This is a genomic window from uncultured Dokdonia sp. (assembly GCF_937910895.1).
In the GTDB taxonomy this organism is placed as follows: domain Bacteria; phylum Bacteroidota; class Bacteroidia; order Flavobacteriales; family Flavobacteriaceae; genus Dokdonia.
On record NZ_CALEMI010000044.1, the window covers coordinates 1 to 57,488 of the forward strand.

Annotated in this window: 63 protein-coding genes (1 of these 63 running past the window's edge); 26 read left to right on the forward strand and 37 right to left on the reverse strand. The window is 36.0% G+C overall.

Translation table 11 applies throughout. The features are described from left to right. The 9 genes from Q0505_RS05075 to Q0505_RS05115 all read right to left on the reverse strand — a co-directional run. Nucleotides 1-620, reverse strand: a 620-nt coding sequence (locus Q0505_RS05075; RefSeq protein ID WP_299209764.1) for an amidohydrolase family protein, incomplete at its 3' end; no start/stop codon positions are given. 197 nt (nt 621-817) lie between these two features. Continuing rightward, nucleotides 818-1,123, reverse strand: a complete 306-nt coding sequence (locus Q0505_RS05080) for a type II toxin-antitoxin system RelE/ParE family toxin (RefSeq protein WP_299209767.1) — start codon at nt 1,121-1,123, stop codon at nt 818-820. 2 nt (nt 1,124-1,125) lie between these two features. Then, complete coding sequence (locus Q0505_RS05085) at nt 1,126-1,347, reverse strand: hypothetical protein (RefSeq protein WP_299209770.1); 222 nt, start codon at nt 1,345-1,347, stop codon at nt 1,126-1,128. Nucleotides 1,348-1,557: 210 nt separating this feature from the next. Continuing rightward, complete coding sequence (locus Q0505_RS05090) at nt 1,558-3,792, reverse strand: SulP family inorganic anion transporter (protein ID WP_299209773.1); 2,235 nt, start codon at nt 3,790-3,792, stop codon at nt 1,558-1,560. A 308-nt stretch (nt 3,793-4,100) separates the two neighbouring features. Continuing rightward, nucleotides 4,101-4,805, reverse strand: a complete 705-nt coding sequence (locus tag Q0505_RS05095) for a hypothetical protein (protein WP_299209776.1) — start codon at nt 4,803-4,805, stop codon at nt 4,101-4,103. A gap of 201 nt (nt 4,806-5,006) precedes the next feature. Continuing rightward, the gene (locus tag Q0505_RS05100) at nt 5,007-6,398 is read right to left on the reverse strand and encodes a hypothetical protein (RefSeq protein ID WP_299209779.1); all 1,392 of its coding nucleotides are present in this window, start codon (nt 6,396-6,398) and stop codon (nt 5,007-5,009) included. A gap of 154 nt (nt 6,399-6,552) precedes the next feature. Next, nucleotides 6,553-7,164, reverse strand: a complete 612-nt coding sequence (locus Q0505_RS05105) for a HEPN domain-containing protein (protein ID WP_299209782.1) — start codon at nt 7,162-7,164, stop codon at nt 6,553-6,555. Beyond that, a complete protein-coding gene (locus Q0505_RS05110; protein WP_299209786.1) occupies nt 7,151-8,185 on the reverse strand; it encodes a ParA family protein in 1,035 nt (344 codons plus the stop codon). The genes Q0505_RS05105 and Q0505_RS05110 overlap by 14 nt, the downstream gene beginning before the upstream one ends. A 152-nt stretch (nt 8,186-8,337) precedes the next feature. Beyond that, a complete protein-coding gene (locus tag Q0505_RS05115) occupies nt 8,338-8,472 on the reverse strand; it encodes a hypothetical protein (protein ID WP_299209789.1) in 135 nt (44 codons plus the stop codon). A gap of 78 nt (nt 8,473-8,550) precedes the next feature. On the opposite strand from Q0505_RS05115, the gene recN reads away from it, so the two are divergent. The 7 genes from recN (at nt 8,551) to Q0505_RS05150 (ending at nt 17,365) form a co-directional block, all read left to right on the forward strand. Continuing rightward, complete coding sequence (recN, locus tag Q0505_RS05120) at nt 8,551-10,203, forward strand: DNA repair protein RecN (protein WP_299209792.1); 1,653 nt, start codon at nt 8,551-8,553, stop codon at nt 10,201-10,203. Nucleotides 10,204-10,994: 791 nt separating this feature from the next. Continuing rightward, on the forward strand, nt 10,995-11,822 hold the full coding sequence (locus tag Q0505_RS05125; RefSeq protein WP_299209795.1) for an SDR family oxidoreductase: 828 nt from the start codon (nt 10,995-10,997) through the stop codon (nt 11,820-11,822). A 491-nt stretch (nt 11,823-12,313) separates the two neighbouring features. After that, nucleotides 12,314-13,315: a glycosyltransferase gene (locus Q0505_RS05130; RefSeq protein WP_299209798.1), complete on the forward strand. Its 1,002-nt coding sequence runs from the start codon at nt 12,314-12,316 to the stop codon at nt 13,313-13,315. Nucleotides 13,316-13,324: 9 nt separating this feature from the next. After that, on the forward strand, nt 13,325-14,275 hold the full coding sequence (locus tag Q0505_RS05135; RefSeq protein WP_299209801.1) for a CdaR family protein: 951 nt from the start codon (nt 13,325-13,327) through the stop codon (nt 14,273-14,275). Between the two features lie 153 nt (nt 14,276-14,428). Then, complete coding sequence (gene coaE, locus Q0505_RS05140) at nt 14,429-15,022, forward strand: dephospho-CoA kinase (RefSeq protein WP_299209804.1); 594 nt, start codon at nt 14,429-14,431, stop codon at nt 15,020-15,022. Nucleotides 15,023-15,083: 61 nt separating this feature from the next. Beyond that, nucleotides 15,084-16,655: a HAMP domain-containing sensor histidine kinase gene (locus Q0505_RS05145; protein WP_299209807.1), complete on the forward strand. Its 1,572-nt coding sequence runs from the start codon at nt 15,084-15,086 to the stop codon at nt 16,653-16,655. 2 nt (nt 16,656-16,657) lie between these two features. Further along, entirely contained in the window at nt 16,658-17,365 is a 708-nt protein-coding gene (locus Q0505_RS05150; protein WP_299209810.1) for a response regulator transcription factor, read from the forward strand. 42 nt (nt 17,366-17,407) lie between these two features. Here Q0505_RS05150 and miaA read toward each other — a convergent pair whose 3' ends face one another. The 9 genes from miaA to Q0505_RS05195 form a co-directional block, all read right to left on the reverse strand. Next, complete coding sequence (miaA, locus tag Q0505_RS05155; protein WP_299209951.1) at nt 17,408-18,355, reverse strand: tRNA (adenosine(37)-N6)-dimethylallyltransferase MiaA; 948 nt, start codon at nt 18,353-18,355, stop codon at nt 17,408-17,410. After that, complete coding sequence (locus Q0505_RS05160; RefSeq protein ID WP_299209817.1) at nt 18,309-19,115, reverse strand: ion transporter; 807 nt, start codon at nt 19,113-19,115, stop codon at nt 18,309-18,311. Before Q0505_RS05160 ends, miaA begins: the two co-directional genes overlap by 47 nt. 70 nt (nt 19,116-19,185) lie before the next feature. Further along, a complete protein-coding gene (locus Q0505_RS05165; RefSeq protein WP_299209820.1) occupies nt 19,186-20,565 on the reverse strand; it encodes an exonuclease domain-containing protein in 1,380 nt (459 codons plus the stop codon). 308 nt (nt 20,566-20,873) lie between these two features. Beyond that, the gene (locus tag Q0505_RS05170) at nt 20,874-21,524 is read right to left on the reverse strand and encodes a YggS family pyridoxal phosphate-dependent enzyme (RefSeq protein ID WP_299209823.1); all 651 of its coding nucleotides are present in this window, start codon (nt 21,522-21,524) and stop codon (nt 20,874-20,876) included. A gap of 27 nt (nt 21,525-21,551) precedes the next feature. After that, nucleotides 21,552-22,790 carry a DUF1015 domain-containing protein gene (locus tag Q0505_RS05175; protein ID WP_299209826.1) on the reverse strand — a complete coding sequence of 413 codons (1,239 nt, stop codon included), beginning with the start codon at nt 22,788-22,790 and terminating at the stop codon, nt 21,552-21,554. A gap of 13 nt (nt 22,791-22,803) precedes the next feature. Next, nucleotides 22,804-23,280, reverse strand: a complete 477-nt coding sequence (locus Q0505_RS05180) for a YcxB family protein (protein ID WP_299209829.1) — start codon at nt 23,278-23,280, stop codon at nt 22,804-22,806. Between the two features lie 139 nt (nt 23,281-23,419). After that, nucleotides 23,420-24,307 (reverse strand): 3-hydroxybutyryl-CoA dehydrogenase, encoded by an 888-nt coding sequence (locus Q0505_RS05185; protein WP_299209832.1) that lies wholly within the window; start codon nt 24,305-24,307, stop codon nt 23,420-23,422. 139 nt (nt 24,308-24,446) lie between these two features. Then, nucleotides 24,447-25,112: a hypothetical protein gene (locus Q0505_RS05190; RefSeq protein WP_299209835.1), complete on the reverse strand. Its 666-nt coding sequence runs from the start codon at nt 25,110-25,112 to the stop codon at nt 24,447-24,449. Nucleotides 25,113-25,121: 9 nt separating this feature from the next. Beyond that, complete coding sequence (locus Q0505_RS05195; protein WP_299209838.1) at nt 25,122-26,081, reverse strand: Gfo/Idh/MocA family oxidoreductase; 960 nt, start codon at nt 26,079-26,081, stop codon at nt 25,122-25,124. 118 nt (nt 26,082-26,199) lie between these two features. Here Q0505_RS05195 and Q0505_RS05200 point away from each other — a divergent pair, with 118 nt between their 5' ends. The 5 genes from Q0505_RS05200 to Q0505_RS05220 all read left to right on the forward strand — a co-directional run bounded on the left by Q0505_RS05200 (nt 26,200) and on the right by Q0505_RS05220 (nt 31,299). Further along, nucleotides 26,200-26,841: a protein-L-isoaspartate(D-aspartate) O-methyltransferase gene (locus Q0505_RS05200; RefSeq protein WP_299209952.1), complete on the forward strand. Its 642-nt coding sequence runs from the start codon at nt 26,200-26,202 to the stop codon at nt 26,839-26,841. Between the two features lie 3 nt (nt 26,842-26,844). Then, nucleotides 26,845-28,134, forward strand: a complete 1,290-nt coding sequence (locus tag Q0505_RS05205) for a T9SS type A sorting domain-containing protein (protein WP_299209841.1) — start codon at nt 26,845-26,847, stop codon at nt 28,132-28,134. 24 nt (nt 28,135-28,158) lie between these two features. After that, on the forward strand, nt 28,159-28,776 hold the full coding sequence (gene recR, locus Q0505_RS05210) for a recombination mediator RecR (RefSeq protein WP_299209844.1): 618 nt from the start codon (nt 28,159-28,161) through the stop codon (nt 28,774-28,776). Nucleotides 28,777-28,792: 16 nt separating this feature from the next. Next, a complete protein-coding gene (locus Q0505_RS05215) occupies nt 28,793-29,899 on the forward strand; it encodes a glycosyltransferase family 2 protein (RefSeq protein WP_299209847.1) in 1,107 nt (368 codons plus the stop codon). Between the two features lie 89 nt (nt 29,900-29,988). After that, on the forward strand, nt 29,989-31,299 hold the full coding sequence (locus Q0505_RS05220) for a dihydrolipoamide acetyltransferase family protein (RefSeq protein WP_299209850.1): 1,311 nt from the start codon (nt 29,989-29,991) through the stop codon (nt 31,297-31,299). A gap of 76 nt (nt 31,300-31,375) precedes the next feature. Here Q0505_RS05220 and Q0505_RS05225 read toward each other — a convergent pair whose 3' ends face one another. The 3 genes from Q0505_RS05225 to Q0505_RS05235 all read right to left on the reverse strand — a co-directional run bounded on the left by Q0505_RS05225 (nt 31,376) and on the right by Q0505_RS05235 (nt 33,323). Beyond that, complete coding sequence (locus Q0505_RS05225) at nt 31,376-31,990, reverse strand: hypothetical protein (protein WP_299209852.1); 615 nt, start codon at nt 31,988-31,990, stop codon at nt 31,376-31,378. Between the two features lie 129 nt (nt 31,991-32,119). Next, on the reverse strand, nt 32,120-32,635 hold the full coding sequence (locus Q0505_RS05230; protein ID WP_299209855.1) for a hypothetical protein: 516 nt from the start codon (nt 32,633-32,635) through the stop codon (nt 32,120-32,122). A 55-nt stretch (nt 32,636-32,690) separates the two neighbouring features. Then, a complete protein-coding gene (locus Q0505_RS05235; protein WP_299209858.1) occupies nt 32,691-33,323 on the reverse strand; it encodes a hypothetical protein in 633 nt (210 codons plus the stop codon). 112 nt (nt 33,324-33,435) lie between these two features. On the opposite strand from Q0505_RS05235, the gene Q0505_RS05240 reads away from it, so the two are divergent. The 8 genes from Q0505_RS05240 (at nt 33,436) to Q0505_RS05275 (ending at nt 37,982) form a co-directional block, all read left to right on the forward strand. Continuing rightward, nucleotides 33,436-34,209: a 3'-5' exonuclease gene (locus tag Q0505_RS05240; RefSeq protein ID WP_299209861.1), complete on the forward strand. Its 774-nt coding sequence runs from the start codon at nt 33,436-33,438 to the stop codon at nt 34,207-34,209. A gap of 5 nt (nt 34,210-34,214) precedes the next feature. Beyond that, entirely contained in the window at nt 34,215-34,826 is a 612-nt protein-coding gene (locus tag Q0505_RS05245) for a fumarylacetoacetate hydrolase family protein (protein WP_299209864.1), read from the forward strand. Nucleotides 34,827-34,828: 2 nt separating this feature from the next. Beyond that, on the forward strand, nt 34,829-35,170 hold the full coding sequence (locus Q0505_RS05250; RefSeq protein ID WP_299209867.1) for an Hpt domain-containing protein: 342 nt from the start codon (nt 34,829-34,831) through the stop codon (nt 35,168-35,170). A 5-nt stretch (nt 35,171-35,175) separates the two neighbouring features. After that, entirely contained in the window at nt 35,176-36,423 is a 1,248-nt protein-coding gene (locus Q0505_RS05255; protein WP_299209872.1) for a competence/damage-inducible protein A, read from the forward strand. 76 nt (nt 36,424-36,499) lie between these two features. Beyond that, nucleotides 36,500-36,739: a 50S ribosomal protein L28 gene (rpmB, locus tag Q0505_RS05260; RefSeq protein WP_299209875.1), complete on the forward strand. Its 240-nt coding sequence runs from the start codon at nt 36,500-36,502 to the stop codon at nt 36,737-36,739. Between the two features lie 20 nt (nt 36,740-36,759). After that, nucleotides 36,760-36,942 (forward strand): 50S ribosomal protein L33, encoded by a 183-nt coding sequence (gene rpmG, locus Q0505_RS05265; RefSeq protein WP_299209878.1) that lies wholly within the window; start codon nt 36,760-36,762, stop codon nt 36,940-36,942. Nucleotides 36,943-36,951: 9 nt separating this feature from the next. Continuing rightward, entirely contained in the window at nt 36,952-37,104 is a 153-nt protein-coding gene (locus Q0505_RS05270; RefSeq protein WP_299209881.1) for a DUF4295 domain-containing protein, read from the forward strand. Between the two features lie 164 nt (nt 37,105-37,268). Then, nucleotides 37,269-37,982: a hypothetical protein gene (locus tag Q0505_RS05275; protein ID WP_299209884.1), complete on the forward strand. Its 714-nt coding sequence runs from the start codon at nt 37,269-37,271 to the stop codon at nt 37,980-37,982. A 41-nt stretch (nt 37,983-38,023) separates the two neighbouring features. Here Q0505_RS05275 and Q0505_RS05280 read toward each other — a convergent pair whose 3' ends face one another. The 5 genes from Q0505_RS05280 to cysS all read right to left on the reverse strand — a co-directional run bounded on the left by Q0505_RS05280 (nt 38,024) and on the right by cysS (nt 42,363). Next, nucleotides 38,024-38,512, reverse strand: coding sequence for a DUF192 domain-containing protein (locus tag Q0505_RS05280; RefSeq protein WP_299209887.1), 489 nt, complete (start codon nt 38,510-38,512; stop codon nt 38,024-38,026). A 3-nt stretch (nt 38,513-38,515) separates the two neighbouring features. Then, nucleotides 38,516-39,442 carry a prolipoprotein diacylglyceryl transferase gene (lgt, locus tag Q0505_RS05285; RefSeq protein WP_299209890.1) on the reverse strand — a complete coding sequence of 309 codons (927 nt, stop codon included), beginning with the start codon at nt 39,440-39,442 and terminating at the stop codon, nt 38,516-38,518. A gap of 203 nt (nt 39,443-39,645) precedes the next feature. Beyond that, a complete protein-coding gene (locus tag Q0505_RS05290) occupies nt 39,646-40,377 on the reverse strand; it encodes an abortive infection system antitoxin AbiGi family protein (RefSeq protein WP_299209893.1) in 732 nt (243 codons plus the stop codon). Between the two features lie 250 nt (nt 40,378-40,627). Further along, nucleotides 40,628-40,879 carry a membrane protein insertion efficiency factor YidD gene (gene yidD, locus Q0505_RS05295; protein WP_299209896.1) on the reverse strand — a complete coding sequence of 84 codons (252 nt, stop codon included), beginning with the start codon at nt 40,877-40,879 and terminating at the stop codon, nt 40,628-40,630. Continuing rightward, nucleotides 40,879-42,363 carry a cysteine--tRNA ligase gene (gene cysS / locus Q0505_RS05300; RefSeq protein ID WP_299209899.1) on the reverse strand — a complete coding sequence of 495 codons (1,485 nt, stop codon included), beginning with the start codon at nt 42,361-42,363 and terminating at the stop codon, nt 40,879-40,881. The genes yidD and cysS overlap by 1 nt, the downstream gene beginning before the upstream one ends. A 432-nt stretch (nt 42,364-42,795) precedes the next feature. Here cysS and Q0505_RS05305 point away from each other — a divergent pair, with 432 nt between their 5' ends. After that, nucleotides 42,796-43,815, forward strand: coding sequence for a hypothetical protein (locus Q0505_RS05305; RefSeq protein ID WP_299209902.1), 1,020 nt, complete (start codon nt 42,796-42,798; stop codon nt 43,813-43,815). Nucleotides 43,816-44,064: 249 nt separating this feature from the next. On the opposite strand, the gene folE is transcribed toward Q0505_RS05305, so the two are convergent. The 3 genes from folE to Q0505_RS05320 all read right to left on the reverse strand — a co-directional run bounded on the left by folE (nt 44,065) and on the right by Q0505_RS05320 (nt 46,635). Continuing rightward, nucleotides 44,065-44,760, reverse strand: a complete 696-nt coding sequence (gene folE, locus Q0505_RS05310) for a GTP cyclohydrolase I FolE (RefSeq protein ID WP_299209905.1) — start codon at nt 44,758-44,760, stop codon at nt 44,065-44,067. A 130-nt stretch (nt 44,761-44,890) separates the two neighbouring features. Beyond that, a complete protein-coding gene (locus tag Q0505_RS05315) occupies nt 44,891-45,592 on the reverse strand; it encodes a LytTR family DNA-binding domain-containing protein (protein WP_299209909.1) in 702 nt (233 codons plus the stop codon). Next, nucleotides 45,589-46,635 carry a histidine kinase gene (locus Q0505_RS05320; protein WP_299209912.1) on the reverse strand — a complete coding sequence of 349 codons (1,047 nt, stop codon included), beginning with the start codon at nt 46,633-46,635 and terminating at the stop codon, nt 45,589-45,591. The genes Q0505_RS05315 and Q0505_RS05320 overlap by 4 nt, the downstream gene beginning before the upstream one ends. 65 nt (nt 46,636-46,700) lie before the next feature. Between Q0505_RS05320 and Q0505_RS05325 the strand changes: the two genes are divergently transcribed. Both Q0505_RS05325 and Q0505_RS05330 read left to right on the forward strand, forming a co-directional pair. Continuing rightward, nucleotides 46,701-46,826 (forward strand): hypothetical protein, encoded by a 126-nt coding sequence (locus tag Q0505_RS05325; protein WP_299209915.1) that lies wholly within the window; start codon nt 46,701-46,703, stop codon nt 46,824-46,826. 21 nt (nt 46,827-46,847) lie between these two features. Next, entirely contained in the window at nt 46,848-47,225 is a 378-nt protein-coding gene (locus Q0505_RS05330) for a MotA/TolQ/ExbB proton channel family protein (RefSeq protein ID WP_299209918.1), read from the forward strand. Between the two features lie 66 nt (nt 47,226-47,291). Here Q0505_RS05330 and lptB read toward each other — a convergent pair whose 3' ends face one another. The 4 genes from lptB to Q0505_RS05350 all read right to left on the reverse strand — a co-directional run bounded on the left by lptB (nt 47,292) and on the right by Q0505_RS05350 (nt 50,611). Further along, entirely contained in the window at nt 47,292-48,035 is a 744-nt protein-coding gene (gene lptB / locus Q0505_RS05335) for an LPS export ABC transporter ATP-binding protein (RefSeq protein ID WP_299209921.1), read from the reverse strand. 212 nt (nt 48,036-48,247) lie between these two features. Then, a complete protein-coding gene (locus Q0505_RS05340; protein ID WP_299209924.1) occupies nt 48,248-48,598 on the reverse strand; it encodes a carboxymuconolactone decarboxylase family protein in 351 nt (116 codons plus the stop codon). A 205-nt stretch (nt 48,599-48,803) separates the two neighbouring features. Then, nucleotides 48,804-49,646, reverse strand: a complete 843-nt coding sequence (gene tatC, locus Q0505_RS05345; protein WP_299209927.1) for a twin-arginine translocase subunit TatC — start codon at nt 49,644-49,646, stop codon at nt 48,804-48,806. Further along, a complete protein-coding gene (locus Q0505_RS05350; protein WP_299209930.1) occupies nt 49,646-50,611 on the reverse strand; it encodes a KpsF/GutQ family sugar-phosphate isomerase in 966 nt (321 codons plus the stop codon). Before Q0505_RS05350 ends, tatC begins: the two co-directional genes overlap by 1 nt. An 85-nt stretch (nt 50,612-50,696) precedes the next feature. On the opposite strand from Q0505_RS05350, the gene Q0505_RS05355 reads away from it, so the two are divergent. After that, on the forward strand, nt 50,697-52,892 hold the full coding sequence (locus Q0505_RS05355; RefSeq protein ID WP_299209933.1) for an ATP-dependent DNA helicase RecQ: 2,196 nt from the start codon (nt 50,697-50,699) through the stop codon (nt 52,890-52,892). 106 nt (nt 52,893-52,998) lie between these two features. Here Q0505_RS05355 and Q0505_RS05360 read toward each other — a convergent pair whose 3' ends face one another. Both Q0505_RS05360 and Q0505_RS05365 read right to left on the reverse strand, forming a co-directional pair. After that, nucleotides 52,999-53,337, reverse strand: coding sequence for a DUF6249 domain-containing protein (locus Q0505_RS05360; protein WP_299209935.1), 339 nt, complete (start codon nt 53,335-53,337; stop codon nt 52,999-53,001). Nucleotides 53,338-53,510: 173 nt separating this feature from the next. After that, nucleotides 53,511-54,335: an FRG domain-containing protein gene (locus Q0505_RS05365; protein WP_299209937.1), complete on the reverse strand. Its 825-nt coding sequence runs from the start codon at nt 54,333-54,335 to the stop codon at nt 53,511-53,513. Between the two features lie 391 nt (nt 54,336-54,726). On the opposite strand from Q0505_RS05365, the gene Q0505_RS05370 reads away from it, so the two are divergent. After that, a complete protein-coding gene (locus Q0505_RS05370; RefSeq protein ID WP_299209939.1) occupies nt 54,727-55,311 on the forward strand; it encodes a sigma-70 family RNA polymerase sigma factor in 585 nt (194 codons plus the stop codon). Next, on the forward strand, nt 55,298-55,717 hold the full coding sequence (locus Q0505_RS05375; protein ID WP_299209941.1) for a hypothetical protein: 420 nt from the start codon (nt 55,298-55,300) through the stop codon (nt 55,715-55,717). The genes Q0505_RS05370 and Q0505_RS05375 overlap by 14 nt, the downstream gene beginning before the upstream one ends. A 13-nt stretch (nt 55,718-55,730) precedes the next feature. Here Q0505_RS05375 and Q0505_RS05380 read toward each other — a convergent pair whose 3' ends face one another. Continuing rightward, a complete protein-coding gene (locus tag Q0505_RS05380; protein WP_299209943.1) occupies nt 55,731-56,843 on the reverse strand; it encodes a hypothetical protein in 1,113 nt (370 codons plus the stop codon). A 290-nt stretch (nt 56,844-57,133) separates the two neighbouring features. Then, nucleotides 57,134-57,488, reverse strand: partial view of a bifunctional alpha/beta hydrolase/OsmC family protein gene (locus Q0505_RS05385; RefSeq protein ID WP_299209945.1) — the 3' portion only. 860 nt of this gene lie beyond the right edge of the window; 355 of the gene's 1,215 nt are visible here — the last part of the coding sequence; the start codon falls outside the window, past its right edge; the stop codon is at nt 57,134-57,136.

Here is a 57,488-nt window from a genome sequence, read left to right on the forward strand (position 1 = left end):
CTCATGTGCTGAGAAACCCGCTTGGCTCTTTGCGCCTTCTGTCCGGCGGGGTCGTCTCCGATAGTTCGGACCTTGACCACTTCAGTACCGGATATGAGGCTCGGATATGCGCGGGCAGAGAACTGCAACGCGGCGATGGTCAGGAGAGGGAACTTGACGTTAGAGGCTCCGGGCCAAGGGAAGGTCTTGTCTTCCCATGTATTATGATCCCATCGCCCCCCTATGATCCATTCGCCAGCTGGCGTATTTTGAGCCGCTACACGAACTTTCTCTACGATGTCTTCGTAGCTTTTACTGTCACTGGTGTACAGTTGTGATAATTGATTGCCTAAACTCACCAGATGGGCATGGGCATCAATCAACCCAGGAAGCACTAGCATATCACTAGCGTCAATAAGCTGTGTACTTTCTCCTCTATATGCTTGGACTTCTTCTTGCGAGCCTACAAACACTATTTTTTTGTCTTTCACCGCTACGGCTTCTTGGATAGAAAACGTACTATCAACGGTAACTACTTTTCCGTTCAAAATAATCAAGTCAGCGGTGGTATGTGGTGGACTACAGGAGTGGAGTAGTAGCAATCCAAATCCTAGGAAACTATAGAAAAAGACTTTTATCATGGAGAAGTGGTTTTTTCAAAGATAGTGGCATCTAGTAAATAATACGAGTTCGATATAAATTTTCATTCTTTTTCTCTGGTATACGACAGAATGTAAGTTCTGGGCGAGACGAAGCGATGGAGAAGCTTCTTTGTGGTTTTTCGCTTTAAGCGAAAAAATACCTAAGAAATCAACTAATTATTTACGTCGAACTCACGTTATTTTAGGTCTCTCCTTAATTTTTTAGGATGCTGTCTTGTATCGAAAATTGTAATTAAGTAAACTGCTTCAGCATCGAATCTATAATATAATGTGATTTGTTTAGTAATGACACATTTATGTAATCCGACTTGTTTATCAGATTCAGGAAAAATCTCGGGAGTTACTTTAATCAGATCAACGGATCTGTCTAATTTTTCTATAAAATCAGTTTTTACTTTTTGCGACCAATTTTGGAGAAGGTAATCAAACAACTTTTCAAGTTTTTTTTCGGTTGTTTTAGAAATTTTAACCTTTCTGTTCATTTCTATCTATGGTTAACCATAAATGAATTGTAGTCCGTTACTTTTCCTTCTTGGATTTCTGTTATTCCTTGAATGATCTCAGCTTGTTGCTCTGAAGACAAATCATCCCAAAAATCAGTTGATTTTTCTTTTTTAAAAATTTGCTTAATTGATTGAATAATTTTAGGGTTGTTAGTGCTTAACAACAGTTTTGCCAATTCTATTTTTTCTGCTTGAATATCCATTACATATCTGGTTACTTACAAAAATAGCGAATCTTTTCCATTAGTGAAACGCTGTTTTGAAAAGGTAGGGGTATCTGTTAAATAAACTTGTGTCTCATTGTCAATGAATAGCAAATGCGTACGTTCAAGAGATACTAGGTATGACTTTACTGTTGAAAAGATGTCGGTTTTTCTTATATACGTTTCATAGTTGCTCCTCTAAAATCCAAACTAGGTTACTTTTGTATCTAAGAGCGTAGCCAATTCTTTGCCATAGTCTATAAATGCAATGGTTTCATCGGTACGTGCCAATTTAATTTTATCGAAAATAATGAGTGCTTCCCCATTACTTTCTATATGATAAATCTGATGATTTTCGAAAAAACGAATGATTTCATCTGTGAAAAATGATCGAATCTCAGATTCATTATTCCCCATAAGTAAGAATTTTTTAGAAAAATCGGGATACATCTCAAAATCAATGTCTTTATAGCCTGTAAATGCCATCACTCGATCAAATATTTTTTCTAATACAGCCTCTTTTTCCATGGTAAAAACAGGTATTTTTTTATTCAATGTTAAGACCATGAGTGTGGTGTTAAACGTTTCAGCTGTAAAAGCCTGGCCTTCATTGAATGTGATATCTGCAATTTCCCAAGACACATCCAAATCTTTAAATGTTCCTTTTAGACAATTGTATTTGCGCTCTATAGGTCTAATTTCAAAAAAGTGAAACTTCTTTAGATACGTCGTATCCCAATCTACTTGACTTGTGTATTGATAGTTTTTCTCGGTGGCTAAATTTCGCAATCGTTTCTGCCTTTGCGATAGTTTAGCACCAGCAGATCCAGTGAGGCTAATTTTTAAAGCCTTATTATAGGTAGATGATGAAACATGCGAATCTAATCCTGTGATAAAGACCTTACCACCTGTAGCCCTTTGTATTTTTAAGTATTCCACCAGGTAGTCCATATAGGTAATGCCGACCAATCGTGTTTCTGATAAATCAATATTGACATTCGCTCCAGAAGGAATTTGAGCCACTAATTTATCGATTTTTATAATGCCTAAAAAATTCGCAATCCCTCTAATCTTTAAATCAAAACTGTCATCTGATCGCTGTATCAATTTTGTCCGCGACCTATAAATCATTTTAAAAAATTCAGGGATGGACACCTTCGCTAATAGCATGTGTACGACCAGTGCCAATAATAACCCACCAAGTAAGCCAATTAATAGATTGGTGTAGAGGGTTAAAATCATGGTACCAATAAAGAACACTAACTGTTCCGTTCCTTGATTATACATTTGTTTAAAGACCGCTGGCGATGCTAATTTAAATCCAGTGTACACCAGTAATATAGCAAAAGCACATAGCGGTACTTGTCTCATTACTGGACTCAATACCACGATAAAAAGTAACAACAAAAGTCCTTGATACATATTAGACCACTTAGTCTTCGCACCATTATGGATATTGACTGTACTTCGAATAATCACCGCAATGATGGGCAAACCTCCTATGAAACCAGCAACCATGGTACTAAATCCAATCCCTGTCAAATCTTTATTCAAATCTGTCTTTCGTTTATAAGGGTCAATTTTGTCCACGGCTTTAGCAATGGCTAAGGATTCAATACTTGTGATAATCAACATGGAAAATACGGTCGTCCAGAATTCAATGGTATTGATTTTACCAAAGTTGGGGTGCATGATGGAATCCGCAATCGAATCGGGAATATCCAACAATAAATCAGGCCCTACTTCATAGGCTTTTCCAAAAACTGAAAGCGTATGCGGATCAAAGAAATTGAACCCATAGACAAATGGAATAGAAAGCGCGATGACCCACATAGGGGCCGGTAACCAATGGAAAAACCGATTACTAATTTTGGATTGAAACAGTAATAAAAGCAATCCTGTTAACGCAATAATCACCACAAAAGGATTGGCTTGTGGTAGGTATAGAACGGCATCAATAAGATTTTGTACGATGTTTGGACTATCAGAATGCGTGCCCATAGCAACATGGATCTGTTTGGCGAAGATGATAATGCCGATGGCAGCCAAAATACCATGTATCACTGAGCTATGGAAAATATCTGCTAACCGACCCAATTTTAAGATCCCTAATAGCATTTGAAGTGCCCCCGAAACCACCACAGCCGCCAATACATAATTAAACGCTTGGCCTGTACCATCATCCATTAATACAATCCCCAAAAGGATCACCCCAATAACTCCCTTTGCAGGCCCGTTGACAGATATATGTCCCCCTCGATAAAAGGTGGTCACCACCCCGCCAATAATGGCAGAAAAGATCCCAGCCATGGCAGGTGCTCCCGCAGCTAGCGCAATCCCTAAGGAAAGCGGTAACGCAATAAGTGCCACACTCACCGCTGCTATGACATCACTTTGCCAATTTTCAATTAATCCCTGAAACCCTTTTTTTGGTGTACTTTCCATTCACGTAACGATCCAATAATTTATAAATAGGAGCCTAATTGACTAAAATAGTAAATATTTGGAAGTATTCAGGGTGTCGCGGGATGGTTGTTTGGTAGATTGAAAATAAAACTGTTTTTTTTTGTAAATGAAGGATGGTTTTTTTGAGTGGTTTATAGTGTTTTTTTGTTTTGCTTTCGCGAAAGCTTGTAAAGGAGGAGTTCTGGATGTGGGAGGTGTCTATTGGGAATGGTGCTAGTTGGAAAGTGGTGGGAGAAGGAATTTCTTTTATTTTGGAACGCGATGCAATCGCGCACGAGCGGTTTTTTTTAATTTTGGTATGAAGTCAATTTACCATTTTCAAAATAAAGATAAATGTCATCATAAACCCATTGCTCATGAACTCCCCAAGAGCCAACAGTTCTGTTAATATCATTTGGACTACCTAAAGAAATAGTCGCCATTTCTCTACTCATTCCAGTCCAGTAGTATCCTTCTTTTAATTTTTCATAAGTCTTTTGTCCATACTTTTTAATGTAATCTTTTTCCAATTTTACAAACTCTGCTTTTTTGAGTTTAAGCTTGTTTTCGTTTTCTAACCTTTTTAATTCTTTTTGCTCTTGCTTTTTGACTTTAATAAATTCATAAATTTTTTCGTTTTTTTCAATCCATAATTCGCTCATATACCCACAAATCGAATCAGTACAAATGCCAAAATATCCATCAAAGTAATCTAATAGCAGTACTTGTTTTTTTTCTGTCAACATTGTGATTACTTCGCCCAATACGTTTGATGAATTTAATATATATGCTCCTTTTCTTGCAGTAGAAACTAAAGTTGAGTCTGAAACCATTTTTTTGATTTCTTTTGATTTTAAAACTGCTATTTGGATGTCAATTTTTTTTACAGAATCATTTAAAATATTTATTTCTGTAACTAATACCTGTTTTATCTTCTCCAAATCTGAAATTTCCTTTTTTTGAGAAAAGACATTTAAGGAAACTAGAAGTATAATTAGTATAAAGAATTTCATTAAAGCTCGATTTTTTTGATGTTTGCCAAGGTCTTGTGTATGAAACCTCGGCTACCGCACGATGTTATCGTGTGGTTTTTTAAAATTAGGTTTTATTTTCTATTAGTGTTTATGGTAAATGACTTAATGATTTCTCTTTTTTTGGAACGCGATACAATCGCGTACCAGCGTGGGTTGTAATTAGTAGTTTTAGCTTCCAAATCATTTTTTTTCAACAATTTCAAAGCTATTTACTTTAGTGTTCAGAATTTTTCTTACTTTTTTTACTGCTTTTTTGAAGTTTGGAAAAACATCAGGATATTTATCTAATAACTCTTCCTGATATTGAAACATTTCGACTGTGTTAATTTCAGCTATATTTTTATTGAGATTTTTTTGACTTAATCGAATTAATTTAGCTAATTCATCTCTTCTCTTTTTTATTTCGTATCTATTTCTAATTCTATTTTTTTTAGAAATATCTGATGTGCCACTAACATTATTCCATTTAAGATAATAATCTATAAATTCTGAAAAAATTCTATTTAGTTCAACACCTCCGTGATATGATTTTGGAAGTTTTGAAATCTCATTTTGTAAAGAATTTAAATCCTTTCGTACTGCATTGCATATATCATCGCCATACCCCATTTCTTTATAAGATTTTAAATCTTTAACAAGCATTGGTATGAGACTTGATCTTAGTCTGTTTAGGGTCCATAAAGGAGAGCCTTTTTTTGCATTTAGGATATATTTGTTATTTTCTGATTCTATGATTTCTTTACTGTAAGTGAAAATTTTTTGCTCACTAAATACATAGCGCTCGCTCAAAACATGAAAAACGAGTGACATAGCAGAGTTTGCTGCTCTTGGTTGTGCTTTTTTGTTTTTTCCCCCATCTGCCCAATCACAAATCCCCTTTATTATTATCCATTCGTGAACATCTTTGTTGATGCAAGCAGACGAGAGCCCAGTGCCTTCCATTTCCCCACCTATTGCTTTTGGAAACATTTTCTTGAGTTTTTCACAAAACTCATAGTTGTCAATTAACTTTTCGCCGGATAGTAGATCCCCAAAGATGATTTTTACCTTTTGTCTTTTACTTATAAAATGATTCCAATCAATAACAGAAGAAAAAACATTATACAAAAGCTTTCCACTGTATGGTTTTGAGTCTCTTGGCGTATCTGAATTTTCTCCTGAATTCACTCTAGATATTTCATAATTTATTATTCTTTTAGCTACTAATACATCACCTATTCTTTGCTTCTTTTTGTCAATGCCGAATGCAACACCTACCATAATCACAAGTTTTGGTTTTATAGTTTGAATGGCATCTGACACTGTTGTCAAGGACCCTCTTTGGTTTGCAGAACCCATACCAGATTCAACGTGTGCAATAAGATGATAACCTAGACGACCAATTCTGTAATTTATTTTTTCGTGAACAAAATTTATTATAGCACCTTTAGATGGAATAGGAAGTAAGTATTTTAGAACGCCCTCTCTTTCGGCTTCATTTACTGAAACTAGTAAAATATCTGTTTTATTAATTAAGTCAGACTCATTTGCATAAGTACTAGTTTCTATCTTCAGATTAAATTCGTATTTCATAAATTTTAAGCGGTTAATTAATTTGGTTAGTCAATTCAAAGAATAAGTCTAAAAAAAAATAACTTATAAGTTTTTTACTCTATTGATTCTAACGTTTGGCTATGCAAAGTATACCGAAAGGCGTTTCGTACAGGTTGTTGTTGAGTACTATTATTTATTTAACCAAATTATAAATTGTGTTTGCAAGGTTGTTAATAAAATCTACTGATTGTTGTGTGTCGGAATGAATAATAAGTTGAATATCTCCTGTAAATAATTCAAAATCAGATTCATGAACTATTTGATTTCTGCGAATAACTATATTTTTAAGTTCTGTTTTTAAGTCATTTTGATTCATTCCCATTTTTGTTGCTATTTTCTGCCACTTATGATTTTCATGCCATATTAAACTCAGTGCTTCAACTACTTTATCTGGGTCCTGAAACGATAAATGTTTATGACTTGAAGTTATTGTTTGTTCGAACACAAATTCTGCAGGAGGCACTGATGCGCTATTAATTGCATCAAATTGATTTAAAGAAATACTAAAATTTTTATACGCATTTGTTGGTGTTCGGTGACCTTTAAACGAATCAACCATGCCTGTCTTTACCAAATCGTGTATTAATCTATCAAAACTGGAAAGCGAGTATACTATTTCACTTCTTAGTAAATCCGAAACTTCTGAAGGATTGAAACCAAGTTGAGTTGTTAAATGAACAAATAAACTATCAATATTGCGAACTCTATTTATTCCGATATCAAATATTTGCTTAGCTCTCAGCATTTTCTTTTATTTCTTCAATCTTTAAGGCAAACTCAACAAACATTTGGTTGAACTCATCTCTTTTATTAATCATCTGTTCTAAAACAGTTCCAGCACGTTCAATTTGAACATCCGAAAGAGCATATACTGGTACACCAAATTTATGCGATTGAGGTAGAAGGCTTTGAAAGTCTGGGATTTCTGCTAAACAATAATTTGCAGGTATTCCTGTGTGAGTGTACAAGTCTGCCTGAAAAAGCATTGAATGTTGACCTAATTTAGGAACCAAATCAGTAGTGACAGAAGCTAATATTTCATCCATATTATTTCTGTACGGAGTTGAGGGTCTTCCACTTCTTATGTTAAATCTTTGGATTACAACACCTGCAAATTTTGGGTTATGATTTGGAAACGGGTATGATGAATTGACAAACGTAGTACGCATTTGTTGAGCAGCACTATACCATCGTGGCAAAACATCAGCTAAAGTTCGAACAGCCATTAAAGAGAAAGGATCTGGGTTTGTGGGTACTATAAATATATCAGAGATTGAAAAGAAATTTTGGTTGATCGCACTTAATCCTGGATTCAAATCAATTAGGACATATTCAATATCATGATGATCAAAACATTTATCAATCAGCGCGTTAAATGACCCTGGTAAGTTTTGCATAGTAGCAAATGCATTATTTGAGGTTTGTGCAAAACTTAATGCAGGCTCAAGTTCAGTTAAATTTGGATGCCCCGGTAAAAGGAATAAGTTTTCGTTATTTGGAACATTATAACAATCAAATGCACTGATTGGTTCAGGTCTTCCTTGAAAAGCTGAATTTACGCCATCCATTAAATTCTTTTTCCTAGTATTTTCTTCAGTATAATATTGTTCAAAGTTATCCTGCATAATTATTCCAGATAGATTACACTGTGGGTCGGCATCAACTAATAGAACTCTATGACCTCTTTGTGAAAGTTTCCATCCTAAATGAAATGTTGTTGTGGTTTTACTTACCCCTCCTTTATGATTGAAGAAAACTATTCTCATTTTATTTTAATTTTAGTTTCTAATCGTTTTGCAAATTGCATATAATTCATTCAAAACACAACCCCTAAAATAGTGTAATAATTCATAAACCATACATTCATAGGTGTTTAAATAGATAAAACCCCCTTTATACTCGTTAAACTACTCAAATACTAGTTTAAAATAATCCCCCAATCTCCAACATCCCCTCCAATAATCGTTACGGTTTCCCGTAATCCTCCAAAATAAATTTTGAAGAACAACCCACACAAAACCAATCCAACTCCATAAATTTGGAATATTTCCAAATAATATCAAAATTTCCATTTGAAATCTAAAAAAACTCTCCTATCTTTACGCAGTTCATTTAAAACGTACCAAAGACAGTGCTTACATCCTTATCCATAAAAAATTATGCCCTCATCGAAGAAGCCCAGCTTCATCTCAATGAAGGTTTTACCGTGATTACAGGAGAAACCGGGGCAGGAAAATCCATTCTTCTCGGTGCGCTCGGACTCATTACGGGCAAGCGAGCGGATAGCTCGAGTGCGGGGGATATGACGGCCAAATGTATCATAGAAGGCATTTTTGAAGTGTCGGGCTATCAGTTGCAATCGTTTTTTAAGAAGCAAGACCTAGATTATGAAGATGCGACGATCATTCGTCGGGAGATTTTACCGTCGGGGAAAAGTCGGGCGTTTATCAATGATACACCCGTTACCTTGGCACAACTCGCTGCGCTCGGAGAGCGATTGGTCGATATTCATAGTCAGCATAAAACATTGGATGTGTTAGAAAATGAGTATCAGTTTGAAGTCCTTGATACCTTTGCCAATGCGTTGCCACTGAAACAAAAATACAGCGAACAATACACGCTTTGGAAAGACAAATTAGTGCAATTGCAGCAGATTCAAGAGAAGAAGCAACGCGCCCAATTAGAATTTGACTACCAATCCTTTTTATTTACAGAACTCGACGAAGCTAAACTGATAGAAGGCGAATTTGAGCAACTCGAAACACAACTCAAAACCCTAAGTCACGCTGAGGAAATTCAGGAGAACCTCACGATTGCACAACAAAAGTTAGCACAAGACGAATTGGGAATCATGGATCAGTTGTCAGAAGCACGATCCGCTTTGTCTCGAATTAGTGGGTTTGGAGCTGAGTATGAGGGATTATATAACAGAGTTCACAGCGTATTTATTGAGGTGGATGATTTGACAGAGGAACTTTCTGACCTAGCGAGTAACGTAGACGTAGACCCATTAGCCCTAGAAAAAACCAATACGAGAATTCAGTTACTATACAACCTGATGAAAAAACATCAAGTGGATTCGGTAACAGAACTCATTGCCATCCGAGAACGCCTAGATGCCGAGTTATACGAAGTACAAAACGTCGATGAACAGATTGCTAGGATGGAGAAAGAGATTGCTTTCGCGAAAGCGGAATCCCAAAAAATCGCTGTCCAATTACACGAAAAACGTGCTAAAGCTCTTCCTAAATTGAAAGCGTCTATCGAGAAAATATTGGTGGAATTGGGAATGCCAAACGCACAACTACCAATTACTTTAACGAGTTTAAAAGAATTGGTGGTCAACGGACAAGACGGATTGGAGTTTTTGTTTTCCGCCAATAAAGGAATGGACGCAAAACCGCTCGGTAAAGGCGCTTCTGGAGGAGAACTCTCCAGAGTCATGTTGGCCATCAAAGCCGTTTTGAGCCGTCATAAAAAACTACCCACGCTTATTTTTGATGAAATTGATACCGGAGTGAGCGGGGAAGTGGCTGTGAAGATGGGCGCGATTTTGAAAGATATGGGGAATACCATGCAACTGATCAGCATTACGCACTTACTACAAATCGCAGGACAAGGCGCTTCGCATTTTAAAGTCTTCAAAACCGATGAAGCCGAAAAAACCAAAACCAAGATTGTGAGCCTTTCTCACGATGATCGTATTGTAGAAATTGCTGCTATGTTAGGGGGTAATAATCAGACGACTGCGGCATTGGAACACGCACGAAATTTGTTGAATTAAAAATAGTTCTATTATTGCTATTTGAATAGTATCGATGAATAACTCAAAAACCCCGTAAAACTACCTGTTTTTTTGGCTACGTATATGTCTGGGGTTGCTTATAGATAATCTCATGTATTTTTACACTATAATTATGGTTTGAGGTTGGTTGCTTGCTAATTTAGTTAGAATGGGGATTTTAATAAAATATATAGCTTGTGCTATCCTGATATAACAGACAGTGGGTGTTTTGAAGTATCAAAAAAATAGATAATATATTCAAGTTGGGAAACCTATAGCTCGTAAGAACTATAGGTTTTTTTAGTGAAACTCAATCTTGAGAAGTCTGCAAGACGCACTCAAGATTGTAAGTTGAACTAATCCCGCTTTTTCAGCGGGATCTTTACACTATGAACGTAAACTCAATCTTGCGAAGTCTGCAAGACGCACTCAAGATTGTAAGTTGAACTAATCCCGCTTTTTCAGCGGGATCTTTACATTATGAGCATAAGCGCTGTTTTAAAAAGTTGCGATGTAACACATTTAAAATGACTAGTTGAACCTGCCTTTGCATCAGGTAGGCTACTCCCGCTTTTTCATTGGAAGTTATGATTTGAATTTCATTTTAGATTAGAATACATCAATGCGCGCTTGAGAAATCAAAATAATATTCTGTTGAATACCTCCTGAGCTTGTTCCTTAGGATTATGTGTCATAGGCTCATATTCTCCAATTACTCGCTTATATATTAAAAAATAAACGCCGATATTTGTCCTTCAAAACGAAAATCAACTTTTAACCGATATTTAGACATGGGGTATAATTTACTGAAAGGAAAAAAAGGAATCATTTTTGGCGCATTAGACGAAAACTCAATTGCATGGAAAACCGCAGAGCGTGTCCACGAAGAAGGTGGAACGTTTGTATTGACCAATGCACCGATCGCGATGCGTATGGGAACATTAAACAACCTAGCTGAAAAAACAGGTTCTGAAATCATTCCTGCCGATGCAACTTCTATAGAAGACCTTGAAAATTTAGTAGACAAAGCACAGGAAATTCTAGGCGGAAAACTAGATTTTGTATTACACTCTATCGGGATGTCTGTTAACGTGCGTAAAGGACGTCACTACACCGATCAAAATTATGCGTGGACTGAAAAAGGATGGGATGTCAGTGCGGTTTCTTTTCATAAAACCATGCAGACGTTATATAAGAAAGATGCCATGAATGAATGGGGAAGTATTGTTGGCTTGACCTATATGGCAGCACAACGTGTATTCCCTGACTATAACGATATGGCGGATAATAAAGCCTTTTTAGAATCGATTGCGCGTAGTTTTGGCTACCACTTTGGGAAAGAGAAAAATGTACGTGTGAATACGATTTCTCAATCACCTACACCGACTACGGCTGGACAAGGTGTCAAAGGATTTGATGGCTTTATTGCTTTTGCCGAAAAGATGAGTCCGTTAGGAAATGCCACTGCAGATGACTGTGCCAATTATACGGTGACATTATTCTCAGACTTGACCAAGCGTGTAACGATGCAAAACCTGTATAATGACGGAGGTTTCAGCAATACTGGCGTGAGCAACGAGGTGATGGATGCTTTTGTGAGGGATCAGGAGGAAAAATAAAAGCCCCCTAACCCCCGAAGGGGGAATGCTTACTCATTCTTTAAATAAAAACTATAATCTTGGCTTCCCTCCTAGGAAGGAGGGATTGAGGGAGGTGTGAAAAGTCTTTAACTTCAAAAGGGTAATAAGGAATATAAAACAAAAATAGAGTAGTGTTCTAAAATAGAGTACTACTCTATTTTTATTCCCCTAACTCCAAAGGGGGTTTCTAAATTTAGTGTATACGCTTTCGCGAAAGCGTACATGCTATATATAAATTCCTTTTTTGAGGCTAGGAGCTTTCTCTCCCTTCCGTCTATATCTCGTGCCTCAATATATCCACCTTCCCTCGCTGAGGGAAGGAGCTTTTTGATTTTGTTTTTATAACATATTTAATTTCCTGTTTCGGGGGTTAGAGAGCTTTTTTACGCTTTCGCGAAAGCGTACACACATCTAAGAGAATTCCCCCTTTGGGGGTTAGGGGGCTTTAAGGGATTACTTATCTTTGCGCTATGCAATTATCCTATTCTTTTATCATTCCTGTGTATAATCGTCCCGACGAAATTAAGGAATTGTTGGACAGTTTTGTGAGTCAGGATACGACACTGCCGTTTGAAATTGTGATTATAGAAGATGGATCGTCATTGCCTAGTGATACAGTGATTGCCGAGTATACAGATCGGTTACAGATTACATATCTCTCAAAAGCCAACTCAGGACCTGGTGCTTCCCGAAATTATGGAATGGCGAGAGCCGCAGGGAACTATTTTATCATTTTAGATTCTGATTGCATTTTGCCGCCACAGTATGTACGTGTGATGAATGAAGCATTACAGGTTGAATATGTAGATTGTTTTGGCGGACCCGATGCGGCACATCCTTCGTTTTCTACCTTACAGAAAGCGATTAATTATAGCATGACTTCTTTTTTAACGACAGGCGGTATCCGGGGTGGTAAAAAACAAGTCAACGCTTTTCAGCCGCGAAGTTTTAATATGGGCTTATCAAAAAAAGGCTTTGAAGCCACTGAGGGGTTTGGAAAAATTCATCCAGGGGAAGATCCAGATTTGGTCTTACGATTATGGGAAAAAGGGTTTGAAACACGACTTCTTGAAGATGCGTATGTGTATCACAAACGTCGGATCTCTTGGTCCAAATTTTATAAGCAGGTCAATAAGTTTGGGATGGTACGTCCAATTCTTAATGATTGGCATCCGGGATCAGCAAAAATCACCTATTGGTTTCCTAGTGTATTTTTGATAGGTGTTCTTTTTAGCGTGCTGATGGCTGTCTTGGGCTGGTACTTTTTTATGTATCTAGTTATAGGGTATTTTGTTTTGATAGGCGTACACGCAACACTAACCACAAAAAGTATTTCTATTGGAGTGATGAGTATCGTAGCTACTGCCATACAATTTTATGGTTATGGAATCGGTTTTTTAAAATCGACGATAGCGATACAATGGCTAGGAAAGAAACCTCAAAAACGGTTTCCTCATTTATTTTTTAAGTAACTTCGAGATATGTCTATTTTTAAGAAAATCACATTAAGACGATCCCATGTAAGAGAATTTTTATTTTTTCTCTTGCTCACGACCATCTTAGCCATTCTTAGTAAACTGTCTAAGGACTATACCAAAATATATAATCTTCCCGTCACCGTTGTTAACGTTCCTATAGATAGGGTAGTTAGTAACCTAGCGCCTGGAGAATTGGAAGTAACCACACGACTTTCCGGCTTTGCATTACTTTCTAATCAATTTTCAGATCTTGAGCTTGCGATCAATTTTAATCAATTGGAAAAAACGGGTAATACACAATATCAATACATTCCAGAAGGGCATCCATTAGAAATTGCCAAAACCATTTCTGGTGTTTCTGAAGTCACAGCTATAAGCCCAAAGCAAGTGAGTATACAAATAGACTCCTTAGCAAGCAAGGAGGTGCCTGTAAAGGCAACGGTTACCACAGACTATAAAACGGGATATGGCCCTAAAGGGATTCCAGTACTTGATCCCTCTATGGTTCGAATTGTTGGTCCTAAAGCGTATATTGATACGATTACAGCGGTAAAAGCAGTACCCAAAGACCTGACAGAAATTTACGAAAACATAGCGTTACAATTAGCTATAGATTCTTTAGCACTTCATAAAGAAGTCAAGGTATCTTCGTATGTAATTACGTATTCTCAGGAAGTTGTAAAATTTACAGAAGGATCTTTTAGTATCCCTGTAAAACTGATCAACACGAAGGATACAGATGTCAAAATATTTCCTAAAACCGTTGATGTCTATTTTACCGTGCCTATAGATCTTTATGAGTCTATTACTGCAAATGACTTTGAAGTGGTATGCGATTTTAATAAGCATAACGCACAAGATGATTTTATTGCATTGGATATTACGAAATCTCCCGAAGACGTAAAGAGTATTCGACTCGCCACTAAACAAATTAAATACATCGTAATTAACTAGATTTGTTTAATCATAAAGTTGGTTTATAAGAGTATAAAGGGATTTTAGATGATAAAAGTTAAACAAAATGAGTTTTTATTACTAATTTTAACAACTGAGAACATAAGTACATCATATAGATAATAGTGTGTACTAAGATTAATTTGTTATAAAATGATTGTAGGCCTAACGGGAGGTATAGGAAGCGGAAAAACAACAGTAGCAGGCTTTTTTAAAAAGCTGGGTATTCCTGTATATATAGCAGATGATGAAGCAAAACGTCTTATGGAGATTTCTCCAGAGATACGTGTAGAAATTATCCAGCTACTGGGTGAAAATGCATATATCAAAGAAATTCCCAATAAGAAATATATTGCAGATAAGGTATTTAAAGATCAACTATTATTAGAACAATTAAATGCTATTATACATCCTAGAGTAGCAGCGCATTTTAAAAACTGGTATAAGCAACAAGAGAGTCCTTATGTGATAAAAGAAGCCGCCATTCTTTTTGAAAATGGAGGGTATAAGCAATGTGATTTTATGATTTTAGTGATGGCTCCATTAAAGATACGTATTGAAAGAGTAAAAAAGCGAGATCAAAGTTCTGAAGAAGAAATTTACAAGCGCATGAATGCACAATGGAGCGATTCAAAAAAAATAGCATTGTCAGATGTTATTATAGAAAATACGTTTCTAGACCAAACAAAAGAAAAAGTAGCACGCATTCATAATCACTTACTTCACAGAATTAGCCGTAATTGGTAAAAGCTGTTAACATTTGGTTAAATGGAAAGCCAGCTAAATGTTAAAATATTACTTTTGAGTAGTGAATAAAAAACTGTTTTACGCTTTAATTATCCTTATGAGCCTGTCTTTGATAGGGATTATATTTGTACAGGGATATTGGATATTGGAGAGTGTACGTGCAAAAAGAGATCAATTTTCTTTTAGTGCAAAAAGAGCGGTTATTAAAGTAGCCGAAAAAATACAAGAAAGAGAGTTTGAAGAATATTATCATACTGTCGATAAATTAATAGATAGTATCGGAATCCCTGATGATCTTACCTTTGATGAATATTTCTTAATAAACGAAGATCCTATTACAAAAGATCTTTTTCTATACAGGAATGGTATTTTACAACAAGATTTTAAATTATCTGCACCTGCATTTGATAGAGACTTAGATAGCTTAGAATTTAAACGCTATTTCAATCTGAGTTCAAGACAGGTTATAAGTAGAGGTGGTGCACTAGATGGTACCATATCTAGCGGAGATAAAATTCAAGAGTTTTCTAAAATTGATGATTTTAGAAAGATGAGTTACAAAAATCTAATCAGTGATGTGTTGGAAAAGAATCCAATCCATAAACGTGTTTCTGTAGAGGAAATACAACGGGTAATGACACTAGAGCTTGTAGAAAGAGACTTAGAGACAGATTTTGAATTTGGGATATTTGATAATGACTTATTAACCAAAGTTCGTTCAGAAAATTTTGAATTTGAAGGTTCGTCTCAATTTTATCAAGCACCTATTTTTATAGATGAAAATGGTAAAACTGATTATTATCTGTATGCGGAATTTCCAGGAGAGAAGAAAATAGTCATTTCTTCTATCATAGGAATGATTGTGTTATCAGTGATATTTACATTGATTATTGTGGTTGCCTATTCAAGTGCGTTACATCAATTAAATAAACAACGTCAAATCTCACAGATCAAGACGGATTTTATTAATAACATGACGCACGAGTTTAAAACCCCTATTGCTACGATTAACCTAGCATTAGATTCGGTTAAAAATCCTAAGATATCAGGCGATCCAGAGAAGGTGGCTTATTATCATAAGATGATACGAGAAGAAAATAAACGGATGCATGCACAGGTAGAAAATGTGTTGCGTATCTCAAAACTAGAAAAAAACGAACTTGATATTCGTAAAGAGCGATACAAGTTACACGATATTATAGAAGACGCAGTGGAACATGTAGCACTAATAGTCGAAGACCGTAAGGGGGCTATAACCATGCATCTCGATGCACCAAAATCATCAATTTTGGCAAATGAATCACATTTTACCAATGTGATCGTTAATATGTTAGAGAATGCTGTGAAGTATTCTTCAGAGCCACCTAAAATAGATGTCTATACAGAGAATATAAAGAATTTTATTTTTGTTAAGATTCAAGATCAAGGGGATGGGATGTCTAAGACCGCACAACGTAAAGTTTTTGAAAAATTCTATCGGGAGCAGTCAGGAAATATTCATAACGTAAAAGGACACGGTTTAGGTTTGGCCTATGCCAGACAGATTGTAGAAGATCATCAAGGAGAAATCTTTGTAGAAAGTGAAAAGGGGAAAGGAAGCACATTCATCATTAAATTACCACTAATATCATAATTATGGAAACAGAAAACAAAAAGATTTTACTCGTAGAAGATGATCCAAATTTTGGAACAGTCCTAAAGGATTATCTATCTATGAACGATTACAATGTCACACATGCCAAAAATGGGATGGAAGGCTTCGAAAAATTTAAAAAAGACGATTTTGATCTTTGTATACTAGATGTCATGATGCCCTATAAAGATGGGTTTACACTAGCAAAAGAAATCCGTGAGAAAAATGCCGATGTGCCTATTATTTTCTTAACAGCAAAAGCACTTAAAGAAGATGTTCTTAAAGGATACAAAGTAGGAGCAGACGACTATCTCAACAAGCCTTTTGATAGTGAAGTGCTCTTAATGAAAATCAAGGCAATTATCCAGCGTAAGAGTGTTGACTCTGTAGCAGATAGTAAACAATTTGAATTTGTGATCGGGAACTTTCACCTTAATTCAAAACTTCGTTTTTTAACCTACAAACAAGAAGAGCCTATCAAGCTTTCGCCAAAAGAAAACGAATTATTACGTATGCTAGCTTTACACGAGAATGATTTAATGCCTCGTGAATTGGCACTTACAAAAATATGGAGAGACGATAATTATTTTACATCACGTAGCATGGATGTATATATCGCAAAGCTTCGTAAATATCTTAAGAAAGACGATACCGTGGAGATTTTAAATATTCACGGAGAAGGATTTAGATTGGTTGTGAAAACCATGTAAACGTACGACGGTATTAGTGAAGAAAGTAAAAAACGTCCTGTATCAGCGGGACGTTTTTTTATGTATAAAATCAGCGATTTCTTCAAAAGGCGTTTGATAATCAAACCACGTAATAGTCGGGTCTTTTCGGTACCAGGTTAATTGTCTTTTGGCAAAACGTCGGGTATTCGTTTTTATATTTTCGATGGCTTGTTCTAGCGTAATAGTTCCTTCAAAATATTCAAAAAGTTCTCGATAGCCTACCGTTTGTAAAGCGTTTAACCGCTTTCGCGAAAGCAAACCCTGCACCTCTTCCACCAGTCCATTTTCAATCATTAAATCCACCCGTTTATTAATCCGATCATAGATCACTTGCCGATCTGCCGAAAGTCCGATTTTAATAGTTTCAAATGGGCGTTTAGGTTTAGGCTTATCCAGAAATGAAGAAAAAGGTTTTCCCGATGAGAGGCAAACTTCCAAGGCACGCGTCACCCGTTGCTGATTTTGAATATCTACCCGTTTGTAATGCACAGGATCTTTTTCTTTGAGAAGTTCTTGTAATGCTTCAATGCCTTCTGTAGCGTAGAGCGTGTTAAGTTGTTCTCTAATCCCAGGAAGTACTTCAGGAAAATGGTCTAGTCCGTTTACCACAGCATCTACATACATGCCAGAGCCGCCTACCATAGTCACATAAGGATGCTTTTCATTTAGCGTTTCGAGTAGGTGTATAGCTTCTCTTTCAAAATGTCCTACACTATAGGTGTCTTCTATAGAGATATGTTGAATACAGTGATGCGGGGCAGCTGCAAGCTCTTTTGGATCAGGAACAGCAGTACCAATGGTCATTTCTTTATAGAATTGGCGTGAGTCTGCAGAAATAATTTCCGTTTGAAAATGTTGGGCTATTTTTATAGATGTAGCCGTTTTCCCTATGGCTGTGGGACCTACAATAGCAAAGAGGTATTTAGTCATCGTGCAAAGCGTATCCACAATTCTTACAGAATGTAGCATTGTCATCATGCTTATCTTGATTACAATTTGAGCAAGACTGCGTATTGGTGTGTATGTGTTTATTTGGGTTTTCTAAAGCTCCTTTGGTATACTCAGCACTTACAATACCTGTTGGCACCGCGATAATGCCATATCCCATAATCATGATAATAGAAGCTAGAAATTGTCCAAAAGGAGTAATAGGAGCAATATCTCCATAGCCTACAGTTGTTAGGGTAACAATACACCAATAGATGCTAACAGGGATATTTCTAAAACCACTTTCTTCGCCTTCTACCAAGTACATAATCGTACCAGAAATGATAGAAATAATAAGCACAGCAAATAAGAAAACACTTATTTTGGTTTTACTGTCTTTAAGTGCTTTGGTTAATTTATTGGACTCTCCTATATATCGTGTTACTTTTAAGATTCTAAAAATACGTAACAATCGAAGCGCTCTTACCGTAAGCAAGGCGTTTGAACCGATTATAAAGAAGGATAGATATAAAGGAATAGTAGATAAAAAATCAATAATTCCATAAAAGCTAAAAATATACTTACTAGGTTTGTTTACACTGATGATTCTTGCAAAATATTCTAATGTAAAAAAGATGGTAATGATCCATTCACCTGCATAGAAGATATCATGGTATTTGGCATCTAGATTTTCGACACTTTCCAACATGACAAGTACAATACTAGCGAGAATTAATACGAGAAGAATCACATCAAAGAGTTTTCCGTGAGGAGTATCTGCCTCATAGATAATCTCGTGCATTTTACGCTTCCAGCTTTTCTTTCTTTGGGTTTCCAATAGTGTATTTTAAAAATATAAAAGTACTAAATCCTTAGGGATTGGTCATTGTAGACAAAGGAATGATCTTATGTGTCTTTTTAGTGCGTAAGTAACTTTGTATAATATGCTGAGCATCTCTATTATTATCCATTTTTGTAATGATGGATTTTAAGATGTCTATATTGTTTAATTGAAAGTTTAAATTATAAAAACCAATACCTTGAAAGGTTCCATCTTCTATAAGAACCACAGATCGTTCGTCTACATCACGACCTTTGTCAACCACCAGCATACTTTTATTTTCATAACTATAGGTATTGATAAAGTTTTGTGCTCTTTTGTTATATACCTCAGGAGTTTCTTCTTGAATACAAGCACCTTCACATTTTTTAATCGTATATCCAAAACAGTTGCCATTCGAATTTGTCAGCCCTGTTTTGTTATGACAAAGTGTATAGGTCTCAGTAATACGATCTAAATGTGCTTTTGCAGAAGCTATAGAACTATAGGTCGTGATACTCCTTTTACGATCATCTGCCTTTTCTGTTTTAAAATTGATGTACCCTTCGTCATCTGTAAAATGGCTGAGTTGAATTTTATATTTTGTTCTACGCAATGCTCTATTAAAGACAGGCTTATTGCGTTTGATTTCTTCATTTTCCTTTAATAAGGCAATGAGTTCGCTTCCAGTCTCTTCGTAGGTAACAGCTGCCACATCTTCTTGAATTTTCTTACTTTTACGATTGTCACTTGTAAAGTGTTGTGTGAGTCGTTTTTTTATGTTCTTACTCTTTCCTATGTAGATGATCGTGCCGTTGACATTATGCATATAATACACGCCACAAACAGAAGGAACTTCGTGTATAATATCCTTCAATTTTTTGTCCATGTTTTTTCTAGGAAAAGCACGTACAGATTCTTGTATTATTTTTTTCTCTGTGTCTTTTGAGAGTAACATTTTAAAGAGCTTTACCGTAGCAATAGCATCGCCACTAGCTCTATGTCTATCTGTGATAGGAATTCCAAGTGCTCTGGTGAGTTTTCCTAAGCTATAACTTTTATGACCTGGCAATAATTCTTGTGAAAGCGCTACAGTACATAATGTCTTTCGCTCATAAGGATAGCCTAATCTATCAAACTCCAAGCTGAGAATGCGGTAGTCAAATTGTGCATTATGAGCCACAATAATACATCCCTCCGTAATTTCTATAATGCGTTTTGCTACTTCATAAAACTTAGGTGCATTATGTAGCATTTGATTATTGATACCTGTAAGATTGACAACAAATGCTTGTATGGGTCTTTCAGGGTTGACAAGACTTATAAACTGGTCTACTACTTTATGTCCATCAAATCTGTATATGGCAATCTCGGTAATACCTTCTTCGTTGTATTTGCCTCCTGTCGTCTCTATGTCTAAAATCGCGTACATTCTTAATTCCCAGAAATAAGGGAATTTATCATTATTTTAAAATTAATAATTCAAACATCATTGGGTAAGTAGATGTTGCATATAAAAGAGTATAAGATACTACTATTTTATAGATTTTGTTTATTTGGTAGTTATTTCTACCGATAATTCCGTACTCAAAAATAGCACTTCCTACACGTATCATCGTGCTTCCGTTTTCTATAGCGAGTTCATAATCGGCCTTTATTTTACGGAACTATTTTTAGGAATAGTTTTTTAAAAAGATACTATTCCTAAAAATAGACCACCATATTCTCCATGACTTCATTTTATTTTCTACTTCCAAAAATAGCACTTCCTACACGTATCATCGTGCTTCCGTTTTCTATAGCGAGTTCATAATCACCACTCATTCCCATGGAGAGGATTTTGAGGTTTTTGCTTTCGCGAAAGCGTATAAACAAACTTTCCAACATCTTAAATTCAGTATCGACCTGATTCGTGTCATCTGTAAACGATGCCATTCCCATCAATCCTACGACACGTACATTGGGATAGTTGTCTAGTTGATTGCCGTCTAATAAAGCAGTTGCTTCTTGGATAGGCATTCCGTATTTAGACTCTTCTTGGGCGATCTTTACTTGCAATAGCACATCTATGGTACGATCAACTTGTGCAGCTTGTTTGTTGATTTCTTTAAATAATTTCAGTCTGTCAGCACTGTGAATAAGACTTACATACTCAACCATTTGCTTTACCTTATTGGTTTGTACGTGACCAATCATGTGCCATTGAATGTCCTTAGGAAGTTGTTCCCATTTTTCTGACATCTCTTGCACTTTGTTTTCACCAAAAATACGTTGCCCACTATCATACGCTTCTTGTAGGTCTGAAATAGGTTTAGTTTTAGAAACCGCAACAAGCGTAACCTTGTCGGGAATTTCCTTTTGAAATTGTATAATATTTTCTTTAATGCTCATAGCTCATGTTGTTGCGTCTGTACGACATTAAAACTCATAAATGGTAATGCCACTCCGTAGTTTAGGTTCGATATAGGTACTCTTGGGTGGCATGGTATAGCCGTCATCTGCAATGGTTTTAAGTTCATCCATTGTGAGGGGTAACATTCCAAACCCTACGGTATATTCCCCTTTGTCAATAGCACTTTTTACATAAATCATATCTTTTTTTCCGCCTGCGTAGGATATACGCGCATCGTTACGCAAATCGGAGATTCCTAAAATAGGTTCAAGAATGGTTTTGTATAGAATCTGAGTATCTAATGCTTCGAGGGTGTTTTCAAAATTATAATTGCTCTTACGCAAATAGAGCGAATAAAACTCTCCGTCTAGGTACATAGAGAAGTGATGTTTCTTACTAGGATTGTAAGCAGCAACCCCTCTATTTTCGATTCTAAAATAGGTGTCTAATGCAATCAAAAATTCCTCTTTAGAGAGACCGTTAAGATCTTTGATAAGTCTATTAAATTCATAAATCTGAACATGCGACTCAGGAATAAAGTAGCTCATAAAATAATTATACGAAGCTTCTTGATGGTATTCAGGGTCATTTTTTTGATGTTCTTTCGCTAACAAATAAGAAGATGATGAGCGATGATGACCATCTGCAATGTACAGTTGTGGCATTTGTGCAAATTCTTCTTGAATAGCAGTGATATGCTTAGCATCACTTAACACCCATAAATAATGTGTATCTCTGGTGGTAGATGTAAATTCATACTCGGCACGTTCTTTTGTGACTTGAGAAATAATAGATGTTATTTTTTTATTATCAGGGTAGGTAAGGAGTACTGCTTCTGCATTAAATCCTACGGTATCTAAATATTCTTTAAATAACACCTCTCTGTGTTCAAGGGTGTCTTCGTGCTTTTTGATGAGGTTATTCTCATAATCAAATATACTTGCACCTCCTATGAGTCCACAAAACACCTTCCCATTACGATCTACGATTTTATAAATATAAAAGGCAGGTTGTTCTTCTTGTATAAAGATTTCATCTTCTTTAAATTCTTGATATCGGTTACGTACAAGAGCAAATACTTTTTTTCCTGTGATTTCTTTATGGTACTTATAGCCAGGATTTACAATATGCAAAAAAGAATACGGATTTCTATCCATTCTAAATTTACGTCCTTTTTTGGAGTATGATTCGTACGATCTTGCTGCGACAAGACTTACTTTATCTCTGGTAGGACGTACGGCACGAAATGGAATGATTTTAGGCATTTTTTAGTAGCAATTAAGTAGTAATATTCTCTTTTATAACAAGTTCAAAATAAGCTCGATCTTCATCTGTTTTAAATGCAGACTTTGGAATATAACTAAAATTATTCTGTGATAAATATAAAAGATACTCGTGTTCTGTTTGTGTCATTTTAACAAAGGTAGCAACGCTTATTTTTGTTTCATTTTCTGCAATGTCTTTAAAATACAAAAATGAATTATCTACTGTCAACGTACTTTCAATAAAGTAATTGGCGTTACTTTTGGCGTATACCCACCTATAAATACGATAGATATTTAATGGGATGTAGAGCATTCCAAAAATAACAAAAAAGCGAGCAAAGGTATCTTCAGAAAACTTAGGGATATTATAAATAACAATAGCTGCAATCAAAACGATGAGATACCATTTTTTCTTAAAATATAGTTTTACCAATAAATTAAAATATCGTTCTTTATCTAATCGATAGGGATGAGTTGTGATTTGTCGCATTTTCTTTTTTATAGACAGTACGATCTCAGTTTACGAGATACTTCTTTAATTTTTAAACTATTATTCAACACCTCAACACCTCAACACCTCAACACCTCAACACCTCAACACCTCAACACCTCAACACCTCAACTTCAATTTAAGCAAACATCTTTGCTACCGTTTCTGCTTTACGACTTTCTGAATAATCATAAAAACCTTCTCCAGACTTAATCCCTAATTTTCCAGCACGTACCATATTGACTAATAATGGACAAGGCGCATATTTAGGATTTTTAAAACCGTCGTGCATCACTTCCAAAATAGAAAGGCATACATCCAGTCCTATAAAATCAGCCAATTGTAAAGGCCCCATTGGATGTGCCATTCCAAGTTTCATCACAGTATCGATTTCATAGACACCTGCGACACCATTATATAAGGTCTCAATCGCTTCATTGATCATCGGCATTAAAATACGATTCGCTACAAAGCCAGGATAATCATTTACCTCTACAGGTACTTTTCCTAAGTTTTTAGACATCGCCATGATGGTAGTTGTAACCGCATCACTTGTATTATATCCACGTATGATTTCTACCAATTTCATAATCGGTACGGGATTCATAAAGTGCATTCCTATGACCAGCTCAGGACGATTGGTGACCGCTGCAATTTGAGTGATGGATATCGATGAGGTATTGGTTGCTAGAATGGTGTCCTCTCCAGTAGCAGCGTCTAAGTCTCTAAATATTTTAAGTTTCAGATCTACATTTTCTGTAGCAGCTTCTACCACAAGACTAGCATACTCAACGCCTTCACTCATATCTGTGAAGGTTGTAATGTTGGCAAGTGTCTCTTGCTTCTGAGCTTGAGTAATCTGTTCTTTGGCAACTTGGCGATCTAAGTTTTTGGTAATCGTAGCAATCCCTTTGTCTAATGACGCTTGAGAGATGTCAACAAGTTGTACTTTGTATCCACTTTGTGCAAATGTATGTGCAATCCCATTTCCCATGGTTCCTGCACCGATAACGGCTATGTTTTTCATATTCTTCTTTTCATTTCCGCACTTCGGCTACGCTCAGCATAGACTTCGACGGAAATCTCAGGTTATTATTTGTTATAAACTCCAATCCTTAGGCTATACTCGGCATAAACTCTGGCGGAAATCTTATTTTAATTATACGTTAGTTTTTATAAATCAATTCGACTCCATGCCAAGGACAATACTCCCAATTTCCATTGAGTTGTTCTTGATCTTCTGGACAGGTTTTTTTCCCAACCATAGCATCTATAGGTAAACGATAGATAAAATCTGTATCATTTACTTTTACAACCAGTTTTCCTTTATTGTAAGGAGAAATAGCAGTGGTGCCATCTTCCAGATTATTTTTAAAAACATAAAAGATCATCTGTTCTCCCAGTTGCCCAGCCATACTAGCGAGGGTGGGTCGAAGCAAATTAATGAGTTCTTTGATGTCTGCAGGGATTTCTTCCTGAGTTAATGGCGTAAGGATGGCATTATTGTTTACTATAGTTATTGTGGCATCTCTTATTTTAAAACCACCAAACGGACTTATATCCGAATTAACTACAGAAAATAGAGAATATCCTTTTAATTGATTTTCAATATCTAAAATAATTTCTTCTCCGACGTTGGGAGAGTCAGATAAGGCGATTCTCCAATATTCACTCGGCAACCACCACACTTGTTTGATGTTTGAATCTACCTTTTTTGTAAGGATTAAATCTCTCACCATATCAATGAGTTCTACTTTTTCAGCTTTCTGTTGTGCAGTAACTGTCGTGATAGTCACTAAAAAAAAGATGATGGTGATTAGCTGTTTTGACATCCTTCAGTTTTAGAAATTAGCGATGACCATTTTAGCGACACGTAAGGCTTCGGTACCAGCTTCTAAGGATACAATAGGAGTGGTGTTGGTTTTTATTGCTTTCGCGAAAGCGTCCAACTCATCAAGAATAGCATTATTTGAAGGAACATCAGGGTTATCAAAATAGATTTGTTTTTTAACGCCTTCTGCATTTTGTAAAATCATCGCAAAATCATCAGGAGTTTCGGGAGCGTCTTTCATCTTGACCACCTCTACTTTCTTCTCTAGGAAGTCAACAGAAATGTAGGCATCTTTCTGAAAGAAACGCGCTTTACGCATATTCTTAAGAGAGATCCGACTTGCGGTAAGATTTGCCACACAGCCATTTTCAAACTCAATACGTGCATTGGCAATATCGGGGGTTTCACTAATCACAGAAACACCACTTGCCGATACATTTTTGACAGGACTTTTCACCACACTCAAAATCGCATCGATATCATGGATCATCAAATCTAATACCACGGGAACATCTGTTCCTCTAGGATTAAACTCAGCGAGACGATGCGCCTCAATAAACATCGGTTTTTGTATAGACTCATGTACCGACATAAATGCAGGATTAAAACGCTCTACATGACCTACTTGACCTAGTACGTTATGTTTTTTGGCAAGTGCTAACAACTCCTCAGCTTCCTCAACCGTATTGGTAATCGGTTTTTCTATAAATAGATGCTTTCCAGCCGTAATTACCTTTTTGGCACATTCATAATGAAAGGTCGTTGGCGTCACCACATCTACCATATCACTAGCTTCTATAAGCGCTTCCATCGTATCAAAAGCGGTATATCTGAACTCCTCAGAGATAGCTTTGCGAACTTCTGGAGAAGCATCGTAAAAGCCTATAAGCTCATAATTTTCAGATTGTTGTAAGAGGCGTAAATGTATTTTTCCTAAGTGTCCAGCACCTAGCACTCCAGCTTTAAGCATAGGGTTGCGTTTTATACAAAAATAAGGTTATTTAGGGGATTTTTTTAAGAATGTTGTACAGAAAAAAGATGTTCATGAATCTGTTGTAGATTTTTTTGAAAGCTGTATTTTTATGCCAATGAAGGATACGACTCGCCATCAAGGAAAACGAAGACAATTGGTAGAGATTGTCAAGAAAAAAGGAATTACAGATACTGCTGTGCTAGCTGCTATAGGAAAAATACCAAGACATTTTTTTATGGATAGTGGTTTTGTGGATCATGCTTACCAAGACAAAGCCTTTCCTATTGCTGCAGATCAAACCATCTCACAACCGTATACCGTTGCTTTTCAAAGCGAATTACTACAGATCAAACGAGGAGATCAGGTATTAGAAATAGGCACAGGTAGTGGTTATCAAACAGCGGTTTTATGTGAGCTTGGCGCGAAAGTCTACTCTATAGAACGCCAACAAGAACTCTATAAAAAGACAAAACTCTTTTTATCTAAACTAGGCTACAGACCCAAATTTTTAAGCTTTGGCGATGGCTATAAAGGTTTACCAGAATATGCGCCTTTTGATAGTATTATCGTGACCGCTGGAGCTCCCTATGTCCCTAAACCCTTATTGAGTCAGCTTAAAATAGGAGGAAGGCTCGTGATCCCAGTAGGAGATGACTCGCAAGTAATGACACTGTATGTACGTGTAGAAGCGACTAAGTTTGAGAAAAAAGAATTTGGCGAGTTTCGATTTGTACCTTTGTTGGAAGATAAAAATTAAGAAATGCAAAAAAAGCTTTGTTTACTTTTAACGGTATTGACGTGTACGATGTTACAAGCACAGTCATATACCAGCTTTTTTACAGGAGATCCAGCAGATGTAAGTCCAACACCAGACTTTGGAATCTGTTTGATGGGCGGCGCTACAGAAAATGACAATGCCATGATTTGGTTTTTAGAAAAAGCAAATGGCGGTGATGTCTTAGTATTGAGAGCTTCTGGTAGTGATGGATATAATGACTACTTCTTTTCTGAACTTGGCGTCACGATCAATTCGGTAGAAACCATTGTGATTCATAATGCAGCTGGGGCAACAGATCCCTATGTAATCGAACAAATAGAAAATGCAGAAGCTATCTGGTTTGCTGGTGGCGATCAATATAATTATGTATCCTATTTTAAAGATACTCCTATAGCGCAATTACTCACAGATCATGTGATTGTAAAAGGCGGAGTAATAGGAGGTACAAGCGCAGGAATGGCAATACTAGGAGATCATTATTTTAGTGCTGAAAATGGCACGGTAACGTCACAGCAAGCCTTGCAAAACCCTTATGATACGAGGATGGCGATAGGAAGTCAAGATTTTTTACACCTTCCTTTTTTAGAACATACCATCACCGATACACATTTTGATAGCCCCGATCGTCGAGGGAGAAGTGCGACGTTTTTAGCACGCATCGCTACCGATTTTCAAATGCGAAGTTTCGGAATTGCCAGTGAAGAATTCACGGCTGTTTGTATCGAAGAAAATGGAGATGCCCGAGTCTTTGGGAGTTATCCTGATTTTGATGATTTCGCCTATTTTATGCAGGCCAATTGTACAGATACGTTTGTCCCTGAAAATTGTACCGAAGGGAATCCATTAGAGTGGAATCGAGACGGCCAAGCGATTAAAGTATATAAAGTACCTGGGACAGAAGACGGAGTAAACACGTTTAATCTTGCCGATTGGGAAACAGGTACTGGAGGTGATTGGGAAAATTGGTCTGTTGTCAATGGAGTATTTCAAACCACATCGGGGTCAAATCCTGAATGTAGTAGTTTAGGACTTCAAGAAGAAACAGCGATCACAGCCGTTGCCTATCCAAATCCCTTTCAGGATCAGATTCAAGTAGATATAACCACCGATGCTTATTATGAAGTGTACAATATCAACGGACAGCGTGTTTTATCAGGAATCGTCAGTAGATCAAAAACAATTAAAACACATAATTTAGTTTCTGGAATGTATTTCTTACAGCTTATTACGTCAGCTACCGAAACACACGTCCTTAAACTCGTAAAAAAATAAACCTAACGTTCGTTACTTAGTAGTATGGAATTCTCTTCAAAATTGCTGGAAAGTGCTGTGTATGAGATGTCACAATTGCCTGGTGTGGGAAAGCGCACAGCCTTGCGACTCGTATTGCATTTATTACGACAACCAGAAACCCAAACACATCACTTGGCAGAAGCCTTGCTCACGATGCGGGATACCATTAAGTTTTGTAAGAAATGTCATAATATTTCAGACGTAGATTTATGCGAGATTTGTGCAAACCCTAACCGAGATACGACCTTAGTCTGTGTGGTCGAAGATATCCGAGACGTGATGGCGATAGAAAGCACGAGTCAGTATAAAGGACTTTATCATGTATTAGGCGGAAAGATCAGTCCGCTGGATGGCATAGGACCTCAAGAGCTGAATATCTATTCCCTCATAGAAAAAGTGAAAGAAGGTGAAGTAAAAGAAGTCATCTTTGCCTTAAGTTCTACGATGGAAGGTGACACCACCAATTTTTATATCTATAAACAAATAGAAACCTATACTATACAAACGTCTACCATTGCTCGTGGGATCTCTGTAGGAGATGAATTGGAATATGCAGATGAGGTGACGTTGGGAAGGAGTATCTTACACCGTATTCCGTTTGAATCCTCATTAAAAAATTAACCAATACCTAAGGTAGTTGAAACAACTTTCAGTCGTCATTGTAAACTATAACGTACGTCACTTTTTGGAGCTTTGCTTACAAAGTGTACGAGTCGCTACAACGATGATGGATGCAGAAATTATTGTGGTAGATAATGCTTCTGTAGATGATAGTTGTGAGATCGTCAAGACACTCTTTCCAGAGGTGATCTTAATCGCAAACAAAGACAATGTCGGCTTTTCAACCGCAAATAATCAAGGAGTTGCTATTGCGCAAGGAGATTATGTATGTATTCTTAATCCCGATACCTGTGTTACCGAAGAGACGTTTACAAAGCTCTTAGACTTTGCAGAGAAGACTTCCAAAATGGGGGTCGTGGGTACCCGACTCATTGATGGTACTGGACGGTTTCTACCAGAAAGCAAGCGTAATTTGCCTACCCCAAAAGTGGCATTTCAAAAAATATTTGGAAGCGGAACTTCCTATTATGCGCATCATATTGACCAAACGGCAATAGAGCCTGTGACGGTTCTTGTCGGCGCTTTTATGTTTTTAAAACGTAGCGTGTACCAAGAAGTAGGCGGCTTTGATGAGCAGTATTTTATGTATGGAGAAGACATCGATTTGTCCTACACCATCACAAAAGCGGGATACCAAAACTATTATTTCGGCGAGACCACGGTACTTCATTATAAAGGAGAAAGTACCGCCAAAGACACTACCTACCGCAAGCGCTTTTATGGCGCTATGCGTATCTTTTATCAAAAGCATTTTAAAAGTAATCCGGCAGAATCTTGCGGAGTAAGAATAGGGTTGTGGCTGGCTACGCTTTCGCGAAAGCGTACAATAGAAAACCAAATAACACCCCCAACAGCTTATGCTATTGCCACAGAAAATGACGCACTTGGACAACAGCTTTCTGAGGTTTTACAAGCAGATGTTGAAAAAGTAACACAGATAGAAATACTAAAAGAAGGCACTGAAATTTTTCTTGATGTAGCCCATTTGTCATATATAGGTTGTATGCGGTTGATTTCAGAATCGGGAGATAAACAATTTACATTTAAGATTATTCCTAAAAATACTACCTTTGCGATTGGAAGTAATAGCAAAGAAGGAAGAGGCGAAGTGCTCCACTTTTAATGATAGAATATTATGAATTTGATAATATAAGTTCGTTAAAAATGGTATTTTTGCACAAACAATAACAAAAACACCTTTTAAATAAGAAAATGGCAAAATTTGAACTTAAACTACCAAAGATGGGAGAGAGTGTTGCAGAAGCAACATTAACCTCTTGGCTTAAAGAAGTAGGCGATACTATAGAAGCAGACGAAGCGGTATTAGAAATCGCTACCGATAAGGTGGATAGTGAAGTCCCAAGTGAAGTAGATGGTGTTCTTGTAGAAAAACTTTTTGAAATAGACGATGTCATTCAAGTAGGACAAACCATTGCCATTATAGAAACAGACAGCGATGTGGCTTCTGATACTGCTCCTGCAGCCGTCGAAGAAACTCCTGCTGCCGAGAAAGCTGTAGCTGCTGTAGAAAAAACGGTAACTGTCGCAAAAGATACTGTGGCAACCCCAGTGATCAGTTCTGAAGATCGTTTTTATTCTCCACTCGTGAAGAATATGGCAAAAGAAGAAGGGATTGCACAAGAAGAATTGGATACCATTTCTGGAACAGGAAAAGATGGTCGTGTCACTAAAAATGATATGCTTGCTTATATCGAATCACGCGATACTCAAAAACAAGCACCAACAACTGTTGCACCACAAAAAGCGACAACACCTGCTCCAAAAGTAGCGACAAGTCCTGTAAGTGTCAATGGTGGTGATGAGATTATAGAAATGACCCGAATGGGTAAATTAATCGCGCATCACATGGTAGCATCTGTGCAAACAAGTGCACACGTACAGTCCTTTATAGAAGCCGATGTAACCAATATTTGGAACTGGCGTAAAAAAGTAAAAGATACTTTTGAAAAAAGAGAAGGAGAGAAGCTCACGTTTACGCCTATTTTTATGGAGGCGGTAGCAAAAGCCATACGTGATTTCCCAATGATCAATATCTCGGTAGATGGAGATCGTATCATTAAACGTAAAAATATTAACCTAGGAATGGCTGCGGCACTTCCAGATGGAAATTTAATTGTTCCTGTGATTAAGAATGCAGATCAGTTGAATCTTGTAGGCATGACCAAAGCAGTGAATGATTTGGCTGGACGTTCTCGCGAAGGAAAATTAAAACCAGATGATACACAAGGTGGAACCTATACGGTAACCAACGTAGGAACGTTTGGAAGTATTATGGGAACTCCTATCATAAACCAACCACAAGTCGCCATCCTTGCCTTAGGAGCGATACGTAAAGTACCTGCGGTGATCGAAACACCTGACGGCGACTTTATCGGAATCCGTATGAAGATGTTTTTATCACACTCGTATGACCACCGTGTGGTGAATGGCGCTTTGGGCGGACAGTTTGTAAAACGCGTAGCTGAGTATTTGGAAGCGTGGGATATGAATAGAGAGATCTAACAGATAGAATTTAGAATATATCAAAAACCTCATTTCATATAGAAATGAGGCTTTTTTTATGGCGTGTTATTCTTTCTTATTCAATCTCTTTCAGCTTTTCCATCAGTTGCTCATAAGTTTCTATATCTACAAAAATCTTACCTCCTAAATTTACAATAGGCGTGGTAAGTGAGACGAGTGGTGTCGTAGAGTTTGCAAATGTCTTTTCTAAGTATTCTTGCATTTTAGGTTGCTCGCTGAGTGGTTGTGTTTTAAAAAGATAGATGCTTTCTTCCAAGCTAGCAATAAGGCTATCACAGCTTGTACAGGTATCTGTGAGGTAAATAAGGATAGGACGTATTGCTTCTATCTTTACAAGCTCAAAAGGTCTTTTAAGCGCTCTTTTTGAAAGACTATCGTTGACCACAATCTCGTACGTATAATTAGGTGTTTTACCGCGCTCAATAATCAAGCTTTTGATATTCACTTTGGATGTCGCCGGAATACGAGTCAGTCTCGGTTTTGCTTTACTTTGTCTAAAACCAGAGCCCGTCACTGTGATCATCACGTCAAGGTCTTGTTCGTTTTCATTTACTGCATAGAGTAGCAAACGATTCGCTTTTTGCTCGTCTATAATTTTAATGGGTCTGTCTTGTGCTTTTGAGATAAAAGTCAACAGTAATAATACAATGAGTGGTAGTTTTTTAAGCATCAGATGTAGGATTGATAAAAAGTCATGCTAAGATAAGACTATTCTCTAAGAATTACTTATCTGTTTTTTACGTTTCCAGATTGCTTCCGCGAACCTGTTTGCTAGTAGGCAGGAGCATATAAAAGGTACTTAAAATGTAATTTCTGAAGTAGGATGAGAAAGATCATCAAAAGTTTTTGTCCACACGCCATCGATGCGTTTTTCTCCATATTCATTGAATAATCCTTCAGGTGTCCTTTGGAAAATAAGACGATAATCATCACCCAGCGTGCAGATGAATTTCCCATCTACGATTTGCCCTGTAAAAGGTCGAACACCTGTGCGTCTAAACGCGTAGTAGTAATATTGTTGCTCTACTACATGGTAATAAATAAGGGTATGCAGACTCAATACGGGCTTTCCATTTCTTATAGATCTGTGTTTTAAAACAAGAAGTTCGCCATCCAGATCATAACGAACTTTTGAAAGTACGTCGTAGGGTTTATTTTCGGCTACAGGATATAAAGTGCCAGAACCTCTCCAATCTCCAATCATAAAAGAGAGTTTTGCTAAAGCTTTTTGTTCTTCGCTTTGCGCGAAAGTCGTTTGCACTATACAAAAAAAGCTTAGGAATAAGAGGATGGTGAGGTGGTTTGCTATTTTCATTTTTTAGGTATATAAATAGTTTTTATTGCTTTCGCGAAAGCGTATAGAGGAATCATCATTCCACCTTCTCCCAATCAAAATTCTGTATAAAATGTTCCATACTTATAATATCAAAATACATCGTCTCTTTATGCATAATCACAGGGAGTTTAATGAGTTCATACCCAGAAACTGAATCCTTCAAATGCGACCACATCAGATCAAAAACTGCACTATTCTTTTTGATGTCTAATGCACGGTGTTTAATTCTTTCGCTGTTGAGGTACTCAGTAAGATAAATGCATTTCTCACAATCATCTTCTACAAAAAGCGTAAGCTGTTCAGGATCTACAGGAAGTAAATTAACGTGTTCCTTTTGACCTTCACCTTTACGTTTTTTGATCGCTTGTAGTTGCTCCTCAAAAGTAAAAACCTTAGTATAACTAGGGGTGGCGCCTTTTAGCGGTATCAAAATCATCATGACCACTTTGCTATGTGGCGGTATTTTTTTGATGATCGGGCGGTCTGCACTCCGTCTAAAACCTTCGCCCTTTACCATCAGGAAAGCTTCTTGCTCTACATCGGTGTTATTTTGTGCGTATAAGGTCCATCGTTTGGGTTGCTTATCTTCTATAAGCTCGACAGCGGGTGTTTGTGTAGCAAAATGTAAAGTGAATACAAGAAAAAATAAAAGTAAAGAGAACTTCATAGGATATGCACTTCAATAATAAGTACGCAAGATACATATTCTTATATTTTTAGCAATTACAAAAGGGGCAGATCGCTTTTCAAATTGTATTTTTGTGGCTCAATAAAAATGTATGAAGCTTAATATAAGTAGACCTATTTGCTTTTTTGACTTGGAAACTACCGGCATTAACGTCGCTAAAGACCGCATTGTAGAAATTTCCATTTTAAAAGTATTTCCAGACGGAAGAGAAGAAGAATATACCCAACGCATTAATCCAACGGTTCCTATTCCAGCAGAAACTACAGCCGTACATGGTATTACGGACGCCGATATTACAGATGCACCTACATTTGCTGAGAAAGCTAATGAAATCCATAATTTAATTAAAGATGCAGACTTGGCTGGCTTTAATTCGAATCGTTTTGATATTCCTTTATTAGCAGAAGAGTTATTGCGATGTGGTATTGATTTTGACATGAAAAATAGGAATGCAATAGATGTACAGAACATTTTTCACAAAATGGAACAGCGTACACTAGTTGCTGCCTATAAGTTTTATTGCGATGAAGACTTAACCAATGCGCACAGTGCTGCTGCCGATACAAAGGCAACGTATGAGATTTTAAAATCACAGCTAGACCGTTATTACGATTTAGATAATGATATGAAATCTCTAGCCGATTTTAGTACGCGCAAGAAACTGGCAGATTTTGCAGGATTTATTGGATACAATGACAATGGCTCTGAAATCTTTGCTTTTGGAAAACATAAAGGAAAACTAGTAGAGACTGTATTAGAACAAGAACCTGGGTATTATGGCTGGATTCAAAATGCAGATTTTCCACTATACACAAAAAAAGTACTGACGGCGATCAAACTCCGCAAACTCAATACAAAATTATAATCGATATGAAGCTACTCTGTATTGGACGTAATTATGCAAAGCATATTGAAGAACTAGCCAACGAAAAGCCAGTTCATCCCGTTGTCTTTTTAAAACCAGACTCCGCTATTCTCTTGAAAAAGCATCCTTTTGTGATTCCAGAATTTTCAAAAGATGTACACCATGAGGTAGAAATTCTCGTAAAAATTAAGAAAATAGGAAAGTATATAGACAAAAAATTTGCGCATACATACTATGACGAAATTGGTTTAGGTATTGACTTTACAGCGCGTGATTTACAATCAGATCTTAAAGCCAAAGGATTACCTTGGGAAAAGGCTAAAGCCTTTGACGGTGCTGCTGTTATAGGGGAATGGCTCCCAAAAAGTAATTTTGAAAATGTAGATAATATCTCATTTAGCTTACAAAAAAATAATACGCTTGTGCAAGAGGGGAATACTGCACAAATGCTATGGAAAATAGACGAATTGATAAGTTATGTCTCTCAATACTTTACTCTTAAGATCGGAGATGTTATATTTACAGGTACGCCAGCAGGTGTAGGTCCTGTTGCAGTAAATGATAAATTAAAAGGATTCATAGGAGATGTCGAGATGTTTTCTATCAACGTAAAATAGCTATGGCAAAGAATTATAACCTAGAAAAAGTACTGGAAATTGCTGGCGGTGATGAAAGTTTTGTAACTGTCATTGTAGAAACGTTCTTACAAGAAATTCCACCAGATATGGTCGCTATGCAAACGGCTATAGCAAACGATAACCACAAAATGGCGTATCAATTTGCGCATAAAATGAAACCAAATCTAGATATGTTTGGAATCGATTTATTAAAGCAAATTGCTGCGATGGAGAAGTGGTCAGACTCCAATAAACCTACCTCTGCGATACAAGAACAACTTGACCAGATTATCACGACACTTAATATCGTGATAGGCGAGTTGAAAGAAGATTTTAACTTCTAGCCTTTATGAAAGCACATATTATTACAATAGGTGATGAGATTCTTATCGGCCAAATTGTAGACACGAATTCTGCCTATATTTCTAAGGCATTGAATGCGATTGGAATTTCTGTATATCAAATTAGCTCTGTACAAGATGATAAAGCGCATATTCTGGAAAGTTTTGCTTTCGCGAAAGCGAACTCAGATATTATCATTATCACAGGAGGACTTGGACCTACCAAGGATGATATTACTAAAAGTACTTTTTGTGAGTTTTTTGAAGACCAACTTGTCTTTAATCAAGAGGTATTTGATCACGTCACCTATCTTTTTAAGAAGTATGTAAAACAGCCATTATTAGAAGCAAATAAAACGCAAGCCTTGGTCCCTTCTAAAGCTACCATATTGACAAATCGTTTTGGTACAGCACCTGGTATGTGGATGGAAAAGGACGGAAAAGTATTTGTATCGATGCCTGGCGTTCCTTATGAGATGAAAGCACTTATGGAAGAAGCGGTGTTGCCAAGGCTACAAGAAAAATTTCATCTTCCCTATATCCTCCACAAAACATTGCTTACTTACGGAATGGGAGAGAGCGCTATTGCGGAGCGTATAGAAATTTTTGAAAACGAACTCCCTAAGGAGATCAAACTCGCATACTTGCCCTCGTTAGGACGTGTACGCTTACGATTATCTACTATGGGGGCTTTCAAACAAGAAGTAGATACGGCTATGGCTGTACAATTACAGAAATTAGAAGTGCTGGTAGAAGATATTTTTGTAGGCTATGAAGAAAGCGGATCGCTAGAGATGTTAATCGGACAAGCCCTTGTAGATCGTAATAAAACACTTTCTATTGCAGAGAGTTGTACAGGTGGTAGTATAGTGCAACGATTTACCGCAAATGCAGGCGCCTCTAGGTATTTGGCAGGAAGTACGGTTACGTATGCTACACGATCAAAAACAGAAGTTTTAGGGGTAGATGAATCTCTTATAAAAAAGCATTCTGTGGTAAGTGCAGAAGTTGCAGAAGCGATGGCTGTACAAGTAAAAAAAATATACAATACGGATTATGCCATTTCAACTACAGGAAATGCAGGACCTACAAAAGGAGATTCTGATGCAGCTGTAGGAACGGTATATATTGGAATTGCAACCCCAGAAGGGAGTACAGCACATCTTTTTATGATGGGAAATCATAGAGAAAGAGTGATTGGAAAGACCGTAAACAAGGCATTAGAGCTATTACACGAAGAAATTTTAAAAAACTAGCAATTTGTTTTGGTGTAGCTATAGATTTTACGTAAATTTGCACCCTGTTTTGAAATAACAAGAAAAGTTTAGTAAGATGTCAAGAATTTGTGAGCTCACAGGAAAAAAAGCAATGGTAGGGAACAACGTTTCTCACGCCATGAATAAGACCAAGCGTAAATTTAACGTGAATCTTGTAAAAAAACGTTTTTATCTTCCTGAAGAAGATAAGTGGATTACACTAAAAGTGTCTACATCTGCTTTAAAAAATATTAATAAGAATGGAATCGCAGCGGTGCTTAAAGAAGCGCGTTCAAAAGGATTCTTAACTAAATAATCCCATAAAGAGTAACAGAAATGGCCAAGAGAGGGAACAGAGTACAGGTAATCTTAGAGTGCACAGAGCACAAAGCGACTGGAGAGCCAGGAACTTCAAGATACATCACAACAAAGAATAAAAAGAATACGCCAGATCGTATGGAGTTAAAGAAATTTAACGCTGTATTAAAGCGTATGACCGTTCATAAAGAAATTAAATAAGTTTAAGACATGGCAAAGAAATCAGTAGCATCGTTACAGACAGGATCTAAGCGTTTGACAAAAGCGATCAAAATGGTGAAATCTCCAAAATCAGGAGCTTACACTTTTGTTGAAGCCGTTATGGTACCAGAAAAAGTAAATGACTTCTTAGCTAAGAAATAAATTTTACTTGTATACAATATTAAAACCCATTTTCGCAAGAAGATGGGTTTTTTGTGTTTTTTTTTGAAAACAAAGTATATCATCTCTGACGTTAAAAAAGAAGATTTATATCTTATAGTTGTACCACATCTATATCTCTATTGTAAGTCAGTTAAATAAAACCTATGAGTAATAGAATTTTAGTACTACTTCTTATTAGTTTGTCAATCAATTCTTGTGGGATTTTCAAAACGCATCACAAGAGTGAACTGATTGATTTTGAAAATAATTCAATAACCAAGGAATCTTTAAAACTAGATGGGTATTATTATACAGAATTCGAAATTGAATATGGAAAAAATTCGCCGCCTTTTATTGACGATTACATAAGAAAAACAGGAATAAATAACATAAAATATCTTTCTGTGTTTTTTATTTATGAAGATGGTTTTGCAATTAACATAGGGGGAATCAATGGACTTTCACGCTATTATTGTGCTGAAAAAGAAAATTATGAAAACACTTATGAAAGTGCACATAAAACAATTGAATTAATGCTTCAAACTCAAAACTCTGAAGAAAAGAGAACCAAAAGAATTTGTGGCTTTAAACCAAATGACATAGGAAATAAAGGCTTAGTTAAAATTAACAGCGATAGTATTAAAATACAGTTTTACCGAATTGAAATGCAAAACCCAACTAAAGATTCTTTTAATTCAGCTTATTTATACGAAGCTAATGGAATTATAAAATCTGACTCAAGTTTTGTACTAAAAACTGAAACTGAATTTAGAACTAACATGACAATAACTAAAAATAAGCTATTTCAATTTAGGCAAACTGAACAGAAACCAACTATTGAAAATTATTTTATAAAGAATAAAAATCAATTTCAATAGTAGCTTATTACTGCATAGAATTATTAAAGGTTATTTGCTCATCAATCCCTGTTCCACTCCACAGCATCCCCTATTTCTATGACCCACTCCTCAGCGAGTCCGCCGTTGATTTCTAAGACATATTTGGCAGGGACTTGTGATGGTAGTAAAGAAAGATCCATAGGCTTTGCATTTTCAGCAAAAGAAACCACTTTCTTATTAGCATCTATAAAAATAAGGTCCAACGGAATCAAGGTATTTTTCATATGAAAATTCTGTACACGTTCTTCCTCTAGTATAAATAACATTCCTTGTAAGACTTCCATACTTGATCTGTGCATCAATCCTGTCTCACGCTCATAATCGTCTTCAGCGAACTCGATAGCTATTTTTTTAATAAGAGTTCCATCTGCTTTGGTTAATGTAAGGGTGCCTTCTTTGGTGAAGGCAAAGTCAGTAGGAGTAATGGTTTTCTCTTCTTTTGTTTCCTTACAGCTATACACGCTCATAGAGATGAGGAGGGCAAGTACTATTTTTAATACAATCTTCATGGCTTAAGCTTCTTTTTTTGTCAAAGAAGCATAGACGAGATAGGCACCGATAAGAATAAAAGGAATACTTAAAATTTGACCTGTATTCAAACCTAGAATCCAATCTTCACGTCCTTCTACTTGTTCTCGCTTAAAGTTTTCTACAATCAAACGTACACCCATTAATAGAAGTAAGAACGTACCAAATAGCAATCCTATTTTTTCTGATGCTTTTGTTTTCCAATAAAGATATAAGATAATTAAAAAGATAATCCCATAGCCAACAGCTTCCATAAGTTGTCCAGGATAGCGATACGGAATCTCTGCTATTTTTTCTGCAAATTGCGAATCTTCTGTGAGTGCTTGGTATGCTTTTCTAGGATTACGTATATTGGTAAGAGACATCGCACGTCCTTCACTAATTCCGTCTTGTATAAATTGAACTCCTATAGCACTATCTGTTACTTTTCCTACCATTTCTGAATTAAAAAAGTTTCCTACTCTTACAAACATAGCGCCTAGTGATACGGGGATAGCGACACGATCTAATACCCAAAAGAATGGTTTCTTCACTACTTTTTTACTGTAGCGATACATTGCATACATTCCTACAATAAAAGCTCCGTGGCTAGCTAATCCTCTAAATCCTGTAAACTCAAATTCAGGAACAAATTTAAAGGGTAAAAATACTGATAGCGGATCTTCCCATAATAATTCTGTTTGATAGAACAAGACATGTCCTAATCGTGCTCCTAAGAGAATAGAAACCACGGCGTATATAAAAATAGAATCTAATTTTTCTAAAGGAATCTTTTCGTTGATGTACACTTTTTTCATCAGGTAATATCCTAATGAAAAAGCAACAACAAACATCAGGCTGTAAAAATGAATGGTAATAAAACCAAGGTCTATTCCCGTAAGTGGATTCCAAGTAAATTTAAGTGCAATCATAATGGTTGTTAGCGTTCAGTTTATGAAATATAGCGTATAAAAAGATACTACATTTAGAGTTTGGTACTGAACTATTTTTTTGATTTATTTTTTTCAATTCTTAAGGCTAAATTAAAAATTTGGCGGTCATAGAAAATGAACATGAACCTTTCGATTTAGCACTGATTAGCTATATTTTACACACCGTGTTATACCATAGTTATTTAAAAGTCATTTAATATTCTTTCGTATGATAATATTCTAGTTGTTAATCTATCTATTTCATGCATTGTGTAATTCTTTCCTTTTACATGTCTAATATGCGCTATAATATTATCAATTTCGCTTTCTTTCTTTACAATTATATATAGAATTTGATTTGCATTAAAATACAATCTTTCATTTTTCAATTTTGAATTACAACTTCTTTTTTTTGCGGGAGTATCATATTGGTTTAAATTATGCCATGCAAAAAAATCTTCATTAAAAGGAGGTACATATCTCCATTCTCTTTCATCTGCAAATCGGTATTTTTCTATTGTCTTTCCCTTACGAAATAAAGGGCCCTCATAAACCTTAGAATATCTAATAATATTGGTTTTATTCACTCGCTCTTCTCTTGGAATATCCATATCCCAAGAAACTTCCCTCATATTGTCAATCAAGTCAGCTGCAAATTTTGAAGAACTATTTAAGTAAACAACTGGGTTTAATCCTTTTTCCACTGCCCATTCTTTGCTAAGCCCTATTCCATAATGACCGTATTTTTCAATATGTTCTGTTATTTCAGATATTTTTATATCACAAAATGAAACCATAGGAATTGCAACTTCTACTGGCCTAGTGCTATGATTAAGCTTTTCTACACAATATTTCAATTTAAAATTATCGCTTAATATTCCTTCAAGTCCTTTTTTTGAAGTAAAGTGAAAAACAGTTGATGGAGAAATACTCATGTTCTTGCTTTAATTTATCTTAAAAATCAACCTACTTTGCAGGTGGTTATGTTCTTTTGGCTTTGCCTGTACTGCACAATTTTTTGAATCCGATTATATACTTGAGACAGTTAATTCAGTAAATAAAAGTTGCCAAGGTTGCCTTTATAGAGGCTTTCCAAAGCCACCTTCTAAGAAGGTGTGATTTTTACTTACGTATAACACATAAGTAAAGATAACAAAGTCAGTTTTTCCTAACCGTATTCTGACCTTATTTTTTAGCATCTTCTTTTGGAGGTACAGGGTCATAGCCTTGCCTGCCCCATGGATGACAAGAAAAAATACGTTTTATAGATAAGCCACCACCTTTGATGAGTCCGTGGGTTTGTAACGCCTCTTGGGTATAATGCGAACAGGTAGGTGTAAATCTACAGGTAGAGGGTGTCCAAGAGGAGATCAACTTTTGGTATAACCAAATAATACCTAAAAAAGGTGCAATAGCTATTTTTTTAAAGGAAGCCATTAGTTCACAGTAAAGGTGGTGCCTTCACGACCATCTTTCAGCTGAATTCCTAAGGCTAATAACTCATCACGAATCTTGTCGCTAGTGGCAAAGTCTTTATTCTCACGTGCTTCTTTACGTAATTTGATCAATAACTCAACAGCGCCAGAGAGTTTGGAATCGTCCGCTTTCGCGAAAGCGTCCCCATCTTCAAGACCCAACACATCAAAAACAAAGGCATTCATCGTCTGTGTAAGCAGTTTCAGATCGTCTGCTGTGATGGTTGCTTTCTCGTCTTTAATTAGGTGTATTTGCTTTACAGCTTCAAAAAGTTGCGCAATTAGAATAGGACTGTTAAAGTCATCATTCATTGCATCATAACAAGATTGTTTCCAAGCAGGAACATCCATCGTACTCGTTGTATCAGTCGGTAATGACTTCATCACTTTCAACGCATCCATCAATCTACCGAAGCCTTTTTCACTAGCGATCAAAGCATCATTACTAAAGTCAAGAATACTTCTGTAATTGGCTTGTAGCACAAAGAAACGAGCAGCACTCGGTGCAAACCCTTTACTTAAATGCGGACTATCGCCAGTAAAGATTTCGCCTGGGTTAATACTATTGCCTGTACTTTTTGACATCTTTTGTCCATTAAGCGTAAGCATATTGGCATGCATCCAATAGCGTACGGGAACAGTGCCTATAGCGGCTTCGTTTTGTGCAATCTCACACTCGTGATGTGGGAATTTTAAATCCATACCACCACCGTGGATATCAAATTGATCTCCTAGATATTTGGTACTCATCGCTGTACATTCTAGATGCCAACCTGGAAAACCATCTCCCCAAGGGCTAGGCCAGCGCATAATATGTTCTGGTCCTGCTTTTTTCCAAAGCGCAAAATCCTGAGGGTTTTCTTTTTCATCTTGTGCGTTGAGCGCACGAGTATTGGCGATCATATCTTCCAGCTTACGACCACTTAATTTGCCGTACTCGTGATCTTTATTGAAGGTAACGACATCAAAATAGACAGAGCCGTTTTTTTCATAAGCATAGCCGTTTTCTAGAATTTTTTTAATAATCTCAATTTGCTCTATGATATGTCCCGTTGCTGTCGGCTCAATACTAGGCGGCAGAAAATTAAAAGTATTTAAGATATTATGGAAGTCAACAGTATATTGTTGAACCACTTCCATAGGTTCTATTTTTTCAAGACGTGCTTTTTTGGCAATCTTATCTTCACCTTGATCGCCATCATCGGTAAGGTGACCAGCATCGGTGATATTACGGACATAACGTACTTTATATCCTAAATGCTTTAGGTATCTAAAAATCATATCAAAGCTCATAAACGTACGTACATTCCCTAAGTGTACATTACTATATACAGTAGGACCACAAACATACATTCCAATATGTCCTTCGAGGAGGGGAATAAAATCTTCTTTCTTTCCTGTAAGAGAGTTGTATATTTTTAAGGATTGCTCTTTATATAATGCCATTCGTTGGTCTTTTAAATGATAGTGAATTTTATTAGTGAAACTCGATTTTGAGAAGTCTGTAAGACGACCTCAAAATTGTAAGTTGAACTAATCCCGCTTTTTGGCGGGACTTTGGTTTAATATTTTTTTATTGTTAACGAAGATAGTACGCTTTGTGTCAAAATCAAAAGCGATAACAGAGAGTTATCGCTTTTTTGAAGAATATCTATTCTTTTTATACTATAAAGTTTCTGTAGGGTACTATAAGACTATGTATTTATGAATTTCTTTTTGACGATAAAAGTGATGTTCAAGTATCAGAATGGCAGTATTTTACGGTTTTTCCGCACATTTTATTTTTTTTGGGTAATGAAATAAAACACCTGTTACTATGAAGTAGAGGCGGAATCCGAAAAGCCTAAGATAGAGTAGGAAACAAGTAACCATTAAGTCATGAAAAAACTATTAACACTACTACTCATGAGTGCACTATTGTTTGCATGTAGTAAAGAAGATGCTGTTGAAGAACTTCAACAAGAAACCGATTCATTAAACCTAACCCAAGAAAGAAATACGGATGCTGAATCGTCTGCTGAAATGTTAGAATTTGGATCTTTTGACGAACTAGAAGCTTTTATAAGTCAACTCCAAGAGTCTGATGCAGATTTATTAGACGAGGCAATGAGTATGTCTGCCGAGAGTGGACATCATTCGTTATTGTATATCTATGATGCAGATTTAGCTACATTAGATGAATTAGGAATTCGTATGGAAGATGTTGCCGTGGTGCACTCCTATGATGATATGCTACATCTTTTATTAAACCAAAATGGAGAGGTAAAAGTCGCTAATCAAATTTATAGAATAGATGGAGAGTTTGTGTATCAATATGCAGAGGGATCTAGTAATCAGATTTCAACGTTCCTAGCAAATTATAATGCAGGTGAGATTCGTTTAGAGAAAGGCGATTCAGAGCAAATCAGTGAAGAATTGTTAGTGTATCGTCATAATAACGATGAAGATATTACTGGAGATTTAGATAGAGAAGCTACCGAAAATGAAAGAGGGGTAGCGGCTTATGATTATTTTTCTGGAGGACAATACCGTATGAGATCTAGACAATTTAATGGATACTGGTGGTTTTACAGTAACATAGGTTTCTCTACTAAAGTGCAACAAAGAAAACGGTATTGGTTTTTTGGATGGCGTTATTACTGGAGTACAGTACAGAGATATAACCGTTTAAACTATGAAGTTTCTTACACAGGAAATGGCGTAGGATATCCTTCGTATGTCAATAATGCGCAAGGCGCCAAAGATTGTTTTTGTAATATAGCTTCGAGGACTATAGATTGGTCTGTAGGATTCCCTGCGGCTCCTTTTTATTATACCATGAACTCAGGTCAAAGTAATCATTGGGCACATGAGTTTAGTGTCTCTCCAAATACTGTGAGTAGGACGTTTAATTATTAATACATTGTTTCTAGTATAAACAGAAAGATCGTCTAGTAATAGACGATCTTTTTTGTTAGTGAAACGTTGTTTTTCAAAGTCCAAAAGACGCATACAAAATGGGTAGTTGAACTAATCCCGCTGAAAAGCGGGATTTATGGTTTAATACCTCGACTCTTGGGTCGATTTTTAGTGTCCAGAGTTTCTATGGAGTTTAAGATCTTTATTATGCTGAGTATGCTACTTCCATTACGCTTTCGCGAAAGCGTACTAAAAATCAGTATCTAATTTTATATAATCCAGAAATTCCCTACGGGTTTCTATTTCTTTAAATTTCCCTCCAAACTCACTGGTGACCGTACTACTTTCTATATCGCGAATCCCACGGCTATTCACACACAAATGCTTTGCATCTATCACACAAGCGACGTCTTGAGTTCCTAGTACTTCTTGAAGCTCTTGTACGATTTGCATCGTAAGGCGTTCTTGTACTTGAGGACGTTTTGCATAATAATCTACAATACGATTCATTTTAGAAAGTCCTACTACAGAACCATTAGAGATATAGGCTACGTGTGCTCTGCCTACGATGGGTAAGAGGTGATGTTCACAAGTAGAGTACACCACAATATTTTTTTCTACAAGCATTTCTCCATACTTGTAATTATTGTCAAATGTAGATGCTTTGGGTTTGCGATCTGGATGTAAACCTCCAAAAATTTCATTCACAAACATCTTTGCTACACGAGTAGGTGTTCCTTTAAGGCTATCGTCAGTCATATCAAGACCTAGCGTTTCCATGATGTGTGCAACGTCTTTTTTGATACTCGCTATTTTTTCGATATCACTTAGTTCAAAAGCATCATCCCTTAGTGGAGTAATAGCACTTGAGCCTACGTGATCATTACCCATTGCTTCGATTTGCTCTTGGTAACGCTCTGTGTTTTTTTCTATTTCTGTTTTCATTAGCATGTCATTTCTTACCAAAGGTCATACATATATAAACTCCGTTAGAAATATTTTAGTGTTATCCTGCTTTATGTCGAAACAAAGTAAACAGGCTTGCAAAGATAATTAATATAGTTATTATAGCTCATTATTTTATTGAAGTAAGACGTTGAGCCACGGGATCTCTGTAACTCCTACTTATAGGAATGGCAGTACGTCCTATAGTAATCTGTTCATTTGTAAAGCTATCAATTTTTGAAATGTTTACAATAAACGAACGATGTGTGCGTATAAATTGCTGCTCAGGAAGTTTATCTATAACCGTAGTTGTTGTTTCTCTGGTGATACATGTTTCTTGTGATGTATGTAGCTTTATATAGTCACCGTAACTTTCTGTATATAATAGTTCATCAAAGGCGATTTTGACCATTTTACGATCACATCTAAAAAAAGTAAAATCATACGTTTCCTGTTGTTGTACAGACACTGACTGTTCTTCTATAAATTTATGAACCGCTTTCATAAGACGTTCTAAAGAGATCGGTTTTAACAAATAATCTACCGCTTGAAGCTCGAAACCATCTACAGCATATTCTCTGTATGCAGTAGTAAAGATTACTTTACTATTCCCTTGAATTGCTTTGGCAAACATAAGTCCTGTTATTTCAGGCATATTAATGTCTAAGAACACAAGATCTATCTGTTGCTTACTTACTACAGAAAAAGCTTCGGAAGCATTTTTACAACAAGCCACGACAGTTATCATCTCTATTTTACTAAGATGTGTTGCAAGAATATCTCGTGCTGTAGGTTCATCATCTACAAGTATGGCAGTATAGGTTTTGGTCATAATTGTATCTCTAGTTGCACGGTATAGGAGTGCTCGTTTTCTGTATGTGAGAGTGTATATTGACCTGGATACAGTGTTTCTAATCGTTTTTTGGTATTCTCAAGCCCAATCCCATGACTCTCTGAAGGACTGTTATTTTTGCTGTTCGTATTTTGAATGGTAAAAAGCAAGTGGGTAGGTGTTGTTTCTAAATGAATCTCAATATCTAAAAATCCGTTGATAGGTGTTCCATGTTTAAATGCATTTTCTACAAAAGCTATAAACAACATAGGCGGGATCTGAATTTCTTTTTGAACGTCTTTTGTAAAACGCACACGCAATGTATCTCTAAAGCGTACCTGTTCCAATCCAATATAGGCATCTATATGTTTAATTTCTTCGGTTAATGGGACTAAGGGCTTTTCTATTTGATTCAGAATATAATCTAACAGGTTAGAGAGTTTAAGAATCAGATCTGGAGTTTCTTTAGACCCTTTAAGCGCAAAACCATATACAGTATTCAAGGTGTTGAATAAGAAATGTGGATGTATTTGCTGTTTTAAATAGTGGAGTTCTTTTTGTTTCAGCAAGAGTTTTCCTTCTAACAATTTATTCTCCAACTCTTTATTTCTATTGGAAGTCTTGTGATTATATCTCAATAATTGAACAAAACAAACCATGCAAACAACGAGATAAACGAGAATCAAAACAAAGACGACATTGCGAGTAAGCAACGGCATTTTCCGAATAGAAAAGTCAGAAAGAAAAATGAGATTGACAAACGTAATAATGAGTATGAGATATATGGAGCAAACCACCGTATACAACAAATACAGACTAAACTGAACGTACTTTTTGGGGATCAGGTATTTAGGAATCAGCAGATATGATATAAAATAGGTAATGGCAGCCGTCACAGGTAATAAACTTGTAGAAAACCAAAAAACAAAATCCTCATTATTAGATCCGTAACTAAAAAAATAACTGTAAAACAACCATACGCCTACCCATAATAAAAGATGTAGTGGTGTGAATTTTAATTCCTTTAAAAGTGGTTTTAACATCGTGCAAAGGTGTACAAAATCTTTCAACTATATAGGTTTTTGAGATAGATTACACATTTTCCGCTTTGAATGACATTTTTGCATATAGATTTGTACATTGGATGCTATATTTGGTTATAACGGGTTTTAAAAAAGGGATTGGTCGTAATTACGCTTTCGCGAAAGCGTATACAGCTACTTTTACGACATAATAACTTTTAAAAATAAAAATTATGTCGCAATTAGTAGATCGCATTCAGGAAGGTGGACCTGTATTTATGGTGCCTTTGGTTATTCTTATCATTACCATCATTGTTTTATTTGTCATTGCTTTATTAGGGAAGAAGAACATACTTCATACCAATCAGCTGATAGGTCACTTGAGTCTTTTTGCGATGATGTGGGGATTTTTAGGATCTACGATAGGACTTATAGCAGCCTTTGACGCAATTGAATCTGTAGATAGTATATCGCAACCTATGTTTGCAGGTGGTCTTAAAGTCGCTTTATTAACGACTGTATTTGGGTTTGTGACTTTTTTAATAGGAAGATTAGCAATGCTAATATTGACGATAAAATCTCAAAAGTCAACCACAGTAGCGGAAGCTTAGTACCTATCGCATAGAATTTCAAAAGCCCTTTTCTGTGTGGAAAAGGGCTTTTGAAGTTTATCAATGTTATTGATCTAATATTTTTTTCTTTCGAAGTTCAAAATTCTGTCCGAGATATACTTTACGTACCATTTCATCGGCAGCTAGTTCTTCGGGGACTCCGTGTTTTAAGATACTTCCTTCAAACATCAAGTAGGTACGATCTGTAATGGCAAGGGTTTCTTGAACGTTGTGATCGGTAATAAGGATCCCAATGTTTTTGTCTTTAAGTTGTGCTACAATACGCTGGATGTCTTCTACAGCCACAGGATCTACCCCTGCAAAAGGTTCATCCAAAAGTATAAAATTAGGAGAGGTGGCAAGCGCACGTGCAATCTCTGTACGACGACGTTCTCCTCCAGATAATAAATCGCCTCTGCTTTTACGGATATGACCAAGGCTAAACTCTTCTATGAGTTCTTCCATCTTATGGAGTTGTTCTTTTTTTGAAAGTTTGGTCAGTTGTAATACGCTTAAAATATTATCTTCAATGCTCAATTTTCTAAATACCGAAGCTTCTTGCGCGAGATATCCAATCCCGTTTTGAGCACGTTTGTACATTGGATATTTGGTAATCTCTTGATTTTCTAAATAGATATTTCCTCCGTTAGGTTTGACCAACCCTACGATCATATAAAAAGAAGTTGTCTTTCCAGCTCCATTAGGTCCTAGCAATCCAACAATTTCTCCTTGATTTACTTCTACAGAAATCCCTTTGACCACTTTTCGGCCTTTATAGGATTTCATAAGATTTTCTGCGCGTAGTTTCATCTATTTTAAATTTTTATTTCATTAGAAATGAAACAAATAAAAATGTATTTCTTGGGTTCAATGCTACGCTTTCGCGAAAAAAGCTACTTCATTTACAAGATAAACAATACATTAAATTTGTTTATGCTCATTTCATAGATGCTAAAGATACAAGTTTCAAAAGATTCGTAATAGGCTACGGATTACTTTAGGAATGTATTAACGCTAGTTGTCTAGGCGTTTTGTGTTTCTAATTCGTGCCAAAACTCTCTTGCTCTACGTAGATGAGGTATTACAATTGTCCCTCCCACAAGGGTAGCAATACTCATGGTTTCCATCATTTCTTCGGTAGTGACGCCTTCTTTATAAGCAGTTTCAAGATGGTATTTGATACAATCATCACAGCGTAACACTGCAGAGGCGACTAAGCCTAAAAGTTCTTTGGTTTTTACATCCAGTGCTCCAGGAGTATAGGAATTGGTATCTAAATTGTAAATACGCTTAATCACTTTATTATTATCACCAAGTATCATCTCGTTCATACGCGTACGATACTCATTAAATTCTTCTATTTTCTTACTCATGATTATTTACTTTCATCCCCGTGAAGACGAGGATCATATTTATTGACCGTAATTTTATTTTTTCAACGTATAGATCAGCATAAACTCCAATAAGAACCTTACTATATTAAATCTATATTTTAATTAAATTTAGGAATCTTATTTTTATTCTAACCGTGGTTTCAGCACACTGTTCGTATTTCTTTTTTCAAGGTTCGCATTTTGTTTACGCCATTTGTCTCTTGGCTCTTTTTTCTTCCCGTTTTAAAACAATACGACTTATGATAATACTTACTTCATATAAAATCAAGATAGGCACTGCTACTATGACTTGCGTCGAAATATCTGGAGGTGTGATAATCGCAGAGAGAATCAGTACAATCACAAGTGCATACTTACGGTTTTTTCTAAGAAACTCAGGTGTCACTAATCCAATTTTTGTTAAGAAATAAATAATAATTGGAAGCTCAAATATGATCCCTGCCGCTAGGACAGATGATCTAACCAAGCTAATGAAAGAGTCAATATCGAATTCATTTTGTATAATTTCAGAAATCTTAAATCCAGCTAAAAAGTTGACTGATAATGGGGTGATGACATAGTATCCAAAAAAGGCTCCCATAAAAAATAATAGGGAGGCAATGAATATAAATCCTCTAGATGTTTTCCGTTCATTGTCGTATAATCCAGGAGAAATAAACTTCCAAAATTCATAGAGTATATATGGAAAACCGACAACGACTCCCGCCGTAATAGACGTCCATATCGCCGCATTAAACTGCCCTGCTACCTTACGACTTTGAACAATAAAATCTAAATCTCCTTCTCCTATACATCCTTTTTCCATTCCCACTAAATTAGATATCCTACAAAGAATATCATAGGATATAAAATCAGCATCTTTTGGACCAAAAATAATAACATCAAATAAAAATTTTCTAAATACAAAAGCAACGGTAGCAATAACAAGAACAGCTATAGTAGATCGTATTAAATGCCAACGTAATTCTTCTAAATGGTCTAGAAAAGACATTTCAGATTGTGGAGTCTTGGTTTTTTTTGCAGCCATTAAATGATTCCTTCTTTTATTAAATCGTGTATGTGTACTACACCACTATAATTTCCTTGATCTGTTGCTAGTAATTGACTAATCCCGTGCTCTTCCAAAATGCGTTTTGCAGTAATTGCCATCTCATTATTATCTACTGTTTTTGGAGCCGCACTCATAATATCTCGTGCCGTCAGTCCTTCAAGCGTATCATTTTTAGAGAGCATTCTACGTAAATCACCATCGGTGATGATCCCTATTATTTTTTTGTCTTCAATCACTGCAGTAACACCTAAGCGTTTGGCAGAAATTTCTATGATGACTTCTTTAATACTAGCTTCTGGAGCAACGACTGGTTTTTCATGTATTTGAGTAATATCACTTACACGTAAATATAATTTTTTCCCTAAAGCACCTCCTGGGTGATATTTTGCAAAATCTTTTTCAGAAAAACCTCTCAAATCTAATAATGCAATTGCAACCGCATCACCAATCACTAATTGTGCGGTTGTACTTGTGGTAGGCGCTAGGTTATTAGGACAGGCTTCTACTTCTACATACGCATGCAACACATAGTCGGCTTGCGTCCCTAAAAAAGAATCTCTATTGGAAGTAATCGCGATTAATGGATTATTTGTCTTCTTTATCAGCGGTACTAAGACTTTAATTTCTGGTGTATTACCACTTTTAGAAATACAGATGACCGTATCATCTTGTTGAATGGTTCCTAAATCTCCGTGTATAGCATCGGCAGCATGCATAAAGATAGCGGGTGTTCCTGTGCTATTCAATGTGGCTACAATTTTTTGTGCAATAATGGCGCTTTTGCCTATACCTGTTATGATGACGCGTCCTAAAGACTTGTAAATCACAGACACTGCTTGTGCAAATTCTTCGTCTATTAATGTTTGAAGATGGGCAATAGCTTTCTGTTCTATAGCTATGGTTTTCTGGGCGCTAGCAATTATCTGCTGTGAAATATTCAAAATTTAGTTTTTATAGGGTTTGTATACCGTAAGGAATTCACTATATTTATGTAATACAAAGGTATGCAAAAATGCAGAAGAATACATGAATACGGAGCAATTAGACTTACACGCAGCACTTAAAAAATATTTTGGTTTTTCCCAGTTTAAAGGACTTCAAGAAGAAGTTATAAAAAGCATTGTTGGAGGAGAGCACACATTTGTGATTATGCCTACAGGAGGCGGGAAATCACTGTGTTACCAACTACCAGCGTTACTACATGAGGGTACGGCAATTGTGGTTTCGCCATTAATTGCGTTAATGAAGAACCAAGTGGATGCATTGCGCGGAATCTCTCAAGAAAATGGGATTGCGCACGTTTTAAACTCTTCACTGACCAAAGGGGAGATTAAAACGGTAAAAGAAGATATTTCCCGCGGGGTTACAAAACTTTTATATGTAGCTCCAGAATCCTTAACCAAAGAAGAAAACGTAGAATTTTTACGATCAGTTCCTATTTCATTTCTAGCAATAGATGAGGCACACTGTATTTCTGAATGGGGTCATGATTTTAGACCAGAATATCGCAACTTGCGTAGTATTCTTAAAAGAATTGGAGACAATATTCCTATTATAGCAGTCACCGCAACAGCAACGCCTAAAGTACAAGAAGATATTCTCAAGAATTTAGGAATTACGGATGCCAATACTTTTAAAGCATCTTTTAATAGACCTAATTTATATTATGAAATACGTCCTAAAACCAAGGATGTAGATGCAGATATCATTCGGTTTGTAAAACAAAATGAAGGAAAGAGTGGAATTATTTATTGTCTTTCGCGAAAGCGAGTAGAAGAATTAGCTCAAACCCTACAAGTAAATGGATTGAAAGCAGTTCCCTATCACGCGGGACTCGATGCAAAAACAAGGGTTAGACATCAGGATATGTTCTTGATGGAAGATACAGACGTTGTGGTTGCTACCATTGCTTTTGGAATGGGAATCGATAAACCTGATGTGCGTTTTGTAATTCATCACGATATTCCCAAAAGTATAGAAAGTTATTACCAGGAGACTGGACGCGCGGGACGTGATGGTGGAGAAGGACACTGTCTGGCATTTTATGCATATAAAGATATAGAAAAGCTCGAAAAATTTATGAGCGGAAAACCTGTCGCAGAGCAGGAGATAGGTCAGGCATTATTACAAGAAGTCGTTGCCTACGCAGAGACGAGTATGTCAAGACGTAAGTTTATCTTGCATTACTTTGGAGAAGAGTTTGACAATGAAACTGGAGAAGGGGGAATGCTAGATGATAATATGCGCTACCCAAAGAAAAAACATGAAGCAAAAGATGAGTTGGTAAAGTTGCTTAAAGTTGTACGCGATACCAATCAAATATACAAGAGTAAAGAGTTAGTCTTTACCATGCTAGGTAAAGAAAATGCTATTATTACATCTCATAAAACCCATTTGCAACCATTTTTTGGTTGTGGTAAAGAGCGAGAAAAAACCTATTGGCATGCCTTAATACGCCAAGCACTTGTAGCAGGTTATATCTCCAAGGATATAGAAACGTATGGTGTCATTAAAATCAAAGAAAAAGGACTAGAATATATAGAAGCCCCTTCTTCATTTATGATGACCGATGATCATACCTATGATGATAGTACCAATAATCAGATTGTCTCTGGAGCGAAAGCGGGTGGTGCTGATAAGAAGCTGGTTGAGATGCTTAAAGACCTTCGTAAAAAGGTATCAAAGAAGCTGAATATACCTCCCTACATTGTTTTTCAAGATCCATCTATAGAAGACATGGCGATCAAATATCCTCTCACGATTGACGAGCTTTCATCGGTACACGGTGTTGGTGATGGAAAAGCCAAAAAATATGGAAAAGAGTTTATAGCACTTATTAGTCAATATGTAAAAGACAATGACATTTTACGTCCAGATGACCTCATTGTAAAAAGTACAGGCGCCAATAGCGGACTCAAATTATACATTATTCAAAATGTAGATCGTAAGTTGCCTTTGGATGATATCGCAGCGGCTAAGGGGAAGCCCATGGTAGATTTTATCAAAGAGATGGAAGCCATTGTCTACAGTGGAACTAAGCTCGATATTTCTTATTGGATTGATGATCTTTTGGATGAAGAGCAACAAGAAGAACTTCACGAATACTTTATGGAGTCTGAAACCGATGGAATTGAAGCGGCACTCGAAGAATTTGATGGAGATTATGATGATGAAGAATTACGTCTGTATCGAATCAAATTTATCAACGAAGTCGCTAACTAAAAACAATTCTCTTTTTATAACATATTATTTCGCTTTCGCGAAAGCAAAAAAATCAGGTAAGCATATACTAATACTTGCCTGATCTTAAATGAAGTGTGTTATAAAACTACTTTACCAATTTACGTGTTAGGAAAAAACCTGTGAGTAAGCCCGTTCCTGCCATTAAAAAGATGACTCCTGGATATAGTGCATTCTTGTATCCTACCGCTTCTTCAAGCATCAATGCGAATAAAATTCCAAGACCAATTCCCATTAATAATAAAGCAAGATTTAAGATGAGTACTTTCCAGATAGGTGCTGTTTCCTTAGATTGTTTAAAGATGCCAGCATCCATCCCTTTTTCTATAAGTGCCAGCCGCTCTTTGTTACGTGTAGAATAATGTAAGTACGCAATCCCGAAGATAGCGACAAAAATACACACGAATACAATAATTTCTCCTCCCATAATTGTTGATTTTTTAATTGATTACTATTTATTGATTTGTCCATAAGACGGGAGATTCTTGAAAACGGTTACAGATTGGTAAAGTTTTTTTTTTGCGTGGTAGGTTTTTGATAGTTAGTTTAAGTAATCACAACGACCTATACAACAATAGGCACATATAGTTTACAATTCTTTTAGTTGAGTTTTGTAATATCATCTAAATATATATTTAAAGCATTCTTTGCATTATCTGATATACTTGGATAGATAAATGATTTAGTAATCATTTTCTTTTTTAATCTTCTTCTAATGTATTCTGCCATATGTTTATGAATATTAATACAGTAAATAGGTTTATTTTCAGAAGGGCTATTTCTAAAATAATCTTCAAAAGGAGTGTCTGGAAAAGGATTAAAAATAAGCAACCCTTCTTGAGGAATTATATTTTGATTGTAAATTGATGTAAATTGACTTATGATATTTTTCCTCGTAATCATTTTATCTTCAAAATCTGATAAAAAGTAAATAAGGTTTTCTTGATCAATATACCTATAATAATCATCTACTTTTGGAGTCTCATTTCTTGGTATTCCTTTTAGATTAATAAAATTATAATTTGAATTAAGCTCTTTGTCAATTTTGTAAATCGAAAAATAATCTTTAATGGAATTAGAAGTTCCAAAATAACTTATTTTTTCGGTGGCAAAGTACAAGGCAACGTCAAAATTATATGTCCAGTCTAAAAGTGGAGTTGGTGCACCATAGTGCTGAAGTATACTCATTAATGGAAAATCAATTTCCCAATTTTTTAATCTATAGAATTCGAATACTTTTTTGAAAAGGAAATCTTTCTTTGCCCTATTAAGCATAAATTTGAACATTTTAAGATATTCAATATTTTCTTTACCCTTCCATTTTGTAAGTGAGTTGAGTATCCAAAATCTTTGAGCAGAGTTGTATAGTTTATATTCTGCAGAATTCATTCCTCTATAGATGAATCTTTTTGTTTCAGTATTCAAATAAAGTTCACTATTATACCAATCATCAAATTGTTCAATCGTATCAATTGTATAATGATGACTATTGTATGATGTGCTAAAAGTATTTCTCTTATCATTTAGATTATTTTATATGTCTAAATTATCCATATGGTCTTTGATTTTAGTTAGCGATTACAAGGATGTAGTGACAACAATGCTTAGATAACTCATAGCGTGTTTACTTGTAAATATAATTGATTTATAATAGTTTATAGAGTTGTAAAGTTATTATGCTATGATTTAATTACTATGTTTAGTTCATAGTTAAAAAGCATTTTCCTTTTAACACATAAACAATATATCTTCTTTTCACTAACTTTTCTAACAAATTCTGTAACCAAATCTGATAGTAAGGAGTCTTACCCATATCATGACCCATCAAGATGATCAAATTTTTATAACCAAAACATTGGCAGGCGAGGTAAATGCCTTTGCGGTTCTCATCGATCGGTATAAACACATGGTCTATACGTTGAGTTTACGGATGATGAAAAGTACTGAAGATGCAGAAGAAATAGCTCAAGATGTGTTTCTAAAAGCGTTTCAGAAATTGGAAACGTATAAAGGAACCTCTAAGTTCAGTACGTGGTTATATAGTATTACGTATCATAGATGTCTGGATGCGCTTTCGCGAAAGCGAAGACAACCTATACATCATGCTACAGAGATATTAGAAGAAATTACTGGAGAAAAAACAGCGGGTATTCTCGAAGCCATCGAAGCAGATGAATTAAAAGAACAGCTAGAAGAATGTATCCAGCAATTACGAGAAGAGGATGCTTTTTTAGTTACTTTGTATTATCTTGAAGAGCAAACACTAGAAGAAATTGCAACGGTAACGGGAATGACAAAAAATAATGTAAAAGTGAAGATTTTTCGGAGTCGGAAGAAATTATATACGATCATGGCATCACAATTACCTAAAGATATAGTAGCGCGATATGAAAGGAACTGAAGAAAAACAACTAGACAACGTCATGTCTAAAGCGATACAAAAGGCAGCCGTACAATCACCATCAAATGATTTTACGCAAACGCTTATGCATAAAATTCAAGCAGCACAAACTTCTCAAACCACCATTGTTTATCAACCCCTTATTTCACGTCGTATATGGGGACTTTTGGGTATTATTTTTGGACTTTTAATCGGGTATGTCAACCTAAGTAATATAAGTTTTACCGCAGTGTCTGATTTGATAGAAGAGACATCAGATACGATGGGAACTTGGAATGTACCTGCGTGGGAGTTTCCTAGCATTGATTTTTCTTTAGCGACCACAAGTCCTTTTGTATACGGCGCATTGATCCTCGTTGGTTTCTTATTTGTAGAAATTGTAGTGTTAAAACGAAAGTATTCTTAACACCATACACTTTCTAATAATAAGAAATTTGTAGTCGAGTTGACTTATCTAATATTTTCTCACCATCAACAATAATATAAGAGGTGATGTCGGTAGGATTATGATGCTCATCATATACATATTCATACATAAGGTCTCTGTGAATTAGGACGTCGTTATATTGGTCATAATCATCTCTAGCTACTTGTATGACTTTATCGAAATAATTACTGTACGTTACATTATAGGATTCTCTGTTCTTATTAGAATCTGTTTTGACATAGGTTTGTATGTTGTCCTCTATATCATAGGAGACGTTGACTATTGTTTCTAGATACATCCCATCTACAGTATCATTATTTTTTAATTTCCATTTTTTAGGATGTTTCCTTAACTGTTTAAATGTTAGGAAATACCTGTTAGAAATGGCTTCTATACTTTCAAATCGCCCTTTGTCATCATAGTTGTAACTATACTGATACCCATCTACAAGATCATTTTCTACTGTAAATTCGTATTGTTTTAAGGAGCGTATTTGTCCTTTTTTGTTATATCTAGCTTTATCATACGCATAGATACTAAATTCTGGAAAGTACATAGTAGAGTCATCAATCTCTCCATTCTCTAAAAATACTACGTCAATAGCACCTTGCGATCGGTAGTGTGTACGTGTATGTAAATGATCTTTTTTATACGTGTAGACGATGCTGTCTCTGGTACCTCCATCAACGTCATACGCCATATATTTCATAAGTTTCCCATCAGTATACATATAAGTATAGAAATCTTCTTTGATGATGGTATCGTGTTGAACTGCTGGTCGTAATGCTTGATTCAAATACGGAATCGTAGTATCATCGTAACGATCATTGGTAATATATTCTGTGATTTCTTTATCTCTTTTAAGCCGATAAAAATAGTTAGTCATATATACCTCTTCATTATCTGGAGATATATGTAGTATATACGTGCGATTGACATCTCTAACAGGACCTTTTAAATATATTGGATTCAATACCTTTTTTTCATCCAGAAGTTTGTAAAAATCATTTTGAGGACTAGGAAATGTAGGAAAGTCTCTCGTTTGAGCGTTACTAGTGTAGATGCAGCAAAGAACAAATAGGGTAATATATAAGTAGTTATACATATAGCGTTTGATGGATTAGTATATTACTAGTACTAAACGCTAAAATAGTTAGATTATGATATTGTGAACTATCACAAAAAAAAAGCGCCTACCCTTCCCCGTGGCAAGCACTTTTGTCATATAATCGTAAAAATTAACTAACTCTTAATTTTCAACCCCCAAATATCTAAAAATGATTTGAAACATCTTTACGGGTTCCCGTAATCGAAGTAATTTTATGACAGTTTTTACAAAAAAAAAAGCAACTACCATTTTTCTGGTAAGTGCTTTTAGTATATATCAAGTAAAAATTAGCTAATGGAACTTATCACTTGTGTTGCGCTATGTAATGTCTTGTGTACAGGACATTTATCGGCTATTTGTAAAATACGTTCTTTTTGTTTGTCATCCAGCCCATCTGCCGTTAGTTTGATCACACGTATAAACGTATCAATTTTTGCGGTAGGATCATCTTCACAAGCTTCACAGTCTTTTGGATATGATTTTGAGTAACTCGTATGCACCTCTACATTATCTATTTTCCAACCTTTACGGCGCACATACATTTGGATGGTCATTGCTGTACAGGCAGAGAGTCCTGCGGCTACAAGTTCGTAAGGAGTAGGACCATAATCATTTCCGCCTACACTAGCGGGTTCATCTGCT

What these genes read in the sequence shown, in the direction of transcription:
- Q0505_RS05080 (WP_299209767.1), bottom strand. Translation starts at nt 1,123, where the DNA reads ATGAACAGAAAGGTTAAAATTTCTAAAACAACCGAAAAAAAACTTGAA.
- Q0505_RS05085 (WP_299209770.1), bottom strand. Translation starts at nt 1,347, where the DNA reads ATGGATATTCAAGCAGAAAAAATAGAATTGGCAAAACTGTTGTTAAGC.
- Q0505_RS05090 (WP_299209773.1), bottom strand. Translation starts at nt 3,792, where the DNA reads ATGGAAAGTACACCAAAAAAAGGGTTTCAGGGATTAATTGAAAATTGG.
- Q0505_RS05095 (WP_299209776.1), bottom strand. Translation starts at nt 4,805, where the DNA reads ATGAAATTCTTTATACTAATTATACTTCTAGTTTCCTTAAATGTCTTT.
- Q0505_RS05100 (WP_299209779.1), bottom strand. Translation starts at nt 6,398, where the DNA reads ATGAAATACGAATTTAATCTGAAGATAGAAACTAGTACTTATGCAAAT.
- Q0505_RS05105 (WP_299209782.1), bottom strand. Translation starts at nt 7,164, where the DNA reads ATGCTGAGAGCTAAGCAAATATTTGATATCGGAATAAATAGAGTTCGC.
- Q0505_RS05110 (WP_299209786.1), bottom strand. Translation starts at nt 8,185, where the DNA reads ATGAGAATAGTTTTCTTCAATCATAAAGGAGGGGTAAGTAAAACCACA.
- Q0505_RS05125 (WP_299209795.1), top strand. Translation starts at nt 10,995, where the DNA reads ATGGGGTATAATTTACTGAAAGGAAAAAAAGGAATCATTTTTGGCGCA.
- Q0505_RS05130 (WP_299209798.1), top strand. Translation starts at nt 12,314, where the DNA reads ATGCAATTATCCTATTCTTTTATCATTCCTGTGTATAATCGTCCCGAC.
- Q0505_RS05135 (WP_299209801.1), top strand. Translation starts at nt 13,325, where the DNA reads ATGTCTATTTTTAAGAAAATCACATTAAGACGATCCCATGTAAGAGAA.
- coaE (WP_299209804.1), top strand. Translation starts at nt 14,429, where the DNA reads ATGATTGTAGGCCTAACGGGAGGTATAGGAAGCGGAAAAACAACAGTA.
- Q0505_RS05150 (WP_299209810.1), top strand. Translation starts at nt 16,658, where the DNA reads ATGGAAACAGAAAACAAAAAGATTTTACTCGTAGAAGATGATCCAAAT.
- miaA (WP_299209951.1), bottom strand. Translation starts at nt 18,355, where the DNA reads ATGCTACATTCTGTAAGAATTGTGGATACGCTTTGCACGATGACTAAA.
- Q0505_RS05160 (WP_299209817.1), bottom strand. Translation starts at nt 19,115, where the DNA reads ATGCACGAGATTATCTATGAGGCAGATACTCCTCACGGAAAACTCTTT.
- Q0505_RS05165 (WP_299209820.1), bottom strand. Translation starts at nt 20,565, where the DNA reads ATGTACGCGATTTTAGACATAGAGACGACAGGAGGCAAATACAACGAA.
- Q0505_RS05170 (WP_299209823.1), bottom strand. Translation starts at nt 21,524, where the DNA reads ATGAGCATTAAAGAAAATATTATACAATTTCAAAAGGAAATTCCCGAC.
- Q0505_RS05175 (WP_299209826.1), bottom strand. Translation starts at nt 22,790, where the DNA reads ATGCCTAAAATCATTCCATTTCGTGCCGTACGTCCTACCAGAGATAAA.
- Q0505_RS05180 (WP_299209829.1), bottom strand. Translation starts at nt 23,280, where the DNA reads ATGCGACAAATCACAACTCATCCCTATCGATTAGATAAAGAACGATAT.
- Q0505_RS05185 (WP_299209832.1), bottom strand. Translation starts at nt 24,307, where the DNA reads ATGAAAAACATAGCCGTTATCGGTGCAGGAACCATGGGAAATGGGATT.
- Q0505_RS05190 (WP_299209835.1), bottom strand. Translation starts at nt 25,112, where the DNA reads ATGTCAAAACAGCTAATCACCATCATCTTTTTTTTAGTGACTATCACG.
- Q0505_RS05195 (WP_299209838.1), bottom strand. Translation starts at nt 26,081, where the DNA reads ATGCTTAAAGCTGGAGTGCTAGGTGCTGGACACTTAGGAAAAATACAT.
- Q0505_RS05200 (WP_299209952.1), top strand. Translation starts at nt 26,200, where the DNA reads ATGAAGGATACGACTCGCCATCAAGGAAAACGAAGACAATTGGTAGAG.
- Q0505_RS05205 (WP_299209841.1), top strand. Translation starts at nt 26,845, where the DNA reads ATGCAAAAAAAGCTTTGTTTACTTTTAACGGTATTGACGTGTACGATG.
- recR (WP_299209844.1), top strand. Translation starts at nt 28,159, where the DNA reads ATGGAATTCTCTTCAAAATTGCTGGAAAGTGCTGTGTATGAGATGTCA.
- Q0505_RS05220 (WP_299209850.1), top strand. Translation starts at nt 29,989, where the DNA reads ATGGCAAAATTTGAACTTAAACTACCAAAGATGGGAGAGAGTGTTGCA.
- Q0505_RS05225 (WP_299209852.1), bottom strand. Translation starts at nt 31,990, where the DNA reads ATGCTTAAAAAACTACCACTCATTGTATTATTACTGTTGACTTTTATC.
- Q0505_RS05230 (WP_299209855.1), bottom strand. Translation starts at nt 32,635, where the DNA reads ATGAAAATAGCAAACCACCTCACCATCCTCTTATTCCTAAGCTTTTTT.
- Q0505_RS05235 (WP_299209858.1), bottom strand. Translation starts at nt 33,323, where the DNA reads ATGAAGTTCTCTTTACTTTTATTTTTTCTTGTATTCACTTTACATTTT.
- Q0505_RS05240 (WP_299209861.1), top strand. Translation starts at nt 33,436, where the DNA reads ATGAAGCTTAATATAAGTAGACCTATTTGCTTTTTTGACTTGGAAACT.
- Q0505_RS05245 (WP_299209864.1), top strand. Translation starts at nt 34,215, where the DNA reads ATGAAGCTACTCTGTATTGGACGTAATTATGCAAAGCATATTGAAGAA.
- Q0505_RS05250 (WP_299209867.1), top strand. Translation starts at nt 34,829, where the DNA reads ATGGCAAAGAATTATAACCTAGAAAAAGTACTGGAAATTGCTGGCGGT.
- Q0505_RS05255 (WP_299209872.1), top strand. Translation starts at nt 35,176, where the DNA reads ATGAAAGCACATATTATTACAATAGGTGATGAGATTCTTATCGGCCAA.
- rpmB (WP_299209875.1), top strand. Translation starts at nt 36,500, where the DNA reads ATGTCAAGAATTTGTGAGCTCACAGGAAAAAAAGCAATGGTAGGGAAC.
- rpmG (WP_299209878.1), top strand. Translation starts at nt 36,760, where the DNA reads ATGGCCAAGAGAGGGAACAGAGTACAGGTAATCTTAGAGTGCACAGAG.
- Q0505_RS05270 (WP_299209881.1), top strand. Translation starts at nt 36,952, where the DNA reads ATGGCAAAGAAATCAGTAGCATCGTTACAGACAGGATCTAAGCGTTTG.
- Q0505_RS05275 (WP_299209884.1), top strand. Translation starts at nt 37,269, where the DNA reads ATGAGTAATAGAATTTTAGTACTACTTCTTATTAGTTTGTCAATCAAT.
- Q0505_RS05280 (WP_299209887.1), bottom strand. Translation starts at nt 38,512, where the DNA reads ATGAAGATTGTATTAAAAATAGTACTTGCCCTCCTCATCTCTATGAGC.
- lgt (WP_299209890.1), bottom strand. Translation starts at nt 39,442, where the DNA reads ATGATTGCACTTAAATTTACTTGGAATCCACTTACGGGAATAGACCTT.
- Q0505_RS05290 (WP_299209893.1), bottom strand. Translation starts at nt 40,377, where the DNA reads ATGAGTATTTCTCCATCAACTGTTTTTCACTTTACTTCAAAAAAAGGA.
- yidD (WP_299209896.1), bottom strand. Translation starts at nt 40,879, where the DNA reads ATGGCTTCCTTTAAAAAAATAGCTATTGCACCTTTTTTAGGTATTATT.
- cysS (WP_299209899.1), bottom strand. Translation starts at nt 42,363, where the DNA reads ATGGCATTATATAAAGAGCAATCCTTAAAAATATACAACTCTCTTACA.
- Q0505_RS05305 (WP_299209902.1), top strand. Translation starts at nt 42,796, where the DNA reads ATGAAAAAACTATTAACACTACTACTCATGAGTGCACTATTGTTTGCA.
- folE (WP_299209905.1), bottom strand. Translation starts at nt 44,760, where the DNA reads ATGAAAACAGAAATAGAAAAAAACACAGAGCGTTACCAAGAGCAAATC.
- Q0505_RS05315 (WP_299209909.1), bottom strand. Translation starts at nt 45,592, where the DNA reads ATGACCAAAACCTATACTGCCATACTTGTAGATGATGAACCTACAGCA.
- Q0505_RS05320 (WP_299209912.1), bottom strand. Translation starts at nt 46,635, where the DNA reads ATGTTAAAACCACTTTTAAAGGAATTAAAATTCACACCACTACATCTT.
- Q0505_RS05330 (WP_299209918.1), top strand. Translation starts at nt 46,848, where the DNA reads ATGTCGCAATTAGTAGATCGCATTCAGGAAGGTGGACCTGTATTTATG.
- lptB (WP_299209921.1), bottom strand. Translation starts at nt 48,035, where the DNA reads ATGAAACTACGCGCAGAAAATCTTATGAAATCCTATAAAGGCCGAAAA.
- Q0505_RS05340 (WP_299209924.1), bottom strand. Translation starts at nt 48,598, where the DNA reads ATGAGTAAGAAAATAGAAGAATTTAATGAGTATCGTACGCGTATGAAC.
- tatC (WP_299209927.1), bottom strand. Translation starts at nt 49,646, where the DNA reads ATGGCTGCAAAAAAAACCAAGACTCCACAATCTGAAATGTCTTTTCTA.
- Q0505_RS05355 (WP_299209933.1), top strand. Translation starts at nt 50,697, where the DNA reads ATGAATACGGAGCAATTAGACTTACACGCAGCACTTAAAAAATATTTT.
- Q0505_RS05360 (WP_299209935.1), bottom strand. Translation starts at nt 53,337, where the DNA reads ATGGGAGGAGAAATTATTGTATTCGTGTGTATTTTTGTCGCTATCTTC.
- Q0505_RS05370 (WP_299209939.1), top strand. Translation starts at nt 54,727, where the DNA reads ATGACCCATCAAGATGATCAAATTTTTATAACCAAAACATTGGCAGGC.
- Q0505_RS05375 (WP_299209941.1), top strand. Translation starts at nt 55,298, where the DNA reads ATGAAAGGAACTGAAGAAAAACAACTAGACAACGTCATGTCTAAAGCG.
- Q0505_RS05380 (WP_299209943.1), bottom strand. Translation starts at nt 56,843, where the DNA reads ATGTATAACTACTTATATATTACCCTATTTGTTCTTTGCTGCATCTAC.